Origin of the sequence: Streptomyces sp. NPDC014991 (genome assembly GCF_043080665.1) — a bacterium.
GTDB lineage: Bacteria > Actinomycetota > Actinomycetes > Streptomycetales > Streptomycetaceae > Streptomyces.
Window position 1 is genome coordinate 55,087 of sequence record NZ_JBIBVY010000016.1, and the last position, 57,671, is coordinate 112,757.

At 74.0% G+C, this 57,671-nt stretch carries 35 protein-coding genes (1 of these 35 running past the window's edge); 3 read left to right on the top strand and 32 right to left on the bottom strand.

The window, feature by feature from the left end:
- Positions 1-24 precede the first annotated feature (24 nt).
- The 15 genes from ACF1BE_RS23970 to sbnA form a co-directional block, all read right to left on the bottom strand.
- On the bottom strand, positions 25-669 hold the full coding sequence (locus tag ACF1BE_RS23970) for a LuxR C-terminal-related transcriptional regulator (protein WP_392201062.1): 645 nt from the start codon (positions 667-669) through the stop codon (positions 25-27).
- On the bottom strand, positions 633-1,955 hold the full coding sequence (locus ACF1BE_RS23975; RefSeq protein WP_392201063.1) for a histidine kinase: 1,323 nt from the start codon (positions 1,953-1,955) through the stop codon (positions 633-635). Before ACF1BE_RS23975 ends, ACF1BE_RS23970 begins: the two co-directional genes overlap by 37 nt.
- A gap of 146 nt (positions 1,956-2,101) precedes the next feature.
- Positions 2,102-2,557 carry a MaoC family dehydratase gene (locus ACF1BE_RS23980; protein WP_392201064.1) on the bottom strand — a complete coding sequence of 152 codons (456 nt, stop codon included), beginning with the start codon at positions 2,555-2,557 and terminating at the stop codon, positions 2,102-2,104.
- A 128-nt stretch (positions 2,558-2,685) separates the two neighbouring features.
- Positions 2,686-3,729: a 2,3-diaminopropionate biosynthesis protein SbnB gene (sbnB, locus tag ACF1BE_RS23985; RefSeq protein ID WP_392201065.1), complete on the bottom strand. Its 1,044-nt coding sequence runs from the start codon at positions 3,727-3,729 to the stop codon at positions 2,686-2,688.
- Between the two features lie 134 nt (positions 3,730-3,863).
- Complete coding sequence (locus tag ACF1BE_RS23990) at positions 3,864-5,582, bottom strand: phytoene desaturase family protein (protein WP_392201066.1); 1,719 nt, start codon at positions 5,580-5,582, stop codon at positions 3,864-3,866.
- On the bottom strand, positions 5,582-6,310 hold the full coding sequence (gene fabG / locus ACF1BE_RS23995) for a 3-oxoacyl-ACP reductase FabG (RefSeq protein ID WP_392201067.1): 729 nt from the start codon (positions 6,308-6,310) through the stop codon (positions 5,582-5,584). Before fabG ends, ACF1BE_RS23990 begins: the two co-directional genes overlap by 1 nt.
- Positions 6,307-7,434: a beta-ketoacyl synthase N-terminal-like domain-containing protein gene (locus ACF1BE_RS24000; RefSeq protein WP_392201068.1), complete on the bottom strand. Its 1,128-nt coding sequence runs from the start codon at positions 7,432-7,434 to the stop codon at positions 6,307-6,309. The genes fabG and ACF1BE_RS24000 overlap by 4 nt, the downstream gene beginning before the upstream one ends.
- Positions 7,431-8,687 carry a beta-ketoacyl-[acyl-carrier-protein] synthase family protein gene (locus ACF1BE_RS24005; RefSeq protein WP_392201069.1) on the bottom strand — a complete coding sequence of 419 codons (1,257 nt, stop codon included), beginning with the start codon at positions 8,685-8,687 and terminating at the stop codon, positions 7,431-7,433. The genes ACF1BE_RS24000 and ACF1BE_RS24005 overlap by 4 nt, the downstream gene beginning before the upstream one ends.
- Before the next feature lie 5 nt (positions 8,688-8,692).
- The gene (locus ACF1BE_RS24010; protein ID WP_392201070.1) at positions 8,693-8,944 is read right to left on the bottom strand and encodes an acyl carrier protein; all 252 of its coding nucleotides are present in this window, start codon (positions 8,942-8,944) and stop codon (positions 8,693-8,695) included.
- A 212-nt stretch (positions 8,945-9,156) separates the two neighbouring features.
- Entirely contained in the window at positions 9,157-10,020 is an 864-nt protein-coding gene (locus ACF1BE_RS24015) for an ABC transporter permease (RefSeq protein WP_392201071.1), read from the bottom strand.
- On the bottom strand, positions 10,017-10,982 hold the full coding sequence (locus ACF1BE_RS24020; RefSeq protein WP_392201072.1) for an ATP-binding cassette domain-containing protein: 966 nt from the start codon (positions 10,980-10,982) through the stop codon (positions 10,017-10,019). Before ACF1BE_RS24020 ends, ACF1BE_RS24015 begins: the two co-directional genes overlap by 4 nt.
- Positions 10,983-10,984: 2 nt before the next feature.
- Positions 10,985-11,191, bottom strand: coding sequence for an MbtH family protein (locus ACF1BE_RS24025; RefSeq protein ID WP_121787295.1), 207 nt, complete (start codon positions 11,189-11,191; stop codon positions 10,985-10,987).
- A gap of 50 nt (positions 11,192-11,241) precedes the next feature.
- Positions 11,242-18,564 carry an amino acid adenylation domain-containing protein gene (locus tag ACF1BE_RS24030; protein WP_392201073.1) on the bottom strand — a complete coding sequence of 2,441 codons (7,323 nt, stop codon included), beginning with the start codon at positions 18,562-18,564 and terminating at the stop codon, positions 11,242-11,244.
- On the bottom strand, positions 18,561-26,456 hold the full coding sequence (locus tag ACF1BE_RS24035; RefSeq protein ID WP_392201074.1) for an amino acid adenylation domain-containing protein: 7,896 nt from the start codon (positions 26,454-26,456) through the stop codon (positions 18,561-18,563). Before ACF1BE_RS24035 ends, ACF1BE_RS24030 begins: the two co-directional genes overlap by 4 nt.
- A gap of 80 nt (positions 26,457-26,536) precedes the next feature.
- Positions 26,537-27,586 (bottom strand): 2,3-diaminopropionate biosynthesis protein SbnA, encoded by a 1,050-nt coding sequence (gene sbnA, locus ACF1BE_RS24040; RefSeq protein ID WP_392201075.1) that lies wholly within the window; start codon positions 27,584-27,586, stop codon positions 26,537-26,539.
- 229 nt (positions 27,587-27,815) lie between these two features.
- Here sbnA and ACF1BE_RS24045 point away from each other — a divergent pair, with 229 nt between their 5' ends.
- Entirely contained in the window at positions 27,816-34,970 is a 7,155-nt protein-coding gene (locus ACF1BE_RS24045) for an amino acid adenylation domain-containing protein (RefSeq protein ID WP_392201076.1), read from the top strand.
- A 66-nt stretch (positions 34,971-35,036) separates the two neighbouring features.
- Here ACF1BE_RS24045 and ACF1BE_RS24050 read toward each other — a convergent pair whose 3' ends face one another.
- The 13 genes from ACF1BE_RS24050 to purN form a co-directional block, all read right to left on the bottom strand.
- Entirely contained in the window at positions 35,037-35,798 is a 762-nt protein-coding gene (locus ACF1BE_RS24050) for a BTAD domain-containing putative transcriptional regulator (RefSeq protein WP_392201077.1), read from the bottom strand.
- Between the two features lie 134 nt (positions 35,799-35,932).
- Complete coding sequence (locus tag ACF1BE_RS24055; protein ID WP_392201078.1) at positions 35,933-36,223, bottom strand: response regulator transcription factor; 291 nt, start codon at positions 36,221-36,223, stop codon at positions 35,933-35,935.
- Positions 36,224-36,661: 438 nt separating this feature from the next.
- On the bottom strand, positions 36,662-38,878 hold the full coding sequence (locus ACF1BE_RS24060) for an MMPL family transporter (protein WP_392201079.1): 2,217 nt from the start codon (positions 38,876-38,878) through the stop codon (positions 36,662-36,664).
- A 162-nt stretch (positions 38,879-39,040) separates the two neighbouring features.
- Positions 39,041-39,757, bottom strand: coding sequence for a 4'-phosphopantetheinyl transferase family protein (locus tag ACF1BE_RS24065; protein ID WP_392201080.1), 717 nt, complete (start codon positions 39,755-39,757; stop codon positions 39,041-39,043).
- 32 nt (positions 39,758-39,789) lie between these two features.
- Entirely contained in the window at positions 39,790-40,950 is a 1,161-nt protein-coding gene (locus ACF1BE_RS24070; RefSeq protein WP_392201081.1) for an acyl-CoA dehydrogenase family protein, read from the bottom strand.
- Positions 40,947-41,960, bottom strand: coding sequence for a hypothetical protein (locus ACF1BE_RS24075; protein ID WP_392201082.1), 1,014 nt, complete (start codon positions 41,958-41,960; stop codon positions 40,947-40,949). The genes ACF1BE_RS24070 and ACF1BE_RS24075 overlap by 4 nt, the downstream gene beginning before the upstream one ends.
- Positions 41,961-41,967: 7 nt before the next feature.
- The gene (locus tag ACF1BE_RS24080) at positions 41,968-42,873 is read right to left on the bottom strand and encodes a hypothetical protein (protein WP_392201083.1); all 906 of its coding nucleotides are present in this window, start codon (positions 42,871-42,873) and stop codon (positions 41,968-41,970) included.
- Positions 42,874-42,875: 2 nt separating this feature from the next.
- On the bottom strand, positions 42,876-43,154 hold the full coding sequence (locus ACF1BE_RS24085) for an acyl carrier protein (RefSeq protein WP_392201084.1): 279 nt from the start codon (positions 43,152-43,154) through the stop codon (positions 42,876-42,878).
- Positions 43,155-43,181: 27 nt separating this feature from the next.
- Positions 43,182-44,465 carry a type III PLP-dependent enzyme gene (locus tag ACF1BE_RS24090; protein WP_392201085.1) on the bottom strand — a complete coding sequence of 428 codons (1,284 nt, stop codon included), beginning with the start codon at positions 44,463-44,465 and terminating at the stop codon, positions 43,182-43,184.
- Positions 44,462-45,877 (bottom strand): ATP-grasp domain-containing protein, encoded by a 1,416-nt coding sequence (locus ACF1BE_RS24095; RefSeq protein WP_392201086.1) that lies wholly within the window; start codon positions 45,875-45,877, stop codon positions 44,462-44,464. Before ACF1BE_RS24095 ends, ACF1BE_RS24090 begins: the two co-directional genes overlap by 4 nt.
- Before the next feature lie 77 nt (positions 45,878-45,954).
- A complete protein-coding gene (locus ACF1BE_RS24100; protein ID WP_392201087.1) occupies positions 45,955-46,887 on the bottom strand; it encodes a 3-oxoacyl-[acyl-carrier-protein] synthase III C-terminal domain-containing protein in 933 nt (310 codons plus the stop codon).
- A 420-nt stretch (positions 46,888-47,307) separates the two neighbouring features.
- On the bottom strand, positions 47,308-48,870 hold the full coding sequence (purH, locus tag ACF1BE_RS24105; RefSeq protein ID WP_392201088.1) for a bifunctional phosphoribosylaminoimidazolecarboxamide formyltransferase/IMP cyclohydrolase: 1,563 nt from the start codon (positions 48,868-48,870) through the stop codon (positions 47,308-47,310).
- Positions 48,867-49,517 carry a phosphoribosylglycinamide formyltransferase gene (purN, locus tag ACF1BE_RS24110; protein ID WP_392201089.1) on the bottom strand — a complete coding sequence of 217 codons (651 nt, stop codon included), beginning with the start codon at positions 49,515-49,517 and terminating at the stop codon, positions 48,867-48,869. Before purN ends, purH begins: the two co-directional genes overlap by 4 nt.
- A gap of 370 nt (positions 49,518-49,887) precedes the next feature.
- Between purN and ACF1BE_RS24115 the strand changes: the two genes are divergently transcribed.
- Complete coding sequence (locus tag ACF1BE_RS24115) at positions 49,888-50,910, top strand: hypothetical protein (RefSeq protein ID WP_392201153.1); 1,023 nt, start codon at positions 49,888-49,890, stop codon at positions 50,908-50,910.
- Positions 50,911-50,954: 44 nt separating this feature from the next.
- On the opposite strand, the gene ACF1BE_RS24120 is transcribed toward ACF1BE_RS24115, so the two are convergent.
- Complete coding sequence (locus ACF1BE_RS24120; RefSeq protein WP_392201090.1) at positions 50,955-53,048, bottom strand: DUF6350 family protein; 2,094 nt, start codon at positions 53,046-53,048, stop codon at positions 50,955-50,957.
- Positions 53,049-53,144: 96 nt separating this feature from the next.
- Between ACF1BE_RS24120 and ACF1BE_RS24125 the strand changes: the two genes are divergently transcribed.
- Positions 53,145-54,107, top strand: coding sequence for an RNA polymerase sigma factor (locus ACF1BE_RS24125; RefSeq protein ID WP_392201091.1), 963 nt, complete (start codon positions 53,145-53,147; stop codon positions 54,105-54,107).
- 207 nt (positions 54,108-54,314) lie between these two features.
- Here ACF1BE_RS24125 and sucD read toward each other — a convergent pair whose 3' ends face one another.
- The 3 genes from sucD to ACF1BE_RS24140 form a co-directional block, all read right to left on the bottom strand.
- Complete coding sequence (sucD, locus tag ACF1BE_RS24130; RefSeq protein WP_392201092.1) at positions 54,315-55,199, bottom strand: succinate--CoA ligase subunit alpha; 885 nt, start codon at positions 55,197-55,199, stop codon at positions 54,315-54,317.
- A gap of 26 nt (positions 55,200-55,225) precedes the next feature.
- Positions 55,226-56,404 (bottom strand): ADP-forming succinate--CoA ligase subunit beta, encoded by a 1,179-nt coding sequence (sucC, locus tag ACF1BE_RS24135; protein ID WP_392201093.1) that lies wholly within the window; start codon positions 56,402-56,404, stop codon positions 55,226-55,228.
- Between the two features lie 385 nt (positions 56,405-56,789).
- A protein-coding gene (locus ACF1BE_RS24140) for a VWA domain-containing protein (RefSeq protein WP_392201094.1) crosses the window boundary here: on the bottom strand, positions 56,790-57,671 show its 3' portion. 306 nt of this gene lie beyond the right edge of the window; the window shows 882 of its 1,188 coding nt (coding positions 307-1,188); the start codon falls outside the window, past its right edge — the gene reads right to left on this strand; its stop codon occupies positions 56,790-56,792.

Sequence of the window (57,671 nt, forward strand, 5' to 3'; positions counted from 1 at the left end):
CGCTCTGTTTCCCGGGCCGCCGGCTCACTGGTCCAGGTAGGTCAGGACGGCCAGCACCCGGCGGTTGTCGCCGTCCGTAGGGAGCAGGCCCAGCTTGGTGAAGATGTTGCTGATGTGCTTGGCCACGGCCTTCTCGGTGACGAACAGGGCCGCCGCGATGCCCGCGTTGGAGCGGCCCTGGGCGAGGAGTTCGAGCACCTCGCGCTCCCGTTCGGTCAGGCTGCCGACGGACTCGTCGCGCTCCTTGCGGACCAGCAGCTGGGAGATGACCTCGGGGTCCATGGCCGTGCCGCCCGCGGCCACCCGCTGGATGGAGTCCAGGAACTGGGCGCCGTTGGTGACGCGGTCCTTGAGCATGTAGCCGACGCCCCGGCCGCCGCTGGTGAGCAGCTCGCGGGCGTAGAGGGGTTCGACGTACTGGGAGAGCAGGAGCACCGCGAGGTCCGGGTTCTCCTTGCGCGCGGCCAGGACGGCGCGCAGGCCCTCGTCGGTGAAGTTCGGCGGGAGCCGGACGTCGACGACGGCGACGTCCGGCTGTTCCCGGCCCAGCGCCTCGAGCAGGTCGGTGCCGTTGTCCACGGCGGCCACCACGTCGTGGCCGTAGGCCCCGAGCAGGCGGATCAGCCCGTCCCTCAGGAGGAAGTGGTCTTCGGCGAGGACAATACGCACGGGATCTCCATCGTCACCATCGTCGGCCCGTTGACCGGACTGTTCAGGGCCAGCACGCCGTCGAAGGTGGCGAGCCGCCGCTCGATGCCCCGCAGGCCGGTGCCGCGGGAGGCGTCGGCGCCGCCGTGACCGTCGTCGGTGACGGTGATGTGGAGCATGCCGCGATCGTAACGAAGGTCGATCCAGGCCCGGTCGGCCCGCGCGTGCTTCGCGACATTGGTGAGGATCTCGGAGATGGCGAAGTAGGCGGCGGACTCGACCGGCATCTCGGGGCGGCCCGGCAGGTCGACCTGGACCTCGGTGCGTACCGGGCAGACCATGGCCAGCGCCCGTACGGCGTCGGCGAGTCCCCGGTCGGCGAGGACGGGCGGGTGGATGCCGCGGACCAGGTTGCGGAGTTCCTCAAGGGCCGCGGAGGAGGACTGGCGGGCCTCGATGAGCAGGGCGCGGACGGCCTCGGGGTTGGTCTCCAGCAGGTGCTCGGCCGCATCCAAGGTCATGCCCATGGCAACCAGACGGGCCTGTGCGCCGTCGTGCAGGTCCCGTTCGATCCGCCGGATCTCGGCCATCTGCGTATCCACCGCGTCGGAGCGGGTGGCGGCCAGGTGCTGGATCCGGCTGGCCATCAGCTCGCTCTCGCTCGGCGCGAGCATCGCCCTCGTGTACAGCGCGTGCCGGCGCACCGCGCGCGGGGCCGCCCACAGGGCCAGCGGCAGCTGGAGCAGCCCGAGGACACCGGCGAGGACCGCCGTGGCCTGGCCCTCGATCGGGATGAACTGGTACCACAGGCCGTCCCACTCGGTGGACAGCGGAACCCCGAAGAAGGCGAGGAAGACGCCCCACAGGCCGCTGAGGACGAGCGCGAGCGGGAAGAAGGCCAGGAAGCCGCCGGCGAGCGGGTCGGTGAGCACCCAGACGTACTCACGCCGCGTCTGCGGGTCGCTCATGATCCAGCGGTAGCGGGCGACGGCACCGGAGGCACCCGCGGGCGCGGGCGGCAGCCCTCCGGGCGGGCCCGGGATCTCCACCCCCGCCCAGCGCCGGGCGAGTTCGCGCTGGTGCGCGGCCAGGGAGCGCACCCCCTCCATGGCCCGCGGCACCATGCCGAGGCCCGGACCGACCAGGCTGATCGCCCCGGACACGGCGAGGGAACGGCCGAAAGCCGCCATCGACATCCAGCACAGCGACATCGCCCGCCGCAGTCCCGTCATGCCGGCAGGCACCGAGAACCCTCTGATCGCCGCCGGCTGGCTGACCCCGCCGAGCTGCATCGTGCGGTCGTCCATGCGACCCGCTCCTTCCTCGCCCTGCTCCGCCGTACGCGGTGCCGGTGTCGTACGTCCGTCGTGGGCCGAAGCGCCCGCCCCTTCATTGTGGTGGCCAAGGGGTGGTGAAATCGGTGGTAAAAACCCCCCTCTTGACTCCGCGTCCGTCAGGGGCCGACGAACAACGACAGCGTGTCGGCCACGCAGGCGGCCCGGGCCCGCCCCTCGACCTCCACCGTCATCCGGACGGCGGCCAGGTGGCCGACGGGCGTCTCCCGGACCCCGGTGAGCTTCGCGCCGCCGCGCACCCGGGAGCCGACCGGCACCGGGTGCGGGAAACGCACCTTGTCCAGGCCGAAGTTGACACCCATCTCGATCTTCTCGATGTCGAATATGGCGCGCATCATGGTGGGCAGCAGGGCCAGGGTCATGTAGCCGTGCAGGATGGTTCCGCCGAACGGGCCGGTCGCCGCGCGCTCCGGGTCGGTGTGGATCCACTGGAGGTCGCCGGTCGCGCCCGCGAACTGGTCCACCTGCTCCTGGGTCACCCGCAACCACGGACTGTGGCCCAGGTGTTCGCCGACGGCGGCGGAGAACTCGTCCAGAGTGGCGAAAGATCTCATGGCGTCGATTCTGTGCGGCTGCCGAAGGGCCGGACAAGGCGGTCACCCGCCGCGCGGCCGTTCGGTCAGCGGGCCGTCATCCGTTCGTCAGTGCGCGCCGGGCCGGGCCGGCTCCGCCGCGCACGGGGTCAGCCGTAGCGCTTCAGCTCGTGGAAGAAGCCGGGCACGGTGTGCAGTCCGCCGGTGTCGCGGACCCGGTCGTAGACGTACTTGGCCACCGCCAGGTCGAGCACGCCGAGCCCGAACGGCGAGAAGACCACCGGCCGGTCGGCGGGCGGGGTGATCGTGCCGGTCAGCACGTCGTACAGGGTGCCGGCGAGGAACTCCCGGCTGCCGGTCAGCTGTTCGGCCAGGTGGGGTGAGGTGCCGGCCTTCAGGCAGTGGTCGATGTCGTCGACCGCGTTCCACGCGGCCAGGATGACCTCCGGGGCCAGGTCGCGCAGCGACACGTGCAGCACCAGCGGGTTGTGCGTGAACCACCCGGGGTCGGTCACGTGCGGCTCGCCCGCGACGGTGGCGAAGACGACGAGGTCGCTGGCGCGGATCAGGTCCTCGGGTTTGTCGTGCACGGTGATCTCCGCCCGCTCCCCGGCCGCGCGCCGCAGGTATCCGGTGAAGCCCTCGGCGTGCTCGGCGGACAGGTCGTACACGCCCAGGGCGTCGAAGGCGAAGCCGGTGGCCGCCAGGTAGGTGTGCAGGTAACGGGCGATCAGACCGGTGCCGATGAAGCCGACCCGGGTGGGCCGGGTGCCGCGCGCCCGGCTGATCCGGTCGGCGGCGAGGGCCGCGGAGGCGGCGGTGCGCGCGGCGCTGATGATGGAGGACTCCAGGCAGGCGAACGGGTAGCCGTTCTCCGCGTCGTTGAGGACGAGGACGGCCGAGGCGCGCGGCAGGCCGGTGGCCACGTTCTCCGGGAAGCTGGAGATCCACTTGATGCCGTGCACGCCGACGTCGCCGCCCACCGAGGCGGGCAGCGCGATGATCCGGGAGGACGGCCGGTCCGGGAAGCGAAGGAAGTACGAGTCCGGGTTGACGGTCCGCGCCTCGCCGTGCAGCCGGTAGGCGGCCTCGACCGTCGAGACGACCTCGTCCTCGGCGCCGTCGAGCACCTGGTGCACCTGGGCACCGGAGATCACGGAGAAGGACGGGACCTGGGACACCTGTGGGGTCATGGGAACACTGCTCCGATGCGAGTTCGGGAGGGTGGGGGCCGGCCGGGACCGGCCGGCGTCGGGCCCGCCGGCCGGTGCGCGACGGCCGTGGCGGGTCGGTCGGCCCGTGCGGGCCGGGCCGGTGGCGGGCCCGGTCAGCCGATGCGGGCCAGGCCCTTGGCGTGCTGCCGGGCCCGTCCCCGCGACACCCGCAGCGGGTCCCAGCCGGCCTCGCGCCGGGGCAGCCGGGCAGGGTCGCCGAGGACCGCGCCGGCGAACACCTCCGGGAGCAGGGGCCGGCCCAGGATGTGGGAGACCGCGGCCATGCCGCCGGCGGCGACCCCGGCCATGCCGCTGCCGTGCCGGGTGTTCTGCCCGACCACGTACAGCCCCTCGACGTCGGTGCGCACGTCGGGCCGCTGCCGGCCCGTGCCCCAGGTGGCCATGCCGTACGGGGTGCCGCCGCTGGCGCGGATGTAGCGCTCGTTGGTGAGCGGGGTGGCGGTCTCCACGTGGGTGATGCGGTCCCGGAACGGGCCGAGGACCTGTTCGGCGGCGTCCAGGACCAGCTCGGTGACCTCCCGCTTGCGGGCCAGGTAGGCGGGGCGGCGGCGGTAGGGCTCGCCCGCGAGCGGGCCTCCGCCGGTGCCCCAGAACCCGTCTCCCGACGGCAGGATCGTCATCAGCTGGAAGTTGCTGTGTCCCGGCGGGCACACCGCGGGCGAGCCGGCGTCCTTGACCGAGGCGAAGGAGAACGCGAGCTGGGGGATGCGGTCCAGGGTGCCGGTTCGGGCGTGGTGGTCCAGCATCGCGGCGTGCGCGCCCTCCATGTCGTCGGTGGCGTGCCACCAGATGTTGGCGTTGGGCAGGCCGGGCAGTTCGGTGTCCAGGGCGACGTAGACCGCGACGACCGCGTCCCGCATGGTGGCCGCACGGGTCCGGGCGACCAGGTCGGCGGGGAAGGTCTCCTCGCCACCGCACAGGTCGAGCACGGTGCTGCGGTAGTCGGCGTTGGACACGACCAGCGGGGCCAGGACGCGGGTGCCGTCGGTGAGTTCGACCCCGGTGGCGCGGCCTGACTCGACCAGGATGCGCCGTACCTCGCAGCGGGTGCGCAGTTCGCCGCCGTACGCCTCCAGGGCCTCCACGAACGCGGCGACGAGGGCCTGGCCGCCGCCCTCGGGGTAGTAGGCGCCGCGCAGGTAGTGGTCCATCATCGTGACGTGCTCGGCGAAGCCGACGTCGTCCGGCATGGCGCCGTAGTTGCCGGCCTGCGCGGCGAGCAGGGTGCGGCCCCTGGCGGACAGCCCGCAGTGGTCCAGGGCCTGGCCCAGCGTGCGCCGGTTCCAGCGCATGGTCTGCGGCGAGCGACGGAACAGCTCGACCATCGGGGTGCCGAGCAGACTGGCCCGGCCGGCGCCGGCCACGGCCGTGGCGAGGTCGACGAAGCGGTGTACGGCGTCGGCCTCGGCGGGCAGGGCCGCGGCGAGGCGCTCCCGGTAGCGGTCCCAGCCGGCCGGTACGTCGACCAGGGCGGTGGGCGTGATGATCCGGTCGAAGCCGCCCTCGTTGTCCAGCGGCCGGAACCGCACCCGGCCGGCGACGCCCAGGCCGGACAGGACGGCGGGAAGCAGGCCGTCGGGGCCGCAGTCGCCGAGGTAGTGCGTGCCGACGTCGAACTCGTACCGGCGCCGGCGCCGGAAGACGTGGGCGTTGCCGCCCGCCACGTCGTGCTGTTCCAGGACGAGGACCCGGCGGCCGTCGGCCGCCAGGTAGCCGGCCGTCACCAGGCCGCCGACACCGCTGCCGACCACCACGGCGTCGTACCGTTGCTCCGCCGCCCCTGCCCCCGTGCCCCGCATCTGCTCCCCCATCAGAAGACGCCGCCTCCGTGGATCTCGACGACCGACCCGGTGATGTACGCGGCCCGGTCGGACACCAGGAACGACACCAGGTCGGCCACCTCCTCCGCGCGGCCGAGCCGGCCCAGCGGCACGCTCTTCAGCTGCCGTTCGCGGGCCGCCTGAGGCATACCGCCGACCATGTCGGTCTCGATCAGGCCCGGGGCGACGACGTTGGCGCGCACGCCCCGCGGGCCCAGCTCCCGGGCGAGGGACTTGGTGAAGCCGATGATCCCCGCCTTGGACGCGGCGTAGTTGGCCTGGCCGGTGTTGCCGTGGATCCCCGCCACGGAGGACAGGTTGACGATGACGCCGGTGCGGCGCTTGCTCATGGAGAACGCGGCCGACCGGCACACGTGGTAGACGCCGTCGAGATTGGTGCGCAGCACCCCGTCCCAGTCGTCCTGGCCCATCAGCACCAGCGGCCGGTCACGGGTGATGCCCGCGGAGGTGACGACGGCGTCGACGGGTCCGAGTTCACGTTCGGTGCGCGTGTACCACTCGCGCACGTCCGCCGGGTCGGCCACGTCGCAGCGCACGGCGAGCACCCGGGTGCCCGCCCCGGCGGCCTCCTTGGCGAGTTCCTCGGCGGCGTCCTGCCGGGAGCGGTAGCAGAACGACACGTCGTGGCCGTCCTGTGCGAGCCGCAGGACGACGGCCCGGCCGATGCCCCGGGAACCGCCGCTGACCAGGGCGATCACGCGTCCTCCCCGAGCAGTCGCAGCACGGCCGCGGCCACGGCGCCGTCCCGGTCCACGGCGGTCACCAGCGCGATCCGGCCCCGGGACGCCGGCTCGGCCGCGGCGACGGAGAGCACCGCCGCGATCTGGAAGGACGCGGAGGCGGCACTGGTGTCGCCGAGCAGTTCCATCGACGGCACCCGGCCCAGCGCCGCGGCCGGCACCAGCGCGGCGAGCGCCTCGTGCTCGGCGCGGCCGGCGGCGCTCGGCGCCGCGCAGGGTACGGCCGCCCAGACCTCGTCGGCACTGACCCCGGCCCGCTCCAGGGCGCGGCGGGCGCAGGCACCGACCGCGGCGAACGGGTCGTCGTCGATGTCGACGCGGGTCTCGATGCCGAGCACGGCCGCCAGCGGCGGGTGTTCGGCGCGGCCGGCGGGCTCGACGAGGAACAGTCCGCAGCCCTCGCCGAGCAGCGGCGCCGGGTCGCCGGGCTGGGCGGCGGTCGCCTCGTACCAGGCGTGCGCGGCGGAGAACTCCTCCGCCGAACCGGCCACGTACTTGGTGGCCCGGCCCTGTCCGAGCAGCCGGCGGGCGTAGTTCAGGGCGAGCAGGCCGGCGGCCCGGCCACCGGCGACGGTGGTGTTGGGGCCCTTCAGGCCGTGCCGGATGGCGCAGGCGCCGGCGGCGTGGTTGAGGCTGCCGAACGGGATGCGGCCGGCGTCGACGTAGAAGGGCCGCTCGTTGGTGTAGGACTGGCGCAGGAAGTCGGTGACGTTCTCCAGGCTGCCCATGGTGATGCCGAGGACGACGCCGGTGCGGTCGTCGGTGGCGACCGCCTGCGCGCCGTCGGCGTCGCGCAGCAGCCCGTCGGAGGCGACCAGCGCGAGCGCGGTGAGCCGGTCCATCTTGGCGGTGCCGCGCTTGCCGAGCAGTTCCTGGATGTCGAAGCCGGGCACGGTGCACACCTCCGGCGACGGCAGGGTGCCGAGACCGGCGTCCGCCTTCACCGCCGTCTTCGCTCCGGCGCGCACGCCGGCGGCGAAGGCCGCACGGCCCACGCCGTACGGCGACACCGCCGACCAGCCGGTGATGACGGGCGTGTCCGGGGGCAGCGCGGCCCGCGGGACGGCAGTCGTGTTGCTCATGGCCGTACCTTCTCCCCGTAGGTGCCCAGGATCAGCACGGCGTTGTTGCCGGCGAAGGCACTCGAGTTGTTCTGCACGATCCGTACGTCGGCCTCGACCGCCTGGTTGGGTACGACGTCGAGGGGGCACTCCGGGTCGGTCTCGCGGTGGTTGATGGTGGGCGGGATGAACCCGTGCTCGATGGCGAGGCCGCAGGCGATCGCGCCGAGCGCGCTGGCGGCTCCCATCGAGTGGCCCAGCATCGACTTCACGGCGACCGTGCGCGGCGGGGCGTCCCCGTACACGTCGAGGATGGCCGCGGTCTCGGTGCTGTCGTTGGCCCGGGTGCCGGTGCCGTGGGCGGAGATGAAGTCGACCTCCCGCTCCTCGACGCCCGCGTCGTCCAGGGCCAGCCGGATGCCCCGGGCGATGCCCTCCCGGTTGGGTGCGGTGGGGTGGGCGGCGTCGCAGCTGAGGCCGTAGCCGAGGACCTCGGCGTAGATGCGCGCGCCGCGGGCCAGGGCCGACTCCAGGCTCTCCATGACGAGGATGCCGGCGCCCTCGCCGGTGAGGATGCCCTCGCGGTCCTTGTCGAAGGGGCGCACCACGTCCGGGCTGAGCGCCCCGAACCGTTTGAACAGGGCGAACGCCTTGCGGTTGACGGCGTCCGCGCCGCCGCACAGCGCCAGGTCGACGTCGCCGGAGCGGATGGCGTCCAGGCCGTAGCCGATCGAGTAGTTCCCGGCGGCGCAGGCGGTGGTGACGGTGGTCGCCTCCACGTTCGGCATGCGCAGTTCCCGGGCGATCGCGGTGGACAGCCGGCCGGCGTTGATGCGGCGGGCGCGCACCGGGTCCATCGCCTCCGGGTCTCCGGCGGCCAGTTCCTGTTCCAGCAGGACGGCGATGTCGTGGGACTCGCCGTCGGTGGTGCCGACGGTGATGACGGCGGCCCGGTCGGCGAGGGCGGCCTCGTCCAGTCCGGCGTCCTCGACGGCCATGCGGGCCGCGGCGACGGCGAACCGGCCGGCGCGGCCCACGTGGTCGAGCGGCAGGTTTCGGATCCAGCGCTCCGGCTCGAAGTCGGGGACCTCGCAGGCGGTGTTCTGCCCGAAGCCCTCGGTGTCGAAGCGGGTGATCGGCCGCGCGCCGGACCGGCCGGCCCGCAGGCCCGCGGTGTACTCCTCGACTCCGGTGCCGATGCTGGAGATCACCCCGAAGCCGGTGACGACGACCCGCCGGTGGCCGGCCCGGTCCGTGGACTGCTTCGTGGACATGGGCGTCACCAGCCGGCGGCTGCGGCGGCCACCTGGTAGGTGGCCGCCACGTTGACCATGTTGGGCAGTTCGTTCATGTCGATGACGATGGAGTACTCCATCTCCAGCGCGCTGAGGACGTCGATCAGCTTCAGGGAGTCGGCGCCGAGTTCGTCGATGAAGAGCGCCGTGTCGGAAAGACGCTCGGGTTCGACGTCGATGTTCTCGGCGATGATTTCCCGGATACGGGTGAGACGCTCGGGAGCGGCCGTGGTCATGGCTCGGTCCTCCGTTTTCTGGATTGCCGGTCGGTGACGCGGGAAGAAGGCGGGAGAAGCGGTGCGGAAGAGCGGTGCGGAAGAGCGGTGCGGCTGCGCGGAAGAAGGGGCAGCGAAGCGGCTCGGTCAGAAACCTAGTCAGCGCCGATGACTGCCCAGTGACCGTCAACTGACGGACCGCTGACGACGGTTGCCCGAGGAATTCCCCGATGTCAGCGGCTGCCCGCGCGGCGGAATCCGCGGACGCTGCCCCACACCGCGGCGAGCAGCAGCGCCGTCAGCGTCACGGCGCTCACCAGGCCCGGGTGGTGCCCGGGGAAGCCCGCGGAGGCCGCCACCCCGGGATCGTTGCCCCACAGCTGCCGGCAGGTGGTGACGACCGAGGTGACGGGGTTCCACTCGGCGACGGGACGCAGCCAGCCGGGCAGGCCGCTGACGGGCACGTAGGCGTTGGACAGGAAGCTGAGGATGACCAGCACCAGGGCGCCGGTGCCGTCGATGGCCTCGATGTTCCGCTGGGTGGTGCCGAGCAGGATGCCGACCCACGTCATCACGTACACGAAGGCCAGCAGCACGCCGAAGCCCGCGGCGGTGCGCAGCGCGCCCTCGTGCGGGCGCCACCCCACGCCCAGCCCGACGAGGCTGACCGCGGTCAGGCTGACCGCGCCGACGAGCAGGTCGGACAGGGTGCGGCCGAGAAGCACGGACGACGGGGCGATCGGCAGTGAACGGAACCGGTCGACCAGTCCGTGCCGCAGGTCCAGGGCGACCCCGATGGCGGTGGGGCCGACCCCGGTCAGGCCGACCTGGATGGCGATGCCGGCCATGATGAAGTCCTCGTAGGCGACGCCGCCGGGGATGTGCATGGAGCTGCGGAACAGATAGCCGACGGCGATCAGCATCACCAGCGGGTTCATGGTGACCAGGACCAGCCGGCCCGGTGAGCGGCGCAGGTGGGTCAGGTGGCGGCCGGCCAGGGCGAGCGTGTCGCCGAGGTGGCCACGCACGGGGCCGGCCGGCCCGGGGCGGGCGGCCGGCCGTTCGGTGGTGGTCGGGGTGGTGGCCGTGGCCGTCACTGGGGCTCCTCTTTCCGGCCCGTGCCCGTGAGGTCGAAGAAGACGTCGTCGAGCGTGGGCTTGCGCAGTTCGAAGTCGACGGTGGGCACGCCCTTGTCGCGCAGGGCCTGCGCGGCGCGGGCCAGGTCGTCCAGGCCGTCCGCGCCGAGCTGTACGGAGACCCGGCGGGCGGCCTCGTCGGTGACGGGGGCCGGGCCGCCGAGCACGGCCAGTGCGGCGACCGCGTCGGCGAGGTGCTCGGGGCGGGCCACGGTCACCTCCAGCCGGTCGGTGCCGACCTGCCGTTTCAGGGCGTCCGGGGTGCCTTCCGCGATGACCCGTCCGGCGTCGATGACGGCGACGCGGTCGGCGAGCTGGTCGGCCTCCTCCAGGTACTGGGTGGTGAGCAGGATGGTCACACCGCCGGCGGCCAGGTCGCGGACCACGTCCCACAGGACGTTGCGGCTGGCCGGGTCGAGGCCGGTGGTGGGTTCGTCCAGGAAGAGCACCTCGGGATCGCCCAGGACGCAGGTGGCCAGGTCGAGCCGGCGGCGCATGCCGCCCGAGTAGGTGCCCGCGGGCCGGTCGGCGGCCTCGGTCAGTTCGAACCGGTCCAGCAGTTCGGCGGACCGGCGTACGGCACCGCGCCGCCCGAACCTGAGCAGCCGGGCCAGCAGGACGAGGTTCTCCCGCCCGGTGAGGAGTTCGTCGACGGCGGCGTACTGCCCGGCCAGGCCGATGCGCCGGCGCACCTCGCGGCCCTCGCGCAGCACGTCGTACCCGGCGACCACGGCCCGCCCGCCGGACGGCTGGTCCAGGGTGGCGAGGATCCGGACGGTGGTGGTCTTGCCCGCGCCGTTGGGTCCGAGGACCCCCAGCACGGTGCCGGCCGGCACCGCCAGGTCGATGCCGTGCAGCGCGGTGTGGGAGCGGTAGGTCTTGCTGAGTCCCTCGGCGAGGATCGCGGTGTCGGACACGGCCACGGTCAGTCCGCCTGCCGCTGGAGGCTGAGCGGGCGCATGTCGGTCCAGTGGCTCTCCACGTGGGCGACGGCGGTGGCGCGGTCGGTGGCGTCCAGGGCCACGCGCCAGCCGTCGGGCACCGCGGCGAAGGACGGCCACAGGGAGTGCTGTCCCTCGTCGTTGACGAGGACGAGGAAGGTGCCGTCTTCGTTGTCGAAGGGATTGGCCATGGCGGGTCTCCAGATCTCGGACGGTGGATGGGACGGTCGGCGGCAGGGGGTCAGCGGGCGGCGGCCAGGGCACGCAGCCGGTGTTCCACGGCGGCGCCGATGAGCGCGGCCGGTGCGGGCCGCAGCATCTGCTGGTGGCCGCAGGGCACCTCGTGGATGTCGGCGGGCCGGCCCAGGTACGGCTCCCAGCTCTTGGCCTTCAGGGCGCGTTCCTCCCCGGTGAGCCCGTCGGCGGCCAGGAACAGCGTCACCGAGCAGCCGCCGAAGCGGCTCGGGGTGTGCCGCTGGACCAGGTCGAGGTGGTTGCGCATGACGGCGAGCAGCCGTTCCAGGGTGGCCCGGCCGAGGCCGGCGAGCGGGCCGCCGGTGCGCCGGAGGTGGGCGGCGACGGCCGGCGGGTCGAGCCGGTCCAGGCCGGTGGCGTCGATGCCGGCCTCGGTGAGGAAGTCGGCGAGGAACTCCGCGTCGGTGGGGTGGACGCCGTGCCCGTCGTCGGGATAGGCGTCCAGGTTGGCGAGGTAGGCGACCTCCTCGCCGGCCGCGTGCAGCAGGGCCGCGATCTCGTGGGCGACGATGCCGCCGTAGGACCAGCCCAGCAGGTGGTAGGGGCCGTGCGGCTGGACGGCTCTGATCCGGGTCAGGTAGTCGGCCGCGACCTCGGCGAGGGCGCCGGGCAGCGGGCCGGTGCCGGCGAGGCCGCGGGCCTGGAGGGCGTGCACGGGCTGTGCGGGGTCGAGGTGTTCGGCGAGCGCCGCGAAGGGAATGCCGAAGCCGAGCCCGCCGTGCACGCAGAACAGCGGCGGCCGGGTGCCGGTGGTGCGCAGGGGCAGCACGGGCCCGAGCAGGTCGACGGTGCCGCCGTCGGCGGCGGCGCTCGCGGCCAGGGCCTCCAGCGTGCGGTGTTCGAAGACGGCGGCGAGGCCGATCCGCAGCCCGGCCCGGGCGGCGGCGTTGACCAGCCGGATCGCCTTCAGGCTGTCCCCGCCGAGCGCGAAGAACGCGTCGTCGGGGCCGGCCGGCACGCCGAGCACCTCGGTGACGGCCGCGCACAGCCGCCGTTCGGCGTCGGTACGGGGCGCACGGGCGGCGGGGCCGTCGGGGCGGGCCGGGGCGGGCGGCAGGGCGGCCACGTCGAGCTTGCCGTTGACGGTCGTCGGCAGGTCCGGCAGCGGCACGTACGCGCCCGGCACCATGTACGGGGGCAGCGCGCGCGTCAGGTGCCGGCGCAGCTCCTCGGGCCCGGGTGCGGGGCCGCCGGGTGCGGGGACGACGTAGGCGACCAGCTGCCGCCGGCCGGCACGGTCGGCGGGGGCGACGACGGCGGCCCGGGCGACCGCGGGGTGGGCCGTGAGGCGGCGCTCGATCTCGCCGGGTTCGATGCGGTAGCCGCGGATCTTCACCTGCTGGTCGGCGCGGCCCACGTAGTCGAGCCGGCCGCGGGCGTCCCAGCGCGCGAGGTCGCCGGTGCGGTACATGCGCGCGCCGGGCTCCCCGTAGGGGCAGGCGGTGAACCGCCCGGCGGTCAGGGCGGGCCGGCCCAGGTAGCCGCGGGCCAGGCCGGGTCCGGCCAGGTACAGCTCGCCGACCACGCCCTGCGGCACCGGTCGCAGCGCCTCGTCGAGGACGTAGGCGCAGGTGTCGCCGACGGGCAGGCCGATGGGCACGCCCGCCGGGGCGTCGGTGGCGCCCGCGGTGTCCTGGAGGGTGGCGAACGTGGTGGTCTCGGTCGGGCCGTACACGTTGTACACGGTGGTGTCCGGCAGGGCGGCCCGCAGCCGGTCGAGGTGGTCGCGGGAGTGTGCCTCGCCGCCGGTGAGCAGCGCCCGCAGCGGGGCCAGGGCACGCGGCCGGGTGTCGACGACGGTGTTGACGAACTGGGTGGTGAGGAAGGCGACGGTCACCCCGGCCTCGCGCAGGAACGCGCCGAGCGCCTCGGGGTCGGCCGGCCCCGGCGGGCAGACGGCGAGCCGGGCGCCGTGCGCGAGCGGCGCCCAGATCTCGAAGGTGGACGCGTCGAAGGCGACCGGTGCGAAGTACAGGAACGTGTCGTCGGGGGTGAAGTCCAGTTCGGGCAGCCCGTGCACGAGGCGTACGGCGGCCCGGTGGGAGACGGCGACTCCCTTGGGGCGGCCGGTGGAGCCGGAGGTGTAGATGACGTAGAGGAGGTCGTCGGGGCGGGGTGCGGGCACGTCCGGCGCGTGGCCGGGCAGGGCGGCCAGGGCGGTCCGGGTGGCGGGCGCGTCCAGCACGAGTGTCTCGGTGCCGGGGCCGGCCGCCTCGGCGCAGCGGGCGGCCAGGGAGTCCTGGGTGAGCAGCAGCCGGGCCCCCGCGTCGGTGAGCATGTCCCGCATCCGTGCGACCGGGTAGGCGGGGTCCAGGGGCAGGTAGGCGGCGCCGGTGCGGGCGATGGCCAGCAGCGCGGTCACGGTGGCCGGGCCGCGTTCCAGGCACAGCGCGACCAGGTCGCCGCGGCCGACGCCCCGGGCGGCCAGCAGGTGGGCCAGCCGGCCGGCGGCGCGGTGCAGCTCACCGTGGGTGGTGCGGGTGAGGCGGCCGGTCGCGTCCCGGTGGACGAGGGCGACGGCGTCCGGGGCGGCGGCGGCCCGCCGGGCCGCGAGTTCGGTGACCGTGGTGGCCGGGGTACCGGTGCGGCGGGTGCCTCGCGCCAGCAGGGCGTCCCGCTCGTCGGCGCCGAGCAGGTCCAGCCGGGACAGCGGACGCCCGGGGTCGGCCAGCGCGGCGCCGAGCAGCCGGACGCAGGCGTCGGCGAGGCGCCGGGCGGTGCCGGACGCGAACAGGTCGGCGCTGTACTCCAGGGCCAGTTCCACGCCCGGGCCCGCCTCGGAGAACTGGAAGAACAGGTCCCATTTGGCGGTGGACGACGGCACCTCCTCGGGCCGTACCGTGAGCCCGGCGGGGCCGGCGGCCATGACGGGCGGCTCCTGCTGATAGGCGAACATCACCTGGAACAGCGGGTGCCGGGCCATCGAGCGCTCCGGGGCGAGGACCTCCACGAGCTTCTCGAACGGCACGTCCTGGTGCCGGTAGGCGGCCAGGTCCCGCTCGCGCACCCGGTCCACGAGGTCCCGCAGGCCGGGGTCGCCGGAGGTGTCGGTGCGCAGCACGAGCGTGTTGACGAACATGCCGACGACGTCGTGGAGCCGTTCGTCGCCGCGGCCCGCCACGGGGGTGCCGAGCGGGATGTCGGTGCCCGCGCCGAGCCGGGTGAGCAGGGCGGCCAGGGCCGCCTGGAGCACCATGAACGGGCTGGCGTTCCACTCGGCGGCGCGCGCCCGCAGCCCGGCGGCGAGCCGTTCGGGCAGGGTGGCGCGCACGGTGGCGCCCCGGTGGCTGGTGCGGGCGCCGCGCGGGAAGTCCCGGGGCAGCGCCAGCTCCTCGGGCAGCCCGTCGAGGGCCGCCGTCCAGTACGCGAGCTGGCGGGCGAGTTCGCTGTGCGGCCGGTCCTCGTCGCCGAGCAGGTCGCGCTGCCAGAGCGTGAAGTCGGTGTACGTCACCGGCAGCGGCTCCGGGGCGGGCGCGTGGCCGGCGCCGCGGGCGGCGTAGGCGGCGGTCAGGTCCCGCACCAGCGGGGTGAGGGACCAGCGGTCGCCGGCGATGTGGTGCAGGACGAGCAGCAGGACGTGTTCGCCGGGACCGAGCGTGAACAGCCGGGCCCGCAGCGGGATCTCGGTCTCCAGGTCGAAACCGCGGGCCACCTCCGCGGCCATGGCCGCGGGCAGCCCGGCCTCGGTGACGTGGTCGGCGGGCAGGGGCACGGGAGCGTCGGCCGGCGCGAGCACGCGCTGCTCGGCCGGGCCGACGCCTCCCGTCGGACCGGTGCCGGGAACGGGGGGAGCCCCGGCACCGGGGTCGGTGGCGGCACCGGGGCCGGTGCGCGCCGGGAACACGGTCCGCAGCGCCTCGTGGCGGGCGACGAGGTCGCGCAGCGCCGCGTGGAGCGCGGGGACGTCGAGCGGGCCGGTGAGCCGGACCGCGAGGGGGATGGCGTAGAGCCCGCCGGGCGCGCCGAGCCGCTCGACGAACCACAGCCGTTGCTGGGCGTACGACAGGGGGACGACCGCCGGGCGCGGCCGGGCGGTCAGCGCGGGCCGGCCCGGCGCGGCGGCGCGCAGCCGGCCCGCGAGCGCGGCCGGGCTGGGCGCCTCGAACAGGTCACGGACCTCCAGTTCCGCGCCGAGTTCGGCGCGGACCCGGTTGACGATGCGGGTGGCGAGCAGCGAGTGCCCGCCGAGGGCGAAGAAGTCGTCGTCCGCACCGACGCGTTCGAGCCCGAGGACCGCGGCGAACACCGCGCACAGGGCGCTCTCCTCGCGGGTGCGGGGGGCACGGGCGGAGGTGGTGTACGCGGGTGCGGGCAGGGCCCGCCGGTCGAGCTTGCCGTTGGCGGTCAGGGGAAGGGCGGGCAGCCGTACGACGCCGGCGGGCACCATGTGGTCGGGCAGCCGCTCGACGGCGAACGCCCGGACCGTCGCGGACAGTTCCCGGTCGGACAGATCACCGTCCGGCTCGTGCGGGACGACGTAGGCGACCAGCCGCGGGTCGCCGGGCCGGTCCTCGCGGGCGACCACGGCCACCTCGGCGAGCCGTGGGTGCCGGCCGAGCACGGTGGCGATCTCCCCGAGTTCGATACGGAACCCGCGCAGCTGGACCTGCTCGTCGGCGCGCCCCAGGTGGACGAGGGTGCCGTCGGGCCGCCAGCGGCCGAGGTCGCCGGTGCGGTACATCCGCTCGCCGGGCGTCCCGTACGGGCAGGCCACGAACCGGCCGGCGGTCAGCGCGGCCCGGCCCAGGTAACCGCGGGCCAGGCCGGGACCGGCCACGTACAGCTCGCCGGGCACCCCGGCCGGCACCGGCCGCAGCGCGTTGTCCAGGACGTACACCCGCAGGCCGGGTATCGCCCGCCCGATGACGCTGCCCACGCCTGCCGCGGCCAGGTCCCGGTCCAGCTCCTGGTACGACACGTGCACGGTGGTCTCCGTGATGCCGTACATGTTGACCAGGCGCGGAGTGTGCGGGTGCCGGGCGTACCAGTCGGTGAGCCGGCCGATGTCCAGCGCCTCGCCACCGAACACCACGTGCCGCAGCGCCAGTTCGCGCGGGCGGTCGGCGTCGGCGCGCATCAGCTGGTAGAAGGCGGACGGCGTCTGGTTCAGGACGGTGACGTGCTCGGCCGCCAGCAGGTCCAGGAAGGCGTCCGGTGAGCGGGCGACGTCGTGCGGGACGACGACCAGGCGCCCGCCGTACAGCAGCGCGCCCCACAGCTCCCACACGGTGAAGTCGAAGGCGATGGAGTGGAAGAGGGTCCACACGTCGTCCGGACGGAAGCGGAACCACCGGTCGGTACGGTCCAGCAGCCGGACGACGTTGCGGTGCGCGACGACGACGCCCTTGGGCCGGCCGGTGGAACCCGAGGTGTAGATGACGTAGGCCGGGTGGTCGGGGGTGAGCGCGGGCCGGGGTGCCGTGGCCGGCGCGGCGTCGACGGCGTCCGTGTCGAGGTCGATCCGCAGCGGGCCGGGGTGGTCCGCGGCCGGGGCGGGCAGCCGGACGTCCGTGGTGGTCAGCAGCAGCGTGGGGCGGGCGTCCCGCAGGGTGTGGGCGATGCGCTCCGCCGGGTGCGCGGGTTCCAGCGGCAGGTAGGCGGCACCGGCCTTGAGCACGGCGAGGACCGCGACGATCAGCTCGGCACCGCGCGGCAGGGCGACGGCCACGAGGCACTCCGGCCCGGCACCGTGACCGGCGACCACCCGGGCCAGCCGCTCGGACCGCTCATCCAGCTCGCGGTAGGTGAGACGGACCCCACCGTGCCCGGTGACGGCCACGGCATCGGGTGTACGCGCGGCCCGGACGGCGAAGCGGCCGGGAATGGTGTCCGCCCGACCGCCGGCCCCGGGGCGCGTGTCCGGGGCGGCGGGGTGCGGGACGCCGCTCCACTCGGTGAGGACGCGGTGCTCCTCGGCCGGGGAGAGGGCGCCGAGGTGGGCGAGGGGCGCGTCCGGGGTGTCGGCCACCTCGCCGAGGATGCGCACCAGCCGGTCCAGCAGGCCCTGCGCGGCACCGGGGCCCTCCCCGAGCGCCGACGCCCGGTACGACAGCCGCAGCCGCAGGCTGTCGCCGGGCAGCACGGTGAGGTGCAGCGGGTAGTGCGTGGCCGCGTGCACCCGGGCGGCGGAGACGGTGCCGCCGGAGTGCCGGCGCAGTTCCTCCTCGTCGAGCGGGTAGTTCTGGAAGGCGAGGACGGCGTCGAAGAGTTCTCCCTGGATACCGCAGGCGGCCTGCACCTCGGCCAGCGGCAGATGCTCGTGCGGCATCATCGCGACCTGCTGCCGGGCCAGCTCCCGGAACAGTTCGCTCGCCGGCCGCTCCGGCCGTACGTCGGCCCGCACGGGCAGCGTGTTGGCGAACAGCCCGATCATGGACTCGACGTCGGGGACCTCGGCGGGCCGTCCGGAGGTGACGGCGCCGAAGACGACGTCCTCGCGGCCGGTGAGCCGGCCGAGCAGCAGCGCCCAGCAGCCCTGGACGACGGAGTTGAGGGTGAGTCCCTGTGCCCGGGCCCAGCCGAGCAGCGCGGCGGTGTGCGCGCGCGGCAGCACGGCCTCGGCCTCGGCGGGCGGCTCCCCGGTGCCGGTGGCGTCCGGGGCGGCCCGGACGGGGCCGTCGAGCCCCCGCAGGAGTCCGGCCCAGGCGGCCTGCGCCGCTGCCTTGTCGCGGGTGCCCAGCCAGGCGAGGAAGGAGCCGAACGGCGCGGGCGCGGGCAGCGGACCGTGGTCGTCCCCGGTGCCGGCGGTCGTTCCGCCCGTCGCGTCCGCCCGGCCGGGGGCGCCCGGTTCCCCGGCGAGCAGGGTCAGTTCGCGTACCGCGAGGGGCAGTGACCAGCCGTCGACCAGGATGTGGTGCACGGACCAGACCAGCCGGTGGCTGCGCTCGCCGAGCCGGACGAGGGCGAACCGCATGAGCGGCGGCCGGGCCGGGTCGATCCGGCGCCGCCGGTCCTCCCGCGCGAGCCGGTCCGCCGCGGCCGGCCGTTCCGCCGCGGGCAGGTGGGTGAGGTCGTGCACGGACCAGGCGGGTTCGACGTCGTCCGCGCGCAGGACGATCTGCACCGGCTCGCCGTTCCTGCGGTGCCGGAAGCAGGCCCGCAGGTTCGGGTGGCGGCGCAGCAGCGCGGCGGAGGCGGCGCGCAGCCTGCGTTCCAGGTCCGTGCCGTCGCCCTGGATGTCCGCGGTGAACTGGAGGACGTAGTGGTCGGTCGCCGCGCGGTCGTACGAGGACAGGAAGAGCAGCCCCTGTTGCAGCGGCGACAGCGGCAGGACCGCGCTGATTCTCGACCCGGTGCTGGTTTCGGTCACGACAGGTCCTCACTCAACTCAAGTTCCAGGTCGGCGAGTTCGTCGGCGGAGAGGGTGATGAGCGCGTCGGCGGCCTCGGGTGCGGCGGTGTCGTCGTCGGCGGATGCCTCGGTCGCGGTCCGGGCGAGGTCGGTGACGGTGCGCTGTTCGAAGACGTCGCGGGTGGTCAGGGCGAGCCCGGCGGCGCGGGCCCGGCTGACCAGCTGGATGGACCGGATGCTGTCCCCGCCCAGCGCGAAGAAGTCCTCGTCCACGCCGACCTCGGTGACACCGAGCACCTCGGCGAAGATCGCGCACAGAGTCCGCTCACGGTCGTTGGCCGCGCCCCGCTCGGCCTCGCGGCCGGCCAGGGCCGGCCGGGGCAGCGCCTTGCGGTCGAGCTTGCCGTTGGGCGTCAGCGGCAGCGCCTCCAGCACCAGCCAGGACGCCGGAATCATGTACGCCGGCAGCAGGCGGGCCAGCTCCGAGTGCACCTGGTCGGGGGCGACGCCTGGGCCGGTGAGGTAGCCGACCAGGCGCGGGTTGCCGGACGCGTCCGGGAGCACCGCCACCGCCGCGTCCGTGACAGCGTCCAGGGAGCGGATGACCGCCTCGATCTCGCCGATCTCCACCCGCCGGCCGCGGATCTTGACCTGGTGGTCGCGTCGTTCGATGAACTCCAGCTGCCCGTCGGGCCGCTGGACCACCCGGTCCCCGGTCCGGTACATCCGTGTCCCGGCCGGACCGAACGGATCCGCCAGGAACGTGCCCGCCGTACGCGCCGGATCGTGCAGATAACCACGGCCGACACCCGCACCACCCACATACAGCTCACCCGGCACACCCACCGGCACCGGCTGCAACTCGTCCGACAGCACATACAGACGCGTGTTGCGGACCGCGGCACCGATCGGGACGCGGGCACCCAGGTCGTCACCCGCCCGGATCACCGCATGCGTCACATCGTCCGAGCACTCCGTCGGACCGTACGCGTTCATCAGAGGCACCCGCGGATACCGCTCGTGCCAACGCCGGCACAGATCAGCAGGCAACGCCTCACCCGTCACCATCAGCCACCGCAGATCCGCCAGCTCCGGCGCGCCTCCCTCGATGTCCCACGCGTCCAGCGCGGCCCGCAACAACGACGGCACCACCTCCAGCACCGCCACCCGCTCACCGGCGACCATCGCGAACAACCCCGACGGATCCGCCGCCAGCTCCCCCGCCACCCGCACCGTCCCACCCACCAGCAACGGAGCCAGCATCTGCCACACCGACACATCGAAGGTCAGCGGCGCGTTCTGCACCACCGACTCCCCCGCCACCAGATCCAGGTCACCGACCTTCGCCCACAAGTGGTTGACCATCCCCGAACGCTGCACCATCGCCCCCTTGGGACGACCCGTCGACCCCGACGTGAACATCACGTACGCCAGATCCAGACCACCACCGAGGGCGGGCGGGAGTGCGCGATCGTGGAGGGCGTCCTCCAGGCAGAGGACGGTGGTGTCACCGGCGAGCGCGCGGGTCTCAGCTCCGTACGCGCGTCCGGCGAGCAGGTGGCGGGCGCCGCTGTCGGCCAGCAAGGACGCGTTGCGGGCCGCCGGGGCCGCCGGATCCAGCGGCAGATACGCACCGCCCGCACCCAGCACCCCCAGCACCCCCGCCACGAACGGAACCCCCGGATCCGCCAGCACCGCCACCACCGAACCCGTGCCGACACCGGCCTCGGACAGGCGGACCGAGAGGCCTCCGGCACGTTCGACGAGGTCGCCGTAGGTGACGCGGTCGGTGGTGTCGGCGACGGCGACGGTGTCGGGGACGCGGGCCGCGACGGCCCGGACGCGTTCCACGACGCCGAGGCTCTCCTCGGGCAGGGTGGGGTCCCAGGAGCCGAGCACGCCACCGAGTTCGCCGGGGTGCCCGGGGCGGCCGAGGACGGCCGGGGCGGTGACGTCGACGCGGGCGAGCGGCAGGTCACCGCCGTCGGCGACGGTCCGCAGCAGATGCCGGACCATGACGGCGATCCGCTCGACGTCGGCGCCGGTGAACAGGTCGGGCGCGTAGTCGAAGCGCAGGGTCAGGGTGTCGCCGGGGAACACGGCCATGCTGAGCGGGTGGTGGCGGGCGTCCCGGGCCTCGGTGCGCAGCACTCGGGGGCCGTCGGTGTCGGCGGCCGGGTCGGCGGCGTCGAGCGGGAAGTTCTCGAAGAGGACGACGGTGTCGAAGACCTCGCCGGCCAGGCCCGCGGCCCGGTGGATCTCGGCGAGCCCGAGGTGCTCGTGCGGCAGCAGCGCCGTCTGCCGCTCCTGGAGGTCGCGCAGCAGTTCGGCGAGACGGGTGCCGGGGCGCAGCCGGACCCGTACCGGCACGGTGGTGAGGAACATGCCGATCATCGACTCGACGCCGGGGACCTCGGCGGGCCGGCCGGAGGTGACGGCGCCGAAGACGACGTCCTGGCGGCCGGTGAGCCGGCCGAGCAGCAGCGCCCAGCAGCCCTGGAGCACGGTGTTGAGGGTCAGCCCGTGGGCGCGGGCCCAGGTGGTGAGGGACTCGGTCAGCTCGCGGGGCAGGTCCAGGCGCAGGGACTCGGGCAGCACCGGTGTCCGGTCGGGGCCGGCGTCCACGAGGAGCGTCGGCCCGTCGAGACCGGCGAGCGCCTCCCGCCAGGCGGCGCGGGCGGCCTCGCCGTCCTGCCGGGTCAGCCAGGCGAGGTAGGAGCGGTAGGGGACGGGGGCGGGCAGCGCGGTGCCGTCGGCGCCGGGCCGGCCCAGGGTGAACAGCTCCCGCACCAGCAGCGGCATCGACCAGCCGTCGACCAGGATGTGGTGGCTCGTCCAGACGAAGCGGTGGCGTCCCTCGCCGTGGGTGACGAGGGTGAACCGCAGCAGCGGCGGGCGGTCCAGGGCGAAGCGTCGGCCTCGCTCGGCCTCAGTGATCCGGTCGAGTTCGGCGGTCCGCTCCGGTTCCGGCAGGTCGCGCAGGTCGATCTCCTGCCAGGGCAGTTCCGCCCGGTCCGGGACGAGCTGTACGGGGGCGCCGGCGGGCCGGGCCCGGAAGGACGCGCGCAGGTTCGGGTGCCGGTCCAGGAGCGCCTGGCCGGCGGCGCGCAGGCCGGCGGGGTCCAGGTCGCCCTCGATGTCGGCGACGATCTGGAGGGTGTAGACGTCGGTGCCGCCTTCGGTGGCCGTGTTGTAGTCGGCGTGGAAGAGCATGCCCTGCTGGAGCGGGGTGATGGGCAGGACGTCGGCCAGGCGGCTGCCGGCGCCGGCGAGTTCGGCCTCGTACGCCTCGATCTCGTCCTGGCCCAGGCCGGCCAGTGGCAGGTCGCTGGGGGTGAGGCCGCCCGCGCCGGGTGCGTGCCGGCCGAGCAGCTCCAGGGCGCGGAACCAGGTCTCGGCGAGGTCCCGCACGTCCTCCTCGGCGACCGCGGTCCCGGCCCACGCCCAGTTGGCTATCAGGTGCGGTCCGTCGTGGCGGTCCTCGGTCGCCGGGGTGACGTCGATGAGGTGCGGCAGTGGCATGCCGGGGTGGGCTCCGGTGCCGACGACTCCGTCACCGCCGACGGGCTGCCACGGCCGGTCCTCGCGGGCGTCGAAGCGGCCCATGTAGTTGAAGCCGATCTGGGGCCGCAGGTGGCGGGCGAGGACGCGGGCGGCGTGCGGGTTGAGGTAGCGCAGCAGGCCGAAGCCGACACCGCGGCCGGGCAGGGCGTGCAGCTGCTCCTTGATCCGCTTCAGGACACCGGCGAGGGCGGGGCCGCCCGCCCACAGCTCCTCCCAGTCGGGGGTGCCGACGTCCAGGCGGACCGGGAAGGCGCTGGTGAACCAGCCGACGGTACGGGACAGGTCCAGTTCGTCGCCGAGCTGCTCGCGGCCGTGTCCCTCCAGTTCGATCAGGGTCTGCGCGTGCTGGGCGTGGCCGTGTCGGCGGCGCCAGTCCGCGACGGCGAGGGCGAGCCCGGTGAGCAGCACGTCGTTGATCTCGGCGTGGAAGGCGGCGGGCACCTCGGTCAGCAGGCGCGCGGTGACCGCGGGGCCCAGTTCCAGGCGGAGGGCGCGCTGGGTGCCGTGGACGTCGCGGGCGGGGTCCGGGCGGCGGGTGCCCACCAGCGGGTCCGGCCCCTCCAGCTGCCGCTGCCAGACGGCGAGTTCGGTGCCGCGGACCTGGGTGCGGGCCTGTTCGGCGAGGAGGGCGGACCAGGCGCGGTACGACGTGCCGACCGGGTCGAGTGCCGGGGTGCGGCCCTCGGCGAGGGCACGGTAGGCGGCTTCGAGGTCGGGCAGCAGGACGCGCCAGGACACACCGTCCACGACGAGGTGGTGGGCGCACAGCACCAGCCGGCCGGTGTCGGTTCCGGCCGGGGCGGCGAGCAGTACGGCCTGGATCATGACGGCACGGGCCGGATCGAGCCGGGCCCGCGCGGCGGCGGCCTGCCGCTCGGCGCGGGCCGGGTCGCCCGTGCCGTCCGGTTCGGCGGTGCCGGCCAGCGTCACACCGGCCAGGGCGCCGGGTGGGAGGACCTCCGTGTGCCACAGGCCCGGTGCCGGTTCGGTGGCCCGGGTGCGCAGGGCGTCGTGGTGGTCGACGACGGCGTGCAGGGCGGCGTCGAGGAGTGCGGCGTCGAGCCCGGCGGGGACGCTGACGACGATGTGCTGGCTGTACTTGACCACGGGCCCGGTCAGTGTGCCGGTCTCCTCGTGCAGCTGGGCCATGATCGGGGTGAGTTCGTACGGCCCGACTCCGTCGTCCTCGGCGGCCCGGGTGGTCCCGGCGACCCGGTCCAGGCTGCCGGCCGCCCGCGCCAGGGCGGTGACCGTCTTGTGCTCGAAGACGTCGCGGGTGGTCAGGGCGAGCCCGGCGGCGCGGGCCCGGCTGACCAGCTGGATGGACCGGATGCTGTCCCCGCCCAGCGCGAAGAAGTCCTCGTCCACGCCGACCTCGGTGACACCGAGCACCTCGGCGAAGATCGCGCACAGAGTCCGCTCACGGTCGTTGGCCGCGCCCCGCTCGGCCTCGCGGCCGGCCAGGGCCGGCCGGGGCAGCGCCTTGCGGTCGAGCTTGCCGTTGGGCGTCAGCGGCAGCGCCTCCAGCACCAGCCAGGACGCCGGAATCATGTACGCCGGCAGCAGCTGGGCCAGCTCGGCACGGACGCGGGCCGCGTCCACCCCGGGGCCGGTGAGGTAGCCGACGAGGCGCGGGTTGCCGGACGCGTCGGGCAGGACGGCGACCGCCGCGTCGGTGACCGGGTCCAGGGTGCGGATGACCGCCTCGATCTCGCCCGTCTCGACACGCCTGCCGCGGATCTTGACCTGGTGGTCGCGTCGTTCGATGAACTCCAGCTGCCCGTCGGGCCGCTGGACCACCCGGTCCCCGGTCCGGTACATCCGTGTCCCGGCCGGACCGAACGGATCCGCCAGGAACGTGCCCGCCGTACGCGCCGGATCGTGCAGATAACCACGGCCGACACCCGCACCACCCACATACAGCTCACCCGGCACACCCACCGGCACCGGCTGCAACTCGTCCGACAGGACGTAAAGGCGCGTGTTGCGGACCGCGGCACCGATCGGGACGCGGGCACCCAGGTCGTCACCCGCCCGGATCACCGCATGCGTCACATCGTCCGAGCACTCCGTCGGACCGTACGCGTTCATCAGAGGCACCCGCGGATACCGCTCGTGCCAACGCCGGCACAGATCAGCAGGCAACGCCTCACCCGTCACCATCAGCCACCGCAGATCCGCCAGCTCCGGCGCGTCCCCCTCGATGTCCCACGCGTCCAGCGCGGCCCGCAACAACGACGGCACCACCTCCAGCACCGCCACCCGCTCACCGGCGACCATCGCGAACAACCCCGACGGATCCGCCGCCAGCTCCCCCGCCACCCGCACCGTCCCACCCACCAGCAACGGAGCCAGCATCTGCCACACCGACACATCGAAGGTCAGCGGCGCGTTCTGCACCACCGACTCCCCCGCCACCAGATCCAGGTCACCGACCTTCGCCCACAAGTGGTTGACCATCCCCGAACGCTGCACCATCGCCCCCTTGGGACGACCCGTCGACCCCGACGTGAACATCACGTACGCCAGATCCAGACCACCACCGACGCACGGGAGTTCGGCGGTGCCGGTGAGGTCGGTGGGGTCGCTGAGCGGCAGGACGGCCGGGACGTCGTGGGCCGGGGCCTCGTACGCGTCCCCGGCGAGCAGGTGGCGGGCGCCGCTGTCGGCCAGCAGGGACGCGTTGCGGGCCGCCGGGGCCGCCGGATCCAGCGGCAGATACGCACCGCCCGCACCCAGCACCCCCAGCACCCCCGCCACGAACGGCACCCCCGGATCCGCCAGCACCGCCACCACCGAACCCGTGCCGACACCGGCCTCGGACAGGCGGGCGGCGACACCGGCGGCCCGGGTCAGCAGCTGCCGGTAGGTGACGCGGTCCGTGCCGTCGGCGACGGCGACGGCGTCGGGGGTGCGGGCCGCCACCGAGCGCACCCGCTCCACCAGGCCCTCGTATCCGGCGCGCTCGGTGTGCGGGTCCCAGGCGCCCAGCAGGCCGACCGGCTCGCCGGGGGCGCGCAGGCCGACGCGGGCGAGGGGCCGGTCGGCGGGGAGTGCGGCCAGGTCGGCCAGGAACGTCTCGAACCGCGCGAGGTGGGCGGCGAGTTCGGCGTCCGTGTACAGCTCGGGGTTGCCGTCGAGGTGGATCTCCATGGTGCCGTCGGCGGTGTTGAGGACGTTCACGATGAGATCGTTGACGATGCCGGTGGACAGGTTGACCACCGTGCCCCGGCAGTCGCCGAAGACCAGCGCCGGGTCCTGGTCGAGGACGTTGATGAAGGGTCCGAACACCCGGCGGTCGTCGGTGCGCAGGCCGATGTCGCGGCGGATGCGGTCGCCGCGGTACCGCTGGTGGCGGAGCGCGCCGGAGACCTCCTTCCAGGCCTGCCGGAGCAGCTGCGGGGCGGTCAGGTCGGGACGGACGCGCACGGCGAGCGGCAGGTAGTTGGCGAGCATGCCCGGGATCTCGCGGGCGACGGCGCCGGTGCGGCCGGTCACCGGGAGGGTGAGCAGCGGCTCGGTGACGCCGGTGACACGCTGGGTGTAGGCGGCCATGGCGCCGACCATGAGGACCGGCAGGGTGACCTTGCCCGTGCGGGCGAGGCCGCGCAGCGCGTCGGTGGCCCCCGGGGTGAGCCGGGTGGTGTGGCGCAGGGCGCTGCGGCCGGGAGCCGGGTCGCGGTCGGAGAGCGAGACGAGTTCGGGGGCCGGCCCGTGCCCGGAGGAGGTGAGGCGCTCCGTCCAGTAGGCGCGGTCCCGTTCGACCTGCCGGGAGTCCAGGTAGCGGCGTTCGCCGTCCAGCAGGTGGTGGAAGGCCGGGATGGCGTCGGCGTCCAGGGCCGCGTCGTCGTGGCCCGCGGCCAGCCGGGCGTAGAGGGCGGCGAGCTTGGGGTAGAGCAGGGCGCGGCTGAAGCCGTCGGCGAGGATGTGGTGCATGCAGAGGTAGAGCAGGTGGTGCTCGGGACCGAGGGTGAGCAGGGCGCCGCGGAACAGCGGGAAGTCGGTGATCGTCAGGGGTTCGGCGTGGTCCGCGCGCATCCACCGCAGGGCGGCGGCCGACGGGTCGGGTTCCTCACTGAGATCGACTGCCGACAGGGGCAGTCGGGCGAGGGGCCGGATGATCTGGCCCGGGGCGCCCGCCTCCTCCACGAACTGCACGCGGAGTCCTTCGGCCTCGTGCCCCAGGCGGTGCAGCGCCCGCTCCAGCAGGGCGGTGTCGAGCGGGCCGCGCAGGTCGATGTAGTCGGCCATGTTGTAGGCGAGCGGCCCGGTGGCGAACTGCTCGTCGAACCAGATCTCGGCCTGCGCCGCGGTGAGCGGGAGGACGGCGCCTCGGTTTGTCGTCATCGCTTTGCTCTCCGTCATTCTCGGTTTCGGCCGCGCCCGGCTCGTTCGGTCCGCGGCGGCGGTCGCCGCGGCCGGCTCGTTCAGTCCGCGGCGGCGGCTGCCGCGGCCGGCGTCGGATCACCCACGCTGTCCTGCTCCGCCCGGTCCGCCGCCGGCTCCGCATCCAGGTCCGGGCCGAAGGCGCCGTGCACCCACTCGTCGTGGTAGACGGTCTCCATGTAGCGGTCGCCGAGATCCGGCGAGATGGTCACCGCGGTGACCTGTTCGCGGACCCCGCCGGTGCCGTCGCCGTACTGCTCCTCCAGCCAGCGCAGGGCGCCGGTCACCGCGGTCCCGGTGGAGCCGCCGACCGGGAAGCCGTGCCGCATCAGGTCCCGGCAGGTGCGCACGGTGGCCGCCTCCGGGACGTGGACCACGGCGTCGACCAGGCTCTCGTCGAGCAGCGCCGGCCGCACGCTGGTGCCGAGGCCGGGGATGTGCCGGGTGCCGGGGGGCCCACCGAAGGTGACGGAGCCGATGCTGTCGACGGCCACCACCCGTACCGAGGGCCGCCGTTCCCGGAACCAGCGGGCGCAGCCCATCAGCGTGCCGGTGGTGCCGGCGCCGACGAACAGCACGTTCAGGTCGGGGAACTGGCGGGCGATGGCGGGGGCCGTGGTGCGGTAGTGGGCCATCCAGTTGCCGGGGCTGAGGTACTGGTTCAGCCACACCCGGGAGTCGTCGGCGGCGAGGAGCGCCCTGACGTGGCGGATCCGCGCGCCGAGGAAGCCCTCGCTCTCGTGCGGTTCGGTGACGACGTGGACCTCGGCGCCGAGCGACTCCATGGTGCGCCGGGTCACCGCGTTGCAGCGGGTGTCGGTCACGCACAGGAACCGGTAGCCGCGGCTCGCCGCGAGCAGGGCGAGGGCGACGCCCATGTTGCCCGACGAGGACTCCACCAGGGTGGAACCCGGACGGAGCAGGCCCGCGGCCTCCGCCTGGGCGACCATCTCCCGGGCGGCCTTCAGTTTGATGGATCCGGCGAAGTTGAATCCCTCGACCTTCAGGAACAGCCGGCGCCCGAACAGCGGCTGGAGATTCACGAAGAGGTCGCTGACATCGAATTCATGCGACGCGGTGATGACCGGCACTGGCACTCCTGGCCTACGGCAGCGAATGGGCGTCGCCGGCAAGCCTGTCGGCGTGCGCTGACCGTGGACTGACGGTTTGCTGACGCGCACCCGTGCCGTCCGTCGCGGCAAGAACCGTCAGCTGACGGTCAGTTGTCCGTCAGCGTGCTCGTGAAATCGTCGTCCGGTTGGAATCGCGCGGGCCGTGGAAGTTCCCGCGCCCGTCCCGCTCTTCCGTGAGGAGCACGGCTTGAACCGGCAATCCGCCATCAGTGAAGTCCTCCCGCTGTCGCCGCTGCAACAGGGTCTGCTGTTCCTCTCCGCGTACGACCGGGACGCCACGGACGTCTATGCGCTGCAACTGGTGCTCGACCTCGCGGACGTGACCGACGCCGACGCGGCGGCACTGCGCGGCGCTGCGGGCGCGCTGCTCGACCGGTACCCGAACCTGAAGGCGTGCTTCCGGCACCGCAGGAGCGGTGAGGCCGTGCAGGTGCTGCCCCGCACCGTGGAGCTGCCGTGGCGTGAACTGCGTCTGCCCGTCGCCGAGTTCGACCGGGTGGCCGGCGAGGAGCGGACGCACCGCTTCGACCTGGCCCGGCCGCCGCTGCACCGCTTCGCACTGCTGCGGGCGGACGACGGACGGGCCCGGCTGTTGTGGACGGTGCACCACATCCTCGTGGACGGCTGGTCGATGGCGACGCTGACCCGCGAACTGGCCGCGCTCTTCACCGGCTTCCGCACGGGAGCGGCACCGCAGGGACCGGCCGGCCCCCCGTACCAGGCGTACCTCGCCTGGCTGGGGACACAGGACCGGGAGGCCGCCCGCGAGGCCTGGCGACACGCACTGACCGGAGTGACCGAACCCACCCGCCTGACAGCGGCGGCCGGGGGCGCGGGCGGCGGTGTGGCGGAGGACGACGCCCCGGTCCCGGACGTGAGCGGCGGTGCCGCACTGCCGCGGCGGATCGAGGTCGAGGTGGGGTCCGAGGTGGCCGCCGGCCTCGTCCGCTTCGCGCGTGCGCGGGGGCTGACCGTCAGCGCGGTGGTGCAGGGCTGCTGGGGGCTGCTGCTGTCCCGGCTGACCGGGCAGGACACCGTGGTGTTCGGGACGGTCGCCTCCGGCCGGCCCGCCCGGCTGGCGGACGTCGAGCGGATGGTGGGGCTGTTCGCCAACACCCTGCCGGTGCGCGTCGACGTCGATCCCCGGCTGACCCCGGCGGAGCTGTTCGCCGGGGTGCAGCGGGCCCGCACCGAGCTGCTGGCGCACGAGCATCTGCCGCTGGCGGAGATCCAGCAGCGGACCGCGGTGCGCGGGGAGCTGTTCGACACGGTGCTGCTGTTCCAGAACTATCCGATGGGCGGGCCGGGCCCCGAGCCGGCCGCGGCGGGCCCCCGGGTGACCGGTGTGGACATCAGGTCCGCCACGCACTACCCGCTGACCGTGACGGTGTTCCCCGGGGAGCCGTTCGGGCTGGCCGTCGACCATGTGCCCGCGCTGGTCCCGGAGGCCGAGGCCCGCCGGGTCGGGCGGTGCCTCGTACGGCTGCTGGCGGAGACGGTGCGCCGGCCGGACGAACCGTGCGGCCGGCTGGACCTGCTGGACGCCGACGGGACCGCTCGCGTCGTGGCGGCCCGCAACCGCACGGACGCGGAGGTGCCGGGGCCGTGGCTGGCCCCGCTGCTGGCGCACTGGGCGGCACAAGCGCCCGATGCCCCGGCGCTGACCTGCGGCGCCGAGCGGCTGACGTACCGGGAGCTGCACGAGCGGGCGGACGGGCTGGCGGCGGAGCTGGCCGCGGCGGGAGCGGGCCCGGAGCGGCTGGTGGCGCTCGCCCTGGACCGGTCCGCCGACCTGGTGGTCGCGGCGCTGGCCGTGCTGAAGTCGGGCGCGGCCTACCTCCCCCTGGACCCCGACCACCCCGCCGAGCGTCTGCGGAACATGCTGGCGGACGCCACGCCCGTGGTCACGCTCACCCACCGCCGGATCCGCCCCCTGCTCGACGGGATGGGCCCGGCGCTCACCGGAGACCTGTGGGTCCTGGACAAGGCCACCCGGCCGCGCCCCGCGGCACCACCCGTCACCGCGTCTCCCGCACCGGCCCCGGCCGTGCCCGTTCCTCCGAGTGCCGATCACCCGGCCTACGTCATCCACACCTCCGGCTCGACCGGCCGGCCGAAGGGGGTCGTCGTCCCGCACGGCGCGCTGGTGAACCTGGTGGCGGACATGGGCCGGCGCTGTGCGGTGACGGCGGCGGACCGGTTCCTCGCGGTGACCACGTTCGGCTTCGACATCGCCAACCTGGAACTGTTCGTGCCGCTGGCGGCGGGCGCCGAGCTGGTCGTCGCCGACCGGGAGACGGTCCGGGACCCCGCCGCCCTCGCCGCGCTGGTGTCGGCCTGCGGTGCGACGCTGCTCCAGGCCACGCCGAGCCTGTGGCAGGCGCTCACCGCCGGCCACGCGCCGGTCCTCGCCGGAGTGCGTGCGCTGGTCGGCGGGGAGGCGCTGCCGGAGCCGCTGGCCCGTACGATGGCCGCGCACTGCGCGTCGGTGACCAACGTCTACGGCCCCACGGAGACGACGATCTGGTCGACGGCGGCGCCCGTGCCCGCCGTACCGGCCGGCCCGCCGCCGATCGGCCGGCCCGTCGCCAACACCCGGGTGTACGTCCTGGACGCGGCACTGCGTCCGGTGCCCGACGGCTGCTTCGGCGAGCTGTACATCGCCGGTTCGGGGCTGGCCCGCGGCTATCTGGGCCGCCCGGGTCTGACCTCGGGACGTTTCGTCGCGGACCCGTTCGGGCCGCCCGGCACCCGGATGTACCGCACCGGGGACGTGGTGCGCTGGTCGCCGGACGGCACGGCCCTGGAGTACGGCGGCCGTACCGACCACCAGGTGAAGATCCGCGGGCACCGGATCGAGCTGGGTGAGATCGAGTCCGTGCTGGGCGCGCAGCCGGGCGTCGAGCGGGCGGTGGTCGCCGCCCGTACCGACCAGGACGGGGACACCCGCCTGGTCGCCTATGTCGTACCGGCGGGGACCGACCGCGACCGGCTGCGGGAGCGCGCGTCCGCGGTGCTGCCCACGCACATGGTCCCCGCCGTGTACGTGTTCCTGGACGAGCTGCCGCTGACCCCCAACGGCAAGGTGGACCGCAAGGCGCTGCCCGCTCCGGCCGAGCGGCGGGCGGGCACGGGCCGGCCGCCCGCCGGGCCGCGCGAGGAGCTGCTGTGCGGCGTCTTCGCCGAGGTCCTCGGGGTGGACCGGGTGGGTGCCGACGACGACTTCTTCGCGCTCGGCGGCCACTCGCTGTCGGCGATCCGCGTCACCAACCGGCTGCGGGCCGAACTGGGCGCGGAGGTCCCGGTGCGCGCCCTGTTCGACGCCCGTTCCGCCGAGGCGCTGGCCCGCACCCTGCCCGGACCGGCGGACGGTACGGCGGACAGGGCGGCGGACGCCAGGGCGCCGGAGGGTGTCCGGGGGGCGGCCCGGCCCGTGCTGCGTGCGACGGCGCCCGGCGAGGCGGTGCCGGTGCTGTCGTACGCGCAGGAGCGGCTGTGGTTCCTGGACCGCATGGGCGCGGGGGCCGGCTACAACATCCCGCTGGCGGTGCGGCTCTGCGGTCCGCTGGACACCGGTGCGCTGGGCGCGGCGGTGGCGGACGTGGCCGCCCGGCACGAGACGCTGCGGACACTGTTCGTGACGGCCGGCGCCGGGGTGGCGCCGCTGGTGCTCTCCGCCGAGGAGGCGGCCGGTGCGGGCGCCGTCCTGGAGGTGGTGCCGGTGGCGGACGAGGCGGCGCTGGCGGTGGCGCTGGCGGCGGAGGCGGCCGAGCCGTTCGACCTGTCCGCCCGGGTGCCGCTGCGGGCGCGGCTGTTCGCGCTCGGCGACGAGACGCACGTGCTCGCGCTGACGCTGCACCACATCGCCGCGGACGGCTGGTCGTTCGGTCCGCTGGCCCGCGATCTCACCGCCGCCTACGCGGCCCGGCGGGCGGGCCGCGCACCGGAGCTGGAGCCGCTGCCCGTGCGCTACGCCGACCACGCCCGCTGGCAGCGTGAGCTGCTCGGCGCCAAGGACGACCCGGACAGCCTGCTGTCGTCCGAACTCGCCCACTGGACGCAGGCGTTGGCGGGAATGCCGCAGGAGCTGGAGCTGCCCGCCGACTTCCCCCGCCCGGCCCGCTCCTCGCAGCGCGGCGGCGCGGTCACCCGTACGGTGCCCGTCGGTGCCCACGCCCGGCTCGCCGAACTGGCCCAGGACGCCGGTGCCAGCCTGTTCATGGCGGTCCACGCGGGTCTGGCGGCCGTACTGACCCGGCTCGGCGCGGGCACCGACCTGCCGCTGGGCAGCCCGGTCGCCGGGCGGACCGACCACGCGGTGCGCGATCTGGTCGGCTGCTTCGTCAACACGCTGGTGCTGCGCACCGACACCTCCGGCGACCCGTCGTTCGCGGCTTTGCTGAGCCGGGTCCGGGAGACGGACCTGACCGCGTACGCGCACGCGGAGCTGCCGTTCGAGCATCTCGTGGACGAGCTGAAGCCGGAGCGGTCGCTGGCCCGGCACCCGCTGGTGCAGGTGGTGCTGTCCGTCACCCCGGGCGGTGAGTCGCTGCCCGCGCTGCCGGGGCTGACGGCCGGCGTGGAGCCGGTGCCCTCGCACACGGCCAAGTTCGACCTGACGTTCGAGGTGACGGAGCGCGTCACCGCGGACGGGCGTCCGGCCGGGCTCGATGTCCGCCTGGAGTACAGCGCGGACCTGTTCACGCGGGCGACGGCGGACCGGCTCGCGGGCGCGCTGACCGTGCTGCTCGCCGACGCGGCCCGTGCGCCCGGCGCGCCGCTCAGCGCCCTCGCCCTGCTCACCCCGCAGGAGCACCGCACCCTGGTGGCCGGGCGGCACGGCACGGTCCGGGCCCGCCCGGCCCGTACGCTCCCGGCGCTGTTCGAGGTCCACGCGGCGGCGGCACCGGAGCGTGCGGCGCTCGACGTGCCCGGTGCGGGCGAGGTGTCGTACGGGCGGCTGAACGCGGACGCCAACCGGCTCGCCCGGCTGCTGCTCGGCCGCGGGGCCGGGCCGGGTGCCGTGGTCGCCCTCGTCCTGCCCCGCTCCCCGCTGACGGTCACGGCCCTGCTGGCGGTCCTGAAGACCGGCGCGGCCTATCTGCCCATCGACCCCGACTACCCGGCCGAGCGCATCGCGTACATGCTCGGCGACGCGGGCCCGGCCACCGTCCTCACCACGCGGGAGGCCGCCGGCCGGGTGCCGGACGGCCTGGCACGGGTGGTGCTGGACGACCCGGCCACCGCGGACCTCACCGGCGCCCTGTCCGGTGCCGACCTCACCGACGCCGAGCGGGGCCGGCCGCTGTCGGCGCGGGACACCGCGTACGTCATCTACACCTCCGGCTCGACCGGCCGGCCCAAGGGGGTGGCGGTGCCGCACGAGGGCGCGGCCGGCCTGGTCGCCCACCACCGGGAGCACCTGGGGACCGGGCCGGGCACGCGGGTGCTCCAGTTCGCCTCGTTCAGCTTCGACGCGACCGTGTGGGAACTCGCGGCCTCGCTGTTCTCCGGCGGCACCCTCGTGCCGGCCACCGCCGAGAGCCGGCTGTCCGCGCCGCTGCTCGCCGCACTGCTCGCCGAGCAGCGGATCGACCACGCGATCCTGCCGCCGACCGTCGTCGGCCGCTTCCCGGATCCGGCCGCCCTGCCCGGCGGCCTGTGCCTGGTGGTCGGCGGGGAGGCCTGTCCGCCCGCCGTCGTGGAACGCACCGCCGGCCATGTGACGCTGCGCAACGCCTACGGTCCGACCGAGATCTCGGTGGCCGCCACCCTCAGCGCCCCGCTCACCCCGGACAGCGGCCGGCCACCGATCGGACGACCCCTGGACAACGTGCGGGTGTACGTCCTGGACGCGGCCCTCGCGCCGGTGCCGGACGGGGTCACCGGCGAGCTGTACGTCGCGGGTGCCGGTCTGGCGCACGGTTACCGGGGACGGCCGGCCACCACCGCCGAGAGGTTCGTCGCCGACCCCTACGGGCCGCCCGGCACCCGCATGTACCGCACCGGGGACCTGGTGCGGTGGCGGGCGGACGGCACCCTGGACTACGCCGGCCGCGCCGACCAGCAGATCAAGCTGCGGGGGTTCCGCATCGAGCCGGGCGAGATCGAGTCCGCACTCACCCGGCACCCGGTCATCGCGCAGGCCGCCGTGGTGCTGACCCCGGCGGACGGCGGCGGACGGCTCACCGGGTACGTGGTCCCCGTACCGGGGGTGGCCGCCGTGGACGTGCCCGTGCTGACGGCGTATCTCGCCGAGTCGCTGCCCGCGCACATGGTGCCCACGGCGCTGGTGTCGCTGCCCGCGCTGCCGCTGACCGCGAACGGCAAGCTCGACGTGCGGGCCCTGCCCGCGCCCGGTGCCCCGGCGCCCTCGGGTGCGGGCCGCGCCCCGCGCACCCCGGCCGAGCGGGCGCTCGCCGAGGTGTTCTGCGAGGTGCTCGGCCTGGACGAGGTCGACGCCGACGGGGACTTCTTCACGCTGGGCGGGGACAGTCTGCGCTCGGTGGAGGTGGTGAGCCGGGCCGCCAAGGCGGGGCTGACCCTGGCCCTGGCCGACGTCTTCGCGCACCGCACGCCGGCGGCGCTGGCGGCGGCCTCGGCCACGGCCGGGCCGCGGGCACCGGCCACCGTGCCACTGCTGGCGATCCGGCCGCACGGGACGGCCGCGCCGCTGTTCTGTGTGCACGGCGGGGTCGGCTTCGGGCTGCCGTTCGCGGAACTGGCCGCGCACCTCGACCCCGGCCGGCCGGTGTACGCGCTCCAGTCCGACGGCGTCGCGGCGGAGCCGGGGACCTGGGACCGGCCGGCGGACGTGCCCTCGCTGGCGGCGGTGTACGTCGAGCGGCTCCGGCAGGTGCAGCCGCACGGGCCGTACCACCTGCTGGGCTGGTCGTTCGGCGGGCTGGTCGCGCACGAGATGGCCGTACGGCTGGAGGCGGCGGGCGAGCGCGTGGCGTTCCTCGCGGCCCTCGACGCCTTCCCGGTGGCCCCCGGCGACCCGGACCCCACCGACGAGGAGATCCGGTCCGCCTTCCTCGCCCACCACGCGCGGGGCACGGCCATCGCGGCGGGGGACCTCGACCGGCTGATGACGGTGATGCGCCATCACACCGACATCGCGCGGGCGTTCACCCCCGGCCGGTTCACGGGCCCGCTGACGCTGTTCGTGGCCACACACGGACAGCCGGAGCCCACCGCGGAACTGGCCGCGCGCTGGCGACCGCACCTGGGCGGCCCGCTCACCGTGCACGACATCGCCTGCGGCCACGAGGAGATGCTGGGCGGCGCGGCGGTCCGGCGGATCGGCGCGCTCACCGACAGCGCCCTGCGCCAGGCGTGAACGCGGGCACGACCGAAGCGCCGGCGGCCCTGGGAGGCCGCCGGCGCTTCACCGTCCTTCACCCCGTCACAGCAGTGACGGGTCCTGCATCAGGATCGCCTGGTAGAGGGTGTGCAGCCGCTGGCTCGGCTTGAGTCCCAGCTCGTCGTCGAGCCACTTGCGGGTGCGGTGGAAGATGTCGACGGCCTCGGACTGGCGTCCGCACCGGTAGAGCGCGATCATCAACTGCTCGCTGAACCGCTCACGTTCGGGATACTGAGCCAGCAGCTGCTTCAGCTCGGCAACGACGACCCCCGCCTCGCCGGCCTGGAGCTGCGCCTGGATCAGGTCTTCCCGTGCACTTTTGCGCTGTTCGTCCAGCCGCAGGGCCACGGCCCGGCAGCGCGGTCCGTCGCTCACGTCGAGCAGGGCGGGCCCGCGCCACATGGCGAGGGACCGCCGCAGCACCCCGATGGCCTCGTGCGGCTCCCGGCTGACGAGGCTCGCGCCCCGCTCGGCCAGGCGCAGGAAGCGGTAGGCGTCCAGGGCGTCCTCGGCGGCATCGAGCGTGTAGCCGTTGTCGACGGTGCGGATGAGCCCGTCCTCACCGTCCGCGAAACCCAGCTCCGCCAGCGACTTCCGCATCCGGCGGACATTCGCCTGAAGAGCGTTGCGGGTGTTCTTCAGCGGGGCTTCGCCCCAGAGTTCGTCGATCAGTTCGTCGAAGGCCACCACTTGACCCGGATTCAGCGCGAGCATGGTCAGCATCACGCGAATCTTCTTCGCCCGCACACCGATGGTCTTTTGACCGTCCCCGATCAGCAGCGGACCCAGTATGGAGATGTGCACCAAATTCCCGTCCCTACTCATAAAAACCGGTCACAAGCTCCCGCCTCGCGACCTACGGGGCGGCCACGGAACCGTGAGAGGGCGGCGCTATGCCGCGGCGCCCGCACAGGGAAACATCTGGGAGTCAGAACTGATCAATTATCAGTCACATCTGGCCGGTTAGGCACTGTACCTTCGTACATGAGCAGATGGGCCTGGGCGACGAGACCCACCTGAAGACGGGATTCCACTTTCAGCTTCGCCAGGATATTCGCGACATGCGCCTTCACCGTACGTTCGGTCACCCGCAACCTGGACGCGATGGCGCGATTCGATAAGCCTGCCCCGAGCAGCGAGAAGACCTGCCTCTCCCGCTCCGAGAGGAACTCCACCTGGGTGAGCTGGTACTGCCAACGAGTCGACGGCAGGCCGTCGTCACCGTGCATAGGGCCACTCCCCGTGATCGCCCCGCTTCCCCCGTCAACGCGCGCCGGAAACCATCGGTCGGCTTGATTCCGTCGAACGCGGGACCGAGTGTAGCGCTCTCACTACCGCCGTCGCAGAGAATGGCCTTTCTCGCTGGAATTCACCGCCCGCGGGTGTAAGTGACACGTGAAAGGGCCGGGGGCCGGGCCCGCGGCGAGGACCGACGCGCTCCCCGGAGGCGACCCGATCGGCTCGACGGAGGGGGCCGGCGTGCTCGATGCGGGACATCGACCCGAGATGCCACCCGCGGACCGACGGGTCCGCGGGTGGCATGCGGCGCGTGGAGCGATCACGCGAGGGGACGGGGGACGACGTCGTCCGCCGGGGGTTCTCCAGCCGGTGGCCCGGGACGTGCGGCCGGCCGGGAGCCCGGGGCACACGGCCCGCTCGCCCCGGGTTCAGCGGCGGGCGCGCACCCTCACGACACCGTCGGCCACCTCCGCCAGCGGAGCCGGCACACACACCGGCCGGGTCTCGTCCTGGTGGGCCAGGCGCGAGGGCCACCAGGTCTTCCAGCCCAGCAGCATGACCACCGAGGGCAGCACGACGATCCGGATGAGGGTGGCGTCCAGCAGCACCGCGCAGGCCATGCCCACGCCCAGCTGTTTCATCTCGATGAAGCTCAGCGAGGCCAGCAGCCCGAACACACAGACCATCACCACCGCCGCGCTCGTCACGACACCGGCCGTGCGGGTGATGCCCTGCTCCACCGCCTCCCTGATGTTCAGCCCGCCGCGCGCCGCCTCCCGGATCCGGCTGATCACGAACACGTGGTAGTCCATCGACAGGCCCAGCAGGATCACGAACAGCAGCAGCGGAAGCCACGCCACCACCCGCCCGGTGGACTCGAAGTCCAGGATCTTCTCCGCCCAGGTCCGCTGGAAGATCAGCGCGAGCAGTCCGAAGGAGGCCACCGCGGACAGCACGTTCAGCACCACGGTGATCGCGGCGAGCACCAGCGACCGGAAGGCGGCCGCCATCACCAGGAAGGTGAACACGAGGGCCACCAGCAGCACCCACGGCATCTTGTCCACGACGTTCGCCCGGTAGTCCACGTCGTACGCGACGTCGCTGCCGCCCACCGCGTACCGAGCGCCCCCGATCCGGCCGAGCGTGGCCGGGGCGATGTCGTCACGCAGCCGGAACAGGGAGTCCTGGGCCTGCCGGGAACTGCTGTTGAAACGGGTGCCGACGGCGATCGTCGCGACCCGCCCGTCCCGCGAGGTCCGCACCTCGGGCGCCGGAGTGTGCACGAACAGGCCGTCGTGCCGCACCCGGCTGACGAGGGCGTCGACCCCCCGCGCCAGTTCGCCGCCGTGGCCCGCGGGCACCCGGACGGCGACCATGTGCGTGTCCGCCTGGCTCGGGAAGGACCTCGTCAGCCGCTCGTTGGCCTGCATCGCGGGGATCGACCGGGGCAGGTCGTCGATGCCGGTCGCCTTCAGGCGCAGGCCGAGGGCGGGTACGGCGAGGGCGAGCAGGGCGCCGACGGAGAGGACCAGTGCCAGGGCCGGATGCCGCAGGGACGGCTTGAGCATCGCCGACCACAGCCGGGGCTTGACGCCGCCCTTCTGGGTGAGCCGCCACACCAGCGGCACCCGCGGCCTGTCCAGGTAGCGGCCGAACTTGGAGAGCATCGCCGGCAGCACGGTCAGCGAGGCGAGCATCGCGATGGCGACCACCAGCACCGCGCCCGTGGCCATCGACTCGAAGGCTATGTGCCCGGCGAGGTAGAGGGCGCCCATGGACGCCATCACGACCAGGCCCGAGATCATCACCGAGTGCCCGGAGGTGGCGGCCGCTATCTCGATGGCGTCGATGTTGTTCGCCCCCAACGCCCGTTCCTCGCGCTGGCGTTTGAGATAGAACAACGAGTAGTCGACGCCGATGGCCATGCCCATCAGGACGATGATGTGGGTCACCGGACCGGGGTCGGGCACGAGCTGCGAGGCGACACCCCACAGGCCCAGCCCGGCGAGCACCGAGGAGATGCCGAGCAGCACCGGGACGCTCGCGGCGACGATCGCCCCGAACACGAAGACCATCACGAGCAGCGTCACCGGCAGGCTCAGCACCGTGGCCTTGCTCAGGTCCCGGTCGAGCATGTCGTTCAGACCGGCCTTGATGGAGCCGGCGCCGACCAGCTCCACGCGTACGTCGGTGTGCGCGTCCCGGACCGCCGCCACCTTCCGCAGCAGCGGCCCGACCCGGGCGTCCGCGGTCTCCGGGTCACCCGCGAGGGTCACGGGCACGAGGAGCGCCGAACCGTCGGGGGCGGGCACGGGCCGGCCGACGGCCGCGACGCCCTCGACACCCTTCACCGCCTTGACGGCCTCGTCCAGCGCCCGGTTCGCGGCGGACCGGTCCAGCGCGCCCCGGTAGGGGGTGACCAGGATGTTCTCCACCGCGCGGCTCTCCAGGCCGCCGCTGCGGGACAGGGCCGCGGCCCGCCCCGACTGCCCGATGGCGAGATCCGAGTCGGTGGCGGACCGGGTGCCCGTCATGCCGCCCACCGTCAGGGCGCCGAGCACGAACACCACCCAGAGCGTCATCGCCCACCACGGGTGGACGGCGCTCCACCGGGCGGCCCTGGTGATCAGGTTCCTGCCTGCCACGTCTGCTCTCCCCTTCTCGAAAAAAATACCCGGATCACGGGAAACGGGCCGGGTCTTTCGTCATCCGGCCGGTGCATGGGCGCGCTCCTCGCGAACAGAAAACTAGTGACGGCCCGGAGCGCGATCACGGGTACAAGTACTCCGATGTGGGGGGAGTTTCTTCTACTTGACACCCAGCGTGTGCCACACGGAGTCGGGTTCTTCTGGCCGGATGTGATACCACATCCGGCTGGACACGGAAAAGGGGCCGTCGCCGAGAAGGGCGACGGCCCCCGCGTACGGACCGGGAAGCGGTACGTCCTGCACGCGCCAGGGCCCGGCGAGACACCCCGTGGGATCCCGGACGGTGCTCTGTCCCGCGTCCCGGGCGACGGGCAGCGCCATTCCCTGGGTGAGGCGCCCGCCGGCCGCCTTCACGCACGCCTCCTTCCTGGTCCACAGCCGAGCGAAGGCACGGTGGCCGTCCCGGGCCACCCAGGCGCTCTCCTCGGCCGGGAAGAACCGTGTGGCCAGGCGCATCGTGTCCAGTCCGGCACGGGAGCGCTCCACATCCACGCCCACCGGCCGGGGCGCGAGGGCGAGCAGGGCCAGCTCACCCGAGTGCGACAGGCTGAAGTGCGGCCCGGGCGCGTGCGCGAGCCGCGGTTTGCCCCAGCGGCCGCGCGTGAAGCACAGCGATGCCGGATCACGGCCCAGCCGTGCCCCGAGAACGATCCGCACGGCGGCGTGCGCGACGACGAAACGCCGCCGCATTCCGGGCTCCCGGCCCCGCCGTGCGCGTTCCCTCTCGTCTTCGTCCAGGATGTCCTCGAGTTCCGCGGGATATCCCTCCGGATCCGCTTCCGCGCCGGAGTCCAGCGGAATGCGCCAGATCTCCACCTCGTCGGCATCCCTCGCGCGAATCGGCGTCGTCAGTTCCGGCCCACCTTTCCCGTGTGCAAACCCTGGAACAGGTTGAGTTTCTGGATGTTCCGGGTGCCTTCCATGAACTCCACGCCCCGCGCGTCACGGGCCCACTTGTCGAGCAGCGGATGGTCCAGCCGGGCACCCGGCCCGAAGAAGTCCGGCGCGCGCAGCGTCACCTCCTCGGCGACCTCGCAGGCCCTGGCCTTCGCCGCCGACGCCAGATGGCCGGCGGCCGGCCTGCGGTCCACGGCGAGGGCCGCCCGGTACGTCAGCGCCCGGGCCGCGTCGATCCGGCGGCCCAGCTCCTCGTACGCCTCCCGTTCCGGCCCGCGCAGCAGCCGCCGGTGCTCACCGACGTAGTCGTGGGCGGCCCGGGCGAGACCCAGGGCGATGGCGGCGACACTGGGCCGGAGCTGGTTGAAGACACTGATGATGCTCCACATGCCCCGGCGGGTCGGCGGCAGATGCGTACCGAGCACCCGTTCGGCCGGCACCCGCACCCCGTCCAGCCGGATCCGGGTCAGCTGGGCGCCGCGCAGCCCCACCGTGGGCAGCGGCTCGGCGTGGAAGCCGGGGTCGGCGGTGTCCACGAGCACCGCCAGCACGCCGAGCCGCTCGGTGCCGGCGACCCGGGCGAACACGGCACCGAGGTCGGCCCGGGCGGCGTTGCCGACGTAGCGCTTCTCGCCGTCCAGGACGTAGGAGCCGTCACCCACCGGGGTGAGCGTGCTCGTCATCTCCCCGATGGCCGAGCCCCGTTCCGGTTCGGTCAGCGCGAAGCAGGTCCAGCGGGGCCGCTCGGCGAGCCGGCCGTGCACCCACTCCCGCTGCTCCGGGCCGCCCAGCACGCCGAGCAGCACCCCGCACATCGACGGGCCCGGCGAGGCCAGCATCATCCCGGCGTCACCGCGGGCCAGTTCCTCGCTCACCAGCACCCGCTCCAGGGTGGCCAGCCCGTGCGCGGGCCCGCTGCCGGGCGCCGGGCCCGCCCGGTCCCAGTCGGGCGGCACCTCGTGCCCGGCGAGGAACCGTACGGCGGGCAGGTCCAGGTAACGGTGGATGGCGTCCGGGTCCCGGTCCAGCTCCAGGGCGCCCTGCCGGAGGTCGTCGGCCCAGTGACGCACCACCCGGTGGGCCGTGGCCAGCGAGGCGGGCAGGGTGATCACGCGTCCTCCCGTCCGGTGCGGGGGACCGCCGGGCCGTAGGCGTCGGCGAGCAGTTCGGAGGCGTGCGCGCCGGCGCCCGGACCGTCCGCGGTGAAACCGTGGGCGCCGAGCAGCCGCAGCAGCGTGCGGTCGGCCCGGGTGATCTGCTCCTGGAGTCCGGCCAGATGACGGTCGTCCGCGGGCCGCAGCGGGCCGAGCGGCCCGGTCCGGCCGGCGGTGAGGTCGTCGAGGACGCCCTCGATCTCCAGGTGCTCCAGCAGCACCTCGGCCAGCGTGCCCTTCACCATCTGCTGCATCAGCAGCGAGGCGCCGTCGGCGTGCCGGGACGCGAGATGGGCCAGGCAGGCGTCCCGCAACCGCTCCGACATCCCGAGCCGCAACCAGGCCACGGCCCACCCCCACTCGGGCCCCGCCCCCTCACCCGGCACGCCGCCCCGGCCGGCTTCCGGCCGCAGCAGGGCGAGCCCGGGAAGAAGCCCGACGGGCTCGACGCGGGTGACGCGCGGGGCACGGGCGGCACCGGTCACGCCGTCGACGCGGGTGGCGCCACCGGCCGGGACGGTGCCCTCGCCCTGGTCGGCGCGCACGGTACTCGTGACACCGGTGACGTCTTCCTGCGGCGGCGTGCCGGGGGCGTTCGCCGTGTCGTCGCCCTCGGCGGACTCCGGCTGCCCGGCGGACTCCGCGCCCGCGGCGTGCCGCACGTCCTCGGCAGGTCCCGGGTGTCCGCCGTGCCCCGCATCCCCGCCGTGCCCCGCATCCCCGGCGTGCCCCGCATCCGCGGTGTGGCGGGTCCGGTCGGCGCGCGCCGCCGCTGCCGCTTCCGCTTCCTCCGCCGCGAACTCCGCGAGGAGTTCCTTCGGCAGGATCGCGTGGCCGCGTGGGCCGCGGGGCGGGATTTTCGGGGACAGGGCCCGGAGCAGGAGGGTCAGCGCGGGGACCAGGCCGTCCGTGCGGGCGCTCGTCCGGGCCTGCCGGCAGTGCTGCCGTACGTCGGGTGGAACCGTCATGGTCTCCTCACTCCCCCGCACTCGTCCGCCGTGCCGGCGCGCCGAGGTCGAGCGTGCAGTGCGCCAGCATCTCGCGTTCCGCATCGTGGTCGGCCACGACCACCCGGGCCGGTCCGCCGCCCACGAGGTCCGCCAGCGCCGACCACACCGCCGTGGCCGGCTGCCCCGGTCCGGCCCAGGTCGCCCAGGGCCACACTCCGGGCACGGCGGTCCGCACCCCGGCGCCGGCCACGAGCGGCAGCTCCGCGTCCCACGGCGCCGCCGGTCCGGGCGCCGGCCAGGGCCGCTGGCCCATGCCGCGCACCGGTGCCGCCGCGCCGCTCCACTCGAACAGCAGCGCCACCGCCGCGTCGGCCCGGACGGCGCCCGGATGCTGCGCCGGCACGGCGAACGGCTGGCTGCTCTGGTCGACGGCCAGCACAAGCAGCCGGCGGAACCCGCAGCGCCGTGCGTACTCCACCCCCGTCCGCAGCGCGCTGAACGGTGCGAGCACCCCCTGGTCGGACAGGGCGAACGCCAGCGGTTCGCCGGGCAGCAGCTCCTGCACGCAGGACGCGACCAGCTGGCTGTGCTCGAAGTCCGGGGCCGCGTACGCCACGACGACCAGCTCGGGACCGTCCTCGGCCGTCATCGGCCCCAGCTCCGCGAGCGCGCCCCGGGCCAGCTCCACGGACGTGCGGCGGGGCGCGCCGGCGAACCCGGCCCGGTCGAACGGCACCCCGTGCGGGTCGCCGAGCTGCCGGTAGAACCCCTCGCGGTCCGCGGCCGGCACGTACGGCCTGCCGGGCCCGGCCGGCGCGTACCGGCCGGCCCGCACCAGCCGCGGCACACCTGCCGGACCACCCGCCGCGTCGCCCGTCGTACCGCCCGCCGCCGGGGCCGCGGGCCGTACGGGCGCTGTCGCGCGGAACATGCTCAGGCGCCCGCTTCCGCCGCCACGAAGTCGGCGAGGGAGCCGACCGTCTCGAAGTGGGTCATCTCCAGCTCGTCGGCGTCGAACTGCACGTCGAGGACCTCCTCGATGGCGATGAGCAGTTCCAGGGCGCTGCTGGAGTCCAGGCCCAGGTCGTCGAAGAGGCGGGCGCCCTCCTCGGCGCCGGAGACGTCCTTGTTCAGCACCTCCGTCAGGCCCTGGCGCACCGCGTCCAGGTAGCGGGCGCGGTCGGTGAGGGTGGCCGCGGTGTTCTCGGTCATGTCGGTCTCCTTGTGGGTGGTGGGGGTTCAGCGGACGCCGGGAGCGGCGTCGTACAGCCGCTGGCGGGCCAGCATGGTCTCGGTGTCGTCGCGTTCCCGGATCAGCCGGGCGGTGCCGTCCAGGACGAGGACCTCGGCCGGGTAGCCGTGGCTGAGGAAGTGCACGGGCGAGGCGGTCGGCCCGTACGCGCCGGAGCGCCGCACGCCGACCAGGTCGCCGGCGCGCAGCGGCGGCATGGGCACCTTCTTGCCGATGACGTCGTTCGGGGTGCACAGCGGCCCGGTGATGTTCCACGGCTCGGTGGGCTGCTCGTCGAGGCGTTCCAGCGCGGCCATCGGGAAGTTGCGCTTGACGTACGAGCCGATGCCGACCGCCGCCATGTGGTGGTTGGTGCCGCCGTCGGTGACCGCGAAGTTCTCGCCCATCGATGTCTTCGTGTAGCGCACCCGGGTGACGTAGGTGCCGGACGCGGCGACCAGGAACCGGCCCAGCTCCATGATCATGCGGGTGCCGGGGTGGCGGCCGTGGAAGGCGTCGACGACGGGGTTGAGGCGGGTCGTCAGCTCGGCGAGGTCCAGGTCCTTCTCGTTGTCGAAGTAGGCGATGCCGAGGCCGCCGCCGACGTCGACGGTCTCCAGCGGGAAGCCGATCCGCTCGGAGAGCCGCTCGGCGAGGTCGAGGATGCGCCGGGTGTTGTCCACGACGGTGTCCTCGCCGAGGATGCGCGTGCCCAGGTACACCTGCACGCCCATGAGGCGTACGGCCTCGTACCGGGTGGCGAGTGCGGGTCCCGCGGCGAGCAGCTGCTCCTCGTCCATGCCGAACTGGCGGGGCTTGCCGCCCATCGTCAGCCCCGAACCCTTGACCGAGAAGGCGGGGTTGACCCGCAGCACCACCCGCGCGGTGACGCCCCGCCGGCGGGCCGCCTCGTCGATGAGGGCGAGTTCGTCGAGGTTCTCGCAGACGATGGCGTGGATGTCCGCGTCCAGGCAGGCGGCCAGTTCGGCGGTGCTCTTGCCGGGGCCGAGGAAGATGATGTCGTGCGGGGCGACACCGGCGCGCCGGGCCGTGACCAGTTCGGTGAGCGAGGACACCTCGGCGCGGGCGCCGCTGCGGTGCAGCAGGGCGCACACGGAGACGTTGGGGTTGGCCTTGAGGGAGTAGAAGACCTCCAGGGCGGGGTGCAGACGCTCACGCAGGTCACGGAAGCGGCCGGTGATCTCCGCGCCGTCGTACACGTACAGCGGGGTGCCGAACTCCTCGGCGAGCCGGGTGACGCTCAGGCCCTGCACCTCGAAGGCGACGCTCATGTCCAGCTCCGTTCTGTCAGGGCCGCGAGGCGGCGGGTGATGTCCGTGGCGAGGGCCTCGATCCGCTCGTCGGAGTCGGCGAGCAGCACGCCGTACAGCCGGCCCTCGAAGCCGCCCTCGCCGGCGCCGGCGTCCTCCGCGGCCGCGGCGTTGACCGTGGCGTAGTTGTTCACGAACAGGCCGTGCGGGCGCGCGCCGGGCTGCGTGAGCAGCGACGGCCCCAGGGCGTCGCGCAGTTCGGCGAAGGGCAGCGGGCGGTGCGGGCGGAGCGGGAAGTGGCGGGCGACGGCCACGTCGTCCGGGCCGGCCAGCACCTCGTGCACCACCGCCTGGTACGTGGACATGTTGTTGCGGGCGTTGATCTCCACCACCGGGTAGAGGCCCTCGTCGGGGTCGATCATCGCGTCGACGCCGACGACCCCGAAGTAACCGTCCGCGGCCAGTCGTCCGCCGATCCGGTGCGCGCTCTCCCGGACCACGGCGACCTGGGCCTCGCTGAGCCGGGCGGGCATGCGGTGCCCCTTGTGGACACCGCCCTCGGTGAGCAGTTCCTTGACGAAGTCGAAGTGCACCCCGCCGTCGCGGCCCACCGTGAACTGGTAGTTGAGGTCCGCCCGCTTGGCCACCCACTCCTCGATGACCAGCGCGGTGCGTACGGCGGTGCCCGCGGCCCGGGCGGTGCGCTCGGCCTGGGCGGCGGCCATGCGGTGCAGCCGGGCCAGTGTCCGCTCGTTGTCGACCACGACGATGCCCTTGCCGGACACCCCGAACGCGTCCTTGACGACGACCCGGTGCCCGGCGGCCAGCAGCTCGCCGGCCGCGGCGACGGCCGCGGCCAGCTCCTCCAGGGTCTCGCAGGCCGAGCCGCGCGCCTGCCGGATGCCCAGCTCGTCGGCGAGCCGGCGGCTGTACACCTTGCTGTTGACGTGCTTGCACCGGTCGGCGGGCGGCGCCGCGAGCCGCAGGCCGGTCCGCTCGGCCAGTTCCTCCTCCACCGTGGAGATGCCGTGGGCGGTGAGTCGGGCGCCGTCGGCGGCCAGGGCGGTCAGGGTGCGCAGCAGCTCCGGGTCGGCGAGGGCGTCCTCGCTGACGGTGCGCCGGGGTCGCTGCCCGGCGACCACGTGCACGGTGGGCAGGGGGAGTCCGAGTCCCTCCAGGTAGGCGCGGTAGCCGTCGTCCAGGGCGGTCTTGAGGACGACGTGGTCGTCCTTGCCGCCGAGCAGCAGCGCGAACTCGTCCATGCGGTTGACGACGGCGCTGCCCGCGTGCGCGGCGACCCGGGGCAGGGCGGGCTCCCCGAGGGCCCACTGGTTCTCCACCTCGAAGTTGCCGAGGAACACCAGCGGCGTGCCGGCGTCAGCGGTGACCGCGCGCTTGAGGCGGCCGGTGAAGCCGGGGGGCGGTGATTGCATATCGACCTCTTGATCTCTCGGAGGTGGGCACCGGCCGGCGTCGGGCGGGCGCCCCGGTGCGGCGCGGGCTCGCGGGCTCAGTGCTCGAAGACCATGGCGGCGAAGGTCGCGCCCAGACCGACGCTGGTCATCAGGTAGCGGTCGCCGGGGCGCAGCCGGCCCACCTCGCAGGCGTGCTGCAGGTTGATGAAGGGATCGGCGCAGAAGCAGTGCCCGGTGTGCGGCACCAGGTCGAGGAAGACCCGTTCCACGGGCAGCCCGAGAGTGCGGCACACGCCGATCCAGGACAGCCGGTTGACGTTGTGCGGCAGGACGAGGGCCACGTCGTCGAGGGCGCAGCCCGCCTCGTCCAGGGCCGCGGTGATCACCTCGCACAGGCCGGGCCCGTACCGGTCCTGGAAGTCCGCGGCGGCCTCGTCGTCCATGATGAACTGGTCACCGAACCGGCTGTGCGTGCGGGCGGCGTAGCCGAGCATCCGGTTGCGGCCGGTGCGGTCGGCGCTGACCAGCAGCGCGGCGGTGCCCTCGCCCATGACGGTGACGTCCGGGATCGACTGGTTGTGGCTGGTGCCGGCCTTCTCGCCGGTCAGTACGAGGGCCAGGGCGTCCGGGTCGGGGTCGGCGGCGAGCAGGGTGCCGGCCAGGTCGACGGCGAGCATGCCGGAGGCGCAGGCGTGCTGGGAGACGACGAATCCGGTGGCGTGGCGCAGCCCCAGCTCGTCCTGGACCGGGCCGAGCGAGGTCAGCGGGTACGGGAGCGGCGCGGGCATGGTGCGCGCCTGCAACACGTACTTGACCCGCTGTTCCTGCCCGCGCAGTTCGGCGAGTTTGGCGACGGCACGCAGCAGCAGCCGCGTCTCGTCGGCCCGCGGGTCGCGACACACCTCCGACAGCCCGTAGAAGCGCTGGTATCGCCGCAACTGTACGTCTGTGAGGCCGAGTTCGCGGTGGAAGCCGGCGATCGGGATGGTGTCGGGAAGACAGCTGGAGACTGCCACGATCGACGTCATGCCCCCACCCTCGCGTCCACCGCTGACGAGGGACTGAAACACTGCTGACCGTTACGCCGGCCACCGCTCCGGACGGTCCGGGTCCGGATGGACAGGGCCGGGACGGGCAGGTCGCGCAGGGCAGTTCGCGGAGGGCGCCGGACACGGGCACGTCGCGCAGGGCAGGTCGCGGAGGGCGACGCCCGGACGGACGGCCCCCGACCGGCCGCAGGCAGGCAGGCAGGGCCCGGAAACGCGTGATCCCGCCCGTCGGAGGACGGGCGGGATCGGACGGACGGCGGCGGGAGCCGCTCCCCGCACCGCGCGGCACGTGGCAGCTCGGTGCGGGAGCGGCCGGGGTACCGCGCGGTGCCGGGCGGCGGCCTAGGGTCTTTCGTTCGGATCAGGCCCGCGAGCCCGGCATGATCCGAACGAGATGGCCTAGTGGAAGAAGTGGCGCGTGCCCGTGAAGTACATCGTCACGCCCGCCTTCTTCGCGGCCTCCACGACCTGCTCGTCACGGATCGAGCCGCCCGGCTGGACGATCGCCCGGACGCCGGCGCCGATGAGGATCTCCGGGCCGTCGGGGAAGGGGAAGAAGGCGTCGGAGGCCGCGTAGGCGCCGCGGGCCCGCTCCTCGCCGGCCCGTTCCACGGCCAGCTTGCAGGAGTCGACGCGGTTGACCTGGCCCATGCCGACACCGACCGAGGCGCCGTCCCTGGCGAGCAGGATCGCGTTGGACTTCACCGCACGGCACGCCTTCCAGGCGAAGGCCAGCTCCCGCAGCTCCTCGGCGGAGAGCGCCTCACCGCTGGCGAGCGTCCAGTTGGCCGGGTCGTCGCCGTCGGCCTGGAGCCGGTCGGCGACCTGGAGCAGCGCGCCGCCGTCGATCGGCCTGACCTCTACCGGGTGGGCGGGGCCGTCGGGGCAGCGCAGCACGCGGATGTTCTTCTTCTTGGTGAGGGCCTCCAGCGCGCCGTCCTCGTAGCCGGGCGCGACGATGACCTCGGTGAAGATGTCCGCGACCTGCTCGGCCATCTCCTTGCTCACCGGGCGGTTGACGGCGATCACACCGCCGTACGCGGAGACCGGGTCGCAGGCGTGGGCCTTGCGGTGCGCCTCGGCGACGTCCGCGCCGATCGCGATGCCGCACGGGTTGGCGTGCTTGATGATGGCGACACAGGGCTCGTCGTGGTCGTACGCGGCACGGCGGGCGGCGTCCGTGTCCGTGTAGTTGTTGTACGACATCTCCTTGCCGTGCAGCTGCTCGGCCGCCGCGAGCCCGCCCTCGCCGGAGGTGTAGAGGGCGGCGGGCTGGTGCGGGTTCTCGCCGTAGCGCAGGGTGTGGGCGCGCTCCAGGGTGGTGCCGAGGAAGCCGGGGAACAGCGAGTCGTCGGCGGGGGCGTAGGAGGACGCGAACCAGGACGCGACGGCGATGTCGTACTCCGCCGTGTGCCGGAACGCCTCGGCCGCCAGGCGCTTGCGGGTGGCGAGGTCGAAGCCGCCGTCCTTCACGGCGTCGAGCACGTCGGCATACCGCTGCGGGCTGGTGACCACGGCCACCGACGGGTGGTTCTTGGCGGCGGCGCGGACCATCGACGGGCCGCCGATGTCGATCTGCTCCACGCACTCGTCGGGCGAGGCACCGGAGGCGACCGTCTCGCGGAACGGGTAGAGGTTGACGACCACCAGGTCGAACGGCTCCACGCCCAGCTCGGCGAGCTGCTCACGGTGGCTGTCCAGCCGCAGGTCGGCGAGGATGCCCGCGTGCACCTTCGGGTGCAGGGTCTTCACCCGGCCGTCCAGGCACTCGGGGAAGCCGGTCAGCTCCTCGACCTTGGTGACGGGGACGCCGGCGGCGGCGATCCGGCCGGCCGTGGACCCGGTGGAGACCAGCTCCACACCGGCCTCGTGCAGCCCGCGCGCGAGGTCCTCGAGACCGGTCTTGTCGTAGACGCTGACGAGCGCGCGACGGATGGCCCGCTTGTTGCTCTCCGCGGTCACTGGATAACTACCTTTCGTCCCTCAATGCGATAGCCGTTGCGGGCGAGCCGCCCCACGACCTCGACGAGCAGCCTTCGCTCGACTTCCTTGATGCGCTCGTGCAGCGCGCTCTCGTCGTCCTCGTCCCGGATCTCCACCACGCCCTGGGCGATGATCGGTCCGGTGTCGACGCCGTCGTCGACGAAGTGGACGGTGCAGCCGGTGACCCTGGCGCCGTACGCGAGCGCGTCACGGACCCCGTGGGCCCCCGGAAAACTGGGCAGCAGGGCGGGGTGCGTGTTCACGAACCGCCCGCCGAACCTCGCGAGGAACTCCTTCCCCACGATCTTCATGAACCCGGCGGACACGACGAGGTCGGGCTCGTACGCCGCCACGGCCCCGGCCAGGGCGGCGTCCCACTCCTCCCGGGAACCGAAGTCCTTCACCCGGCACACGAAGGTCGGCAGCCCGGCGCGCTCGGCCCGGGCGAGTCCCTCGATGCCGGTGCGGTCCGCCCCGACGGCGACGATCCGGGCGCCGTACGCCTCGGCTCCGGTGCGCTCGATCTCGTCCAGCAGCGCCTGGAGGTTGGTACCGGATCCGGAGACCAGCACGACGAGGCGCCTGACCGCTGGGCCGGGAGCTGGGCCGGGAGTGGTGGCGGCCACGGTGGGGCCCTTTCTCGGGAAGCGACGGGTCCGGCCGTTCCCGGCCGGATCGGTTTGTACGGTCGTACGAATGCTTCGCGCCCCCGGATACGGGGAAGTCTACGAAGCGGCCGACCGTCAGCAACGATACCGGCACTCCGGAAGGGCCCCTCGGGACGGGGGGCGGGGCGGACGGTAGCGTTCGCAAGGAGTCTCGAAGGAGCAGCCCCGGGAACGCGGTCGTCGTGCGGTGCGTTCACGGGGTGGAAGCTCACGTCGGACAAGCCGTAGTCATCTAGGGGAAGACGCTCTTTTGATGCCCGATCGCAGCCTGCGACTCCTCACGTTCCCGCCGCGCCCGGTCCAGGGAGGCGTGGCTGGCGCCGCACTGCTGCGGGACCGGCCGACCCCGCCGCCGACGGGCACACCGCACAACGGTTCCGGCCACGGCGACTCGGGACAGGGCGGTTCCGGGCAGGGTGGTTCCGGGCAGGGCGGTTCCGGGTGGGGCGGTTCCGGGTGGGGCGGCCCTGGGCGCGGCGACGCCGGGCAGGGTGGTCCCGGACAGGGCGACTCCGGGCGGAACGGTCCCGGTTCCGTCCGCGGCGACTCCGGTCGGGAGGGTTCCGGTGCCGGGCGGGACGGCGGGCCGCAGGACGGCAATCCGTTCGCGCCGCCGCCGGAGGGCGCGCCGGACCGGCCGTGGCAGCCGCGGCACCCCGCCGGGCCGTCCGGCCAGGGTCACGGTCACGGTCACGGTCCAGCCTCTGGGCAGGGGCCGGGCTGGGGACAAGGCGCGGGTCCGGGGCAGGGGCCGGGCTGGGGGCAGGGTCCGGGTCCCGGGCAGGCTCCGGGGTCCGGGCAGGAGCCCGGGGACGGCTCTTCCCCGGGAAGTCAGTGGAGCGATCACCAGCCCGGCCGTTCCCCCGGCAACTTCGGCGAACGACCCGGCGGTGGCCCCCAGGGCCCCGGCGGACCGACCGGCCCCGGCATGCGCTGGGACCCGGCGGACCCGGCCCAGCGCCGTGCGCGGTACGCCCTGCTCTCCGGCATGTGGGCCGTCTTCTTCGTCCTGTTCAGCTGGCCATACGTGGCCCTGCTGCTGGGCGCGCTGGCCCTGTACTGGGGCAGCAGCGCCCTGCGCGCCAAGCCGCGCCGCCCGGCGCCGGACGCCCCAGGCGCACCGGGCGGCACGGCGGCCCCCAACGGCCGGCCCCAGACGACAGCGGCCGTCAGCGGCCTGGTCACGGCATCCCTGGCCCTGGTCCTGGTGGCCTCGACGTTCACCGTCCAGCTGGTCTACCGCGACTACTACACCTGCGTCGGTGACGCCCTGACCCACGAGGCCAAGCAGTCCTGCGAGACCCTGCTGCCGCATCAGCTGCGCGGCGTGCTGGGCGTGGAGAACAGCTGAGTCCGCGGCACCGCCGGCACCGGTGGCGGCCCGGTGCGGGCACCTCACGGCTCGGAGGTGTCCGGACGGCGGGCCGGGGGCAGCTCGTCCGCGCCCCCCGCGCCGTCCGCGTCGTCCATGCCTTCCACGCCCCCCGTGCCGGCATCGGTGTCGGTGTCGGTGTCGGAGTCGGAGTCGGAGTCGGTGTCGGTCTCGGTCTCGTCGGGAATGGCCGCGGCCGCCTCCTTCAGGGCCGCCCAGCGGGAGGCACGGGCGACGTCGTTGTGCCATTCGGTGGGGAAGGGCTCGCTGAACGCGGTCGGGAAGGGATCGTCGGCCGGGAGGAAGTCGTACAGGTCCCCCTCGGCGGCCGCGGCCGTACCGGGCACGGCCGCGGCACGAGCGGACGCCTTCGCCTTCTGCCCCCGCCCCTCCTTGCGCGCACCCTTCCCCCCGCGCGTGCTCTTCTGCGAACCCGCGCCGTTCTCGTGCCTCGCGCCTTTCTCGTGCGCGCCTTTCTCGTGTCCCGCGCCTTTCGCAGGTCCCGCGCCTTTCTCGGTTTCCCTGCCGTCCTTCCTGCCGGTCCGCCTGGCCCTGGCCCAGAATGCGAGTCCGCCCGCCGCCCCGCCCGCCGGGACCGGCACCCCGTCGGAGGACGCCGCCCCGTCGGCCCTGGCCGCTTCCGGCACCGTCGCCGTCCCCCCTGCCCGCGCCACGTCCCCCGCGTCACCCGCCTGCACCGCATCGCCCGCCTTCACCGGGCTACCGGAGCCCTTGCCGCCCGTCGCCACCCTGGCCCCCGGCTTCGTGTCCCGCGCCGGGAGCGCCTCGCCGCGGGTGCGCCGGACCCGCAGCCGCCAGGCCCGCGCGGTCAGCGCCACCGGCAGCGCGAACGTCACCGTCCAGACCCCGGCCGCCGCCCCGGTCTGCCACCACACCGGGCCGAGGCGGGCCAGCAGGGCCACGCCCAGTGGGCCACCGGACAGTGCGGCGAGCAGGGCGAGCGTCACCGCGCAGACCGTCGCCGCCAGCAGGACCACCCCGGCGGTCCGGGCGGCCGGCCAGCGGGCGGGTGCCGGTCCACCGGGCCCGGGCCGCCCCACGGCCGCCCGGGCCACGAACCACCCCGCCGTCGCCCCGGCCACCACCGGGAGCAGCCCGGCCGCCCAGTTCTGCTGCGTCCCGGGACCCGGGTCCGGCACCGCCGCCAGCAGCGGGAACGGTGGCAGCAACGGGGCGGGATCGGAGAGGAGCGGGTGGACCGGATGCCCGGTGCCGAGGACGAAGCCGGGTCCGAGGGCGTACGACGCGGCCCACACCGCCGCGTTGGGAAGCAGCGCGATGCCGAGCAGCAGCACCGCGAACCGTCCCGTCCAGCCCTCCGTCAGCTGTACGAAGGAGGCCCGCGCCGGCTCGCCGTGCCATACCAGTGACACGCCGACCAGCAGCGCCCCGCCGCCGACGAGCACGGCCGTCGCGGCACCGGCCGCGCGTACGGCCGCTCCCAGCCGCGCCCGCGCGTCACCGCCGAACACCAGCCGCCGTACCGGGCCCGGCACGACCACCAGCGCGCGCAGCACCGGTTCGCGCGGACAGCCGTACGCCGACCACACCCCGAGACCCGCCGCGCCGGCCACGACGAGCGGCAGACACGCCGTCACCCAGGGCCACCGGGGACTCAGTTCGCCGCCGGCGTCGTACAGCGTCGCCGCGGCGCCGACGGTCAGATAGCCGAGGACCACGCCGGTCCACGCCGTACGCGCGGGCACCGGTGGCGGGCCGTCCGGCTCGGCCGACGCGTCGGTGGCGTCCCGTGCCGCCCGGTACACCAGCCACACCGGCAGCATGACCAGCAGCAGCGGGGTGATGCCGACGGGCAGGGGCGCACCGGAGAGGGTGCCGGTGCGGACCAGTTCCACGCCGTGCGCCAGCAGCCACAGGGCGGCGGCGATGTGCAGCGCACCGTCCGGTCCGCTGTCGGGGTACGGCGAGCTGACCCACAGCACCATCACCAGCACGGCGGACGAACCGAGTCCGAGTCCGGCCGCGACGGCCCCGCCCAGCAGGCTCGCGGCCAGGCCGGGTGAGCGGTCACGCATCCGGGTGCGCAGGGGTGGCAACGACGAGCGGCGCGCGGTCATCTGGATCACGCACGCCATGCTCCCAACGACACGCGCTTTCCCGTCGTAACAGGCGAACCCCCGCTGTGTCGCCCAATATATGTTTATGTTCTTTATCGCACGGAAGGGTGCACGGTGACGACGCAGAGCCCTGCCAGCCCGCTGCCACCGCCGAACGGACACCGCCGCCTGCACCGGCGCAGATCACTGACACCGGCTCAGCCCGCCGTGGCGCAGCAGGCGTCCGGGAGCGCGGGCCAGGACGGACCCGGCCTCGCGCCCCTGACACCCCAGTCCCAGCCCCTGACGCCCTCTCAGGCCTTCGACGCGCTGTACGCCTTCTGTGCCCCCGCCCTCGTACGCCAGACGTATCTGCTGACCGGGCGCCGGGAGCTGGCCCGGGAGGCCGTGGAGCGCGCCTTCCAGCTGGCCTGGCAGCGCTGGTCCGAGGTGGCCAGGGACCGCGACCCGGCCGGCTGGGTCCGGGCGGTGGCGTACGACTGCGCGCTCTCCCCCTGGCACCGCTTCCGCCCCCGCTACCGGCACCCGGAACCACCGCCCGCCGACCCCGCCGACCGCGCGCTGCTGCACGCCCTGCTCAAGCTCCCGCCGACGTACCGGCGCACGCTCGTCCTCTACGACGGCGTCGGCCTCGACCTGCCGGAGACGGCGGCCGAGACGGAGGCGAGCACACCGGCCGCCGCCAAGCGGCTGACCCACGCCCGCCAGGCGGTGGTCGCACTGCTGCCGGAACTGGCCGACACGGCCGTACTCCACCGCCGTCTGCTCGAACTGGCCTCGACCGAACGGCTGCGCGCGCCCCGGCCGACGACCGTACGGACCGGCAGCGAGCGCCGGAACGTGTTCTGGACCCGGGCGGCCATCGCCTTCACGGTGACGATCATCGGGGCGACGACGCTCACGCTGCGGACGGCACCGACGCGGTACGAGGCACCGGTCGCCCCGGCACAGGCGGTCCAGGGAGTCCCGCCACCGGCGGGAATGGGCCCGCTGTCCCGGACCGAACTGGTGCTGCGGGCGAAGCTGCACCGGTCGGAGGCGAGCGGCCCGGAAAGGCTGGTGCCGGAACCACGGTGAACGCGCGCCGGCGGAGGCGGGGCGGACCGACATGAAGCGGTGCGGGCCGCGGGATGCCGGACAGCCGGCGTGACGCGGGACGGACCGGCGTGACGCGCGGCCGGCGTGACGCGGGACGGACCGGCGTGACGCGCGGCCGGCGGGCGAGAACGGCGGCAGGCCCGCCCCGACAACGGGAACGGGCCTGCCGGCATGCGGCTGGGAGACTCAGGCGCTGAGGATCTCCCGCGCCAGCTTGGCCGTCTCGGTCGGCGTCTTGCCGACCTTGACGCCCGCGGACTCGAGGGCCTCCTTCTTGGCCTGCGCGGTGCCGGAGGAACCGGAGACGATGGCACCCGCGTGGCCCATGGTCTTGCCCTCGGGCGCCGTGAAGCCCGCGACGTAACCGACGACCGGCTTGGTCACGTTCTCCGCGATGAACGCGGCCGCCCGCTCCTCGGCGTCGCCGCCGATCTCACCGATCATCACGATCAGGTCGGTGTCGGGGTCGGCCTGGAACGCGGCGAGCGCGTCGATGTGCGTGGTGCCGATGATCGGGTCGCCACCGATGCCGACGGCGGTCGAGAAGCCGATGTCCCGCAGCTCGTACATCATCTGGTACGTCAGCGTGCCGGACTTCGACACCAGGCCGATGCGGCCCGGCTTGGTGATGTCGCCCGGGATGATGCCGACGTTCGACTGACCCGGGGTGATGATGCCGGGGCAGTTCGGGCCGATGATCCGGGTCTTGTTGCCCTTCTTGCCGGCGTACGCCCAGAAGGACGCCGTGTCGTGCACGGCGATGCCCTCGGTGATGACGACGGCCAGCGGGATCTCGGCGTCGATGGCCTCGACGACCGCGTCCTTGGTGAACTTCTCCGGCACGAAGATGACGGAGACGTCGGCGCCGGTCTTCTCGACGGCTTCCTTGACGGTCCCGAAGACGGGTACCTCGGTGCCGTCGAAGTCCACGGTCTGACCCGCCTTGCGCGGGTTCACGCCGCCCACGACGTTCGTGCCGTCACCGAGCATGAGCTTGGTGTGCTTCATGCCGGTGGCACCGGTCATGCCCTGGACGATGACCTTGCTGTCCTTGTTGAGCCAGATAGCCATGGTGGTGTGAGTCCTCGTCCTCGTGCTTACTTGGCGGCGGCCAGCTCGGCGGCCTTGTCGGCCGCGCCGTCCATGGTGTCGACGCGCTGCACCAGCGGGTGGTCGGCGTCCGTGAGGATCTTCCGGCCCAGCTCGGCGTTGTTGCCGTCGAGGCGGACGACGAGCGGCTTCTCGACCTTCTCGCCGCGGTCCTCGAGGAGCTTCAGGGCCTGCACGATGCCGTTGGCGACCTCGTCACAGGCGGTGATGCCGCCGAAGACGTTCACGAAGACGGACTTGACGTCCGGGTCGCCCAGGATGATCTCCAGGCCGTTCGCCATCACCTGGGCGGAGGCGCCGCCACCGATGTCCAGGAAGTTGGCGGGCTTGACGCCGCCGTGCTTCTCACCGGCGTACGCGACGACGTCCAGGGTGCTCATGACGAGACCCGCGCCGTTGCCGATGATGCCGACCTCGCCCTCGAGCTTGACGTAGTTCAGCCCCTTCGCCTTGGCGGCCGCCTCGAGCGGGTTGGCGGCGTCCTTGTCGTGGAGCTCTTCGTACTCGGGGTGACGGAACTCGGCGTTCTCGTCCAGCGACACCTTGCCGTCGAGGGCGATGACGTCACCGGAGGCGACCTTCGCGAGCGGGTTGACCTCGACGAGGAGGGCGTCCGACTTGATGAAGGTGTCCCACAGCTTGATCAGGACGTGTGCGACCTTGTCCGCGACCTCGGCCGGGAACTTGGCGGCCTCGACGATCTCGCGGGCCTTGGCCTCGTCCACACCGTCGATGGCGTCGATCGCGATCTTGGCGACGGCGTCCGGACGGGTGGCCGCCACTTCCTCGATCTCCATGCCGCCCTCGACGGAGGCGATGGAGAGGAAGGTGCGGTTGGCACGGTCGAGGAGGAAGGAGACGTAGTACTCCTCGACGATCTCCGGAGCGGTCTCGGCGATCATGACCTTGTGGACCGTGTGGCCCTTGATGTCCATGCCGAGGATGTCCGTCGCGCGGGCGACGGCCTCGTCCGGGGTGGCGGCCAGCTTGACGCCGCCGGCCTTTCCACGACCACCGACCTTCACCTGCGCCTTGACGACGGACTTGCCGCCCAGCCGCTCGGTGATCTCGCGCGCCGCCTCAGGCGTGTCGATGACTTCACCGGCCAGCACCGGTACATCGTGCTTGGCGAAGAGGTCCCTCGCCTGGTACTCGAACAGGTCCACGCGCTTCCGTCCCTATCAGTGATCTCGCGGTTCGTTGGATGCGTGGGCGTGCCGCGAAGGGCAACGTGACGTCCGCTGTCACTAGGGAAGCGCACACGGTGTCCGAGCGCGCGGCATGTCCGTCTCGCAGGTTATCGCTGCTTACGGGGGCCCCCTAAATCGCGGGTCACACCTGAGCGGTGATACCTGTCACATGATGCCGGTTTTCCTGGCACGGGGTGCCGAACACGGGCCGGCACGGGTGCCGGGCAGGCGATCCGCCAGGCCTCACCGGGCTGCGGACGACCCGTGTCCGCCGGTTCCAGCCCTCCCGGCCCGGCATCGGACCGCGCGCAGCCTCGGCCGGCAGTCCCGGCGTGTCGGGCAGTCACGCCGGGTCGGGCAGTCACGGCGTGTCGGGTATCGGCAGCGGGCGCTTCTCCAGCGCCGCCGCCATCACCTCGGGGAACAGGTCGGGCGTGCAGGCGAAGGCCGGCGCGCCGAGCGCGGCCAGCGCCGCCGCGTGCTCACGGTCGTACGCGGGCGCCCCCTCGTCCGACAGGGCGAGCAGCGCCACGAACTGCACCCCGGACGCCTTCATCGCCGCGACCCGCTTGAGCATCTCGTCCCGGATGCCGCCCTCGAAGAGGTCGCTGATCAGCACGACGACGGTCTCGGCCGGACGGGTGATCTGCGACTGGCAGTAGGCGAGCGCCCGGTTGATGTCCGTACCCCCGCCGAGCTGCGTGCCGAAGAGCACGTCGACGGGGTCGTCCAGCTGGTCGGTGAGGTCGACGACCGCCGTGTCGAAGACGACCAGCCGGGTGCCGACCGACCGCATGGAGGCGAGGACCGCGCCGAACACGGACGCGTAGACCACGGACGCCGCCATCGACCCGGACTGGTCGATGCACAGGACGACCTCCTTCTTCACCGACCGCGCGGCCCGCCCGTAGCCGATGAGCCGTTCCGGTACGACCGTGCGGTACTCGGGCAGGTAGTGCTTGAGGTTGGCCGCGATGGTGCGGTTCCAGTCGATGTCGTGGTGACGCGGGCGGGCGACCCGGGCGCTGCGGTCCAGGGCGCCGGTGACCGCGGCCCGGGTGCGGGTGGCGAGCCGTCCCTCCAGGTCCTCGACCACCTTGCGCACGACCGCGCGGGCCGTCTCCCGGGTGGTCTCCGGCATCGCCTTGTTCAGCGAGAGCAGCGTGCCGACCAGGTGCACGTCGGCCTCCACCGCCTCCAGCATCTCCGGTTCCAGCAGCAGGGATGCGAGGCCGAGCCGGTC

Coding starts and splice junctions, on each gene's coding strand:
- ACF1BE_RS23975 (WP_392201063.1), bottom strand. CDS start 1,955: ATGGACGACCGCACGATGCAGCTCGGCGGGGTCAGCCAGCCGGCGGCG.
- ACF1BE_RS23980 (WP_392201064.1), bottom strand. CDS start 2,557: ATGAGATCTTTCGCCACTCTGGACGAGTTCTCCGCCGCCGTCGGCGAA.
- sbnB (WP_392201065.1), bottom strand. CDS start 3,729: ATGACCCCACAGGTGTCCCAGGTCCCGTCCTTCTCCGTGATCTCCGGT.
- ACF1BE_RS23990 (WP_392201066.1), bottom strand. CDS start 5,582: ATGGGGGAGCAGATGCGGGGCACGGGGGCAGGGGCGGCGGAGCAACGG.
- ACF1BE_RS24000 (WP_392201068.1), bottom strand. CDS start 7,434: ATGAGCAACACGACTGCCGTCCCGCGGGCCGCGCTGCCCCCGGACACG.
- ACF1BE_RS24005 (WP_392201069.1), bottom strand. CDS start 8,687: ATGTCCACGAAGCAGTCCACGGACCGGGCCGGCCACCGGCGGGTCGTC.
- ACF1BE_RS24010 (WP_392201070.1), bottom strand. CDS start 8,944: ATGACCACGGCCGCTCCCGAGCGTCTCACCCGTATCCGGGAAATCATC.
- ACF1BE_RS24025 (WP_121787295.1), bottom strand. CDS start 11,191: ATGGCCAATCCCTTCGACAACGAAGACGGCACCTTCCTCGTCCTCGTC.
- ACF1BE_RS24035 (WP_392201074.1), bottom strand. CDS start 26,456: ATGACGACAAACCGAGGCGCCGTCCTCCCGCTCACCGCGGCGCAGGCC.
- ACF1BE_RS24055 (WP_392201078.1), bottom strand. CDS start 36,223: ATGCACGGTGACGACGGCCTGCCGTCGACTCGTTGGCAGTACCAGCTC.
- ACF1BE_RS24075 (WP_392201082.1), bottom strand. CDS start 41,960: ATGACGGTTCCACCCGACGTACGGCAGCACTGCCGGCAGGCCCGGACG.
- ACF1BE_RS24080 (WP_392201083.1), bottom strand. CDS start 42,873: ATGTTCCGCGCGACAGCGCCCGTACGGCCCGCGGCCCCGGCGGCGGGC.
- ACF1BE_RS24085 (WP_392201084.1), bottom strand. CDS start 43,154: ATGACCGAGAACACCGCGGCCACCCTCACCGACCGCGCCCGCTACCTG.
- ACF1BE_RS24090 (WP_392201085.1), bottom strand. CDS start 44,465: ATGAGCGTCGCCTTCGAGGTGCAGGGCCTGAGCGTCACCCGGCTCGCC.
- ACF1BE_RS24095 (WP_392201086.1), bottom strand. CDS start 45,877: ATGCAATCACCGCCCCCCGGCTTCACCGGCCGCCTCAAGCGCGCGGTC.
- ACF1BE_RS24100 (WP_392201087.1), bottom strand. CDS start 46,887: ATGACGTCGATCGTGGCAGTCTCCAGCTGTCTTCCCGACACCATCCCG.
- ACF1BE_RS24120 (WP_392201090.1), bottom strand. CDS start 53,048: ATGGCGTGCGTGATCCAGATGACCGCGCGCCGCTCGTCGTTGCCACCC.
- sucD (WP_392201092.1), bottom strand. CDS start 55,199: ATGGCTATCTGGCTCAACAAGGACAGCAAGGTCATCGTCCAGGGCATG.